Source organism: Georgenia wangjunii (genome assembly GCF_036421975.1).
Lineage (GTDB): Bacteria > Actinomycetota > Actinomycetes > Actinomycetales > Actinomycetaceae > Georgenia_A > Georgenia_A wangjunii.
Map to the genome: position 1 here is coordinate 1 of NZ_JAZGON010000003.1, position 57,671 is coordinate 57,671.

At 74.7% G+C, this 57,671-nt stretch carries 41 protein-coding genes, 2 pseudogenes and 1 riboswitch; of the genes and pseudogenes, 18 read left to right on the plus strand and 25 right to left on the minus strand.

All coding sequences use genetic code 11. From position 1 onward, the window contains the following. A pseudogene (locus V2J63_RS15760) lies at positions 1–216 on the plus strand (hypothetical protein); the annotation flags it as partial. Positions 217–396: 180 nt separating this feature from the next. On the opposite strand, the pseudogene V2J63_RS15845 reads toward V2J63_RS15760, so the two are convergent. Then, positions 397–2,091 (minus strand): annotated as a pseudogene (locus V2J63_RS15845) (choice-of-anchor G family protein); the annotation flags it as partial. 463 nt (positions 2,092–2,554) lie between these two features. Here V2J63_RS15845 and V2J63_RS06220 point away from each other — a divergent pair. From V2J63_RS06220 to V2J63_RS06250, 7 genes are all read left to right on the plus strand, one after another. Then, the gene (locus V2J63_RS06220) at positions 2,555–3,127 is read left to right on the plus strand and encodes an NYN domain-containing protein (protein WP_331230148.1); all 573 of its coding nucleotides are present in this window, start codon (positions 2,555–2,557) and stop codon (positions 3,125–3,127) included. 6 nt (positions 3,128–3,133) lie between these two features. Further along, positions 3,134–4,711 carry an amidohydrolase gene (locus tag V2J63_RS06225; protein ID WP_331230149.1) on the plus strand — a complete coding sequence of 526 codons (1,578 nt, stop codon included), beginning with the start codon at positions 3,134–3,136 and terminating at the stop codon, positions 4,709–4,711. 295 nt (positions 4,712–5,006) lie between these two features. Further along, entirely contained in the window at positions 5,007–5,726 is a 720-nt protein-coding gene (locus tag V2J63_RS06230) for a response regulator transcription factor (protein WP_331230150.1), read from the plus strand. 1 nt (position 5,727) lies between these two features. Further along, positions 5,728–7,221 (plus strand): sensor histidine kinase, encoded by a 1,494-nt coding sequence (locus V2J63_RS06235; RefSeq protein WP_331230151.1) that lies wholly within the window; start codon positions 5,728–5,730, stop codon positions 7,219–7,221. Between the two features lie 54 nt (positions 7,222–7,275). Then, positions 7,276–8,916: an HD domain-containing protein gene (locus V2J63_RS06240; RefSeq protein WP_331230152.1), complete on the plus strand. Its 1,641-nt coding sequence runs from the start codon at positions 7,276–7,278 to the stop codon at positions 8,914–8,916. A gap of 52 nt (positions 8,917–8,968) precedes the next feature. After that, entirely contained in the window at positions 8,969–9,259 is a 291-nt protein-coding gene (locus V2J63_RS06245; RefSeq protein WP_331230153.1) for a WXG100 family type VII secretion target, read from the plus strand. 110 nt (positions 9,260–9,369) lie between these two features. Next, complete coding sequence (locus tag V2J63_RS06250) at positions 9,370–10,101, plus strand: class I SAM-dependent methyltransferase (RefSeq protein ID WP_331230154.1); 732 nt, start codon at positions 9,370–9,372, stop codon at positions 10,099–10,101. Between the two features lie 10 nt (positions 10,102–10,111). Here V2J63_RS06250 and V2J63_RS06255 read toward each other — a convergent pair whose 3' ends face one another. Next, positions 10,112–11,011, minus strand: coding sequence for a DUF4031 domain-containing protein (locus V2J63_RS06255; protein ID WP_331230155.1), 900 nt, complete (start codon positions 11,009–11,011; stop codon positions 10,112–10,114). Between the two features lie 50 nt (positions 11,012–11,061). Next, positions 11,062–11,180, plus strand: a riboswitch (TPP riboswitch). A gap of 89 nt (positions 11,181–11,269) precedes the next feature. Between V2J63_RS06255 and V2J63_RS06260 the strand changes: the two genes are divergently transcribed. The 5 genes from V2J63_RS06260 to V2J63_RS06280 all read left to right on the plus strand — a co-directional run bounded on the left by V2J63_RS06260 (position 11,270) and on the right by V2J63_RS06280 (position 17,247). Beyond that, positions 11,270–11,932 (plus strand): YkoF family thiamine/hydroxymethylpyrimidine-binding protein, encoded by a 663-nt coding sequence (locus V2J63_RS06260; RefSeq protein ID WP_331230156.1) that lies wholly within the window; start codon positions 11,270–11,272, stop codon positions 11,930–11,932. After that, positions 11,929–12,549 (plus strand): ECF transporter S component, encoded by a 621-nt coding sequence (locus V2J63_RS06265; RefSeq protein ID WP_331230157.1) that lies wholly within the window; start codon positions 11,929–11,931, stop codon positions 12,547–12,549. Before V2J63_RS06260 ends, V2J63_RS06265 begins: the two co-directional genes overlap by 4 nt. After that, positions 12,546–14,234: an ABC transporter ATP-binding protein gene (locus tag V2J63_RS06270; protein WP_331230158.1), complete on the plus strand. Its 1,689-nt coding sequence runs from the start codon at positions 12,546–12,548 to the stop codon at positions 14,232–14,234. Before V2J63_RS06265 ends, V2J63_RS06270 begins: the two co-directional genes overlap by 4 nt. Beyond that, positions 14,231–15,058, plus strand: a complete 828-nt coding sequence (locus V2J63_RS06275; RefSeq protein WP_331230159.1) for an energy-coupling factor transporter transmembrane component T family protein — start codon at positions 14,231–14,233, stop codon at positions 15,056–15,058. Before V2J63_RS06270 ends, V2J63_RS06275 begins: the two co-directional genes overlap by 4 nt. A 188-nt stretch (positions 15,059–15,246) precedes the next feature. Continuing rightward, positions 15,247–17,247: a glycoside hydrolase family 3 protein gene (locus tag V2J63_RS06280; RefSeq protein ID WP_331230160.1), complete on the plus strand. Its 2,001-nt coding sequence runs from the start codon at positions 15,247–15,249 to the stop codon at positions 17,245–17,247. Between the two features lie 98 nt (positions 17,248–17,345). On the opposite strand, the gene V2J63_RS06285 is transcribed toward V2J63_RS06280, so the two are convergent. The 6 genes from V2J63_RS06285 to V2J63_RS06310 all read right to left on the minus strand — a co-directional run bounded on the left by V2J63_RS06285 (position 17,346) and on the right by V2J63_RS06310 (position 26,458). Next, positions 17,346–18,074, minus strand: coding sequence for an MgtC/SapB family protein (locus V2J63_RS06285; protein WP_331230161.1), 729 nt, complete (start codon positions 18,072–18,074; stop codon positions 17,346–17,348). 116 nt (positions 18,075–18,190) lie between these two features. After that, positions 18,191–19,822 carry a chaperonin GroEL gene (groL, locus tag V2J63_RS06290; protein WP_331230162.1) on the minus strand — a complete coding sequence of 544 codons (1,632 nt, stop codon included), beginning with the start codon at positions 19,820–19,822 and terminating at the stop codon, positions 18,191–18,193. A gap of 258 nt (positions 19,823–20,080) precedes the next feature. Continuing rightward, the gene (locus V2J63_RS06295) at positions 20,081–23,812 is read right to left on the minus strand and encodes a glycoside hydrolase family 3 N-terminal domain-containing protein (RefSeq protein WP_331230163.1); all 3,732 of its coding nucleotides are present in this window, start codon (positions 23,810–23,812) and stop codon (positions 20,081–20,083) included. 205 nt (positions 23,813–24,017) lie between these two features. Next, positions 24,018–25,496, minus strand: coding sequence for a phytoene desaturase family protein (locus V2J63_RS06300; protein ID WP_331230164.1), 1,479 nt, complete (start codon positions 25,494–25,496; stop codon positions 24,018–24,020). Beyond that, positions 25,493–26,137, minus strand: a complete 645-nt coding sequence (locus V2J63_RS06305; RefSeq protein WP_331230165.1) for a LytR C-terminal domain-containing protein — start codon at positions 26,135–26,137, stop codon at positions 25,493–25,495. The genes V2J63_RS06300 and V2J63_RS06305 overlap by 4 nt, the downstream gene beginning before the upstream one ends. A gap of 24 nt (positions 26,138–26,161) precedes the next feature. Then, positions 26,162–26,458, minus strand: a complete 297-nt coding sequence (locus tag V2J63_RS06310; RefSeq protein WP_331230166.1) for a DUF3263 domain-containing protein — start codon at positions 26,456–26,458, stop codon at positions 26,162–26,164. Between the two features lie 308 nt (positions 26,459–26,766). Here V2J63_RS06310 and V2J63_RS06315 point away from each other — a divergent pair, with 308 nt between their 5' ends. Both V2J63_RS06315 and V2J63_RS06320 read left to right on the plus strand, forming a co-directional pair. Then, on the plus strand, positions 26,767–27,429 hold the full coding sequence (locus tag V2J63_RS06315; RefSeq protein ID WP_491062059.1) for a uracil-DNA glycosylase: 663 nt from the start codon (positions 26,767–26,769) through the stop codon (positions 27,427–27,429). 54 nt (positions 27,430–27,483) lie between these two features. Further along, positions 27,484–28,335 carry an SGNH/GDSL hydrolase family protein gene (locus tag V2J63_RS06320; protein WP_331230168.1) on the plus strand — a complete coding sequence of 284 codons (852 nt, stop codon included), beginning with the start codon at positions 27,484–27,486 and terminating at the stop codon, positions 28,333–28,335. 38 nt (positions 28,336–28,373) lie between these two features. Here the strand turns inward: V2J63_RS06320 and V2J63_RS06325 are convergent, their stop codons facing one another. The 4 genes from V2J63_RS06325 to V2J63_RS06340 all read right to left on the minus strand — a co-directional run bounded on the left by V2J63_RS06325 (position 28,374) and on the right by V2J63_RS06340 (position 36,097). Next, positions 28,374–29,645, minus strand: coding sequence for an ROK family transcriptional regulator (locus tag V2J63_RS06325; protein WP_331230169.1), 1,272 nt, complete (start codon positions 29,643–29,645; stop codon positions 28,374–28,376). Between the two features lie 82 nt (positions 29,646–29,727). After that, entirely contained in the window at positions 29,728–30,636 is a 909-nt protein-coding gene (locus V2J63_RS06330; RefSeq protein ID WP_331230170.1) for a ribokinase, read from the minus strand. Between the two features lie 228 nt (positions 30,637–30,864). Further along, complete coding sequence (locus tag V2J63_RS06335; RefSeq protein WP_331230171.1) at positions 30,865–32,781, minus strand: YyaL domain-containing protein; 1,917 nt, start codon at positions 32,779–32,781, stop codon at positions 30,865–30,867. Between the two features lie 364 nt (positions 32,782–33,145). Then, on the minus strand, positions 33,146–36,097 hold the full coding sequence (locus V2J63_RS06340) for an alpha-mannosidase (RefSeq protein ID WP_331230172.1): 2,952 nt from the start codon (positions 36,095–36,097) through the stop codon (positions 33,146–33,148). Between the two features lie 230 nt (positions 36,098–36,327). On the opposite strand from V2J63_RS06340, the gene V2J63_RS06345 reads away from it, so the two are divergent. Beyond that, a complete protein-coding gene (locus tag V2J63_RS06345; protein ID WP_331230173.1) occupies positions 36,328–36,732 on the plus strand; it encodes an STAS domain-containing protein in 405 nt (134 codons plus the stop codon). Between the two features lie 78 nt (positions 36,733–36,810). Here V2J63_RS06345 and V2J63_RS06350 read toward each other — a convergent pair whose 3' ends face one another. The 12 genes from V2J63_RS06350 to V2J63_RS06405 all read right to left on the minus strand — a co-directional run bounded on the left by V2J63_RS06350 (position 36,811) and on the right by V2J63_RS06405 (position 55,161). Then, positions 36,811–39,921: an alpha-mannosidase gene (locus tag V2J63_RS06350; protein WP_331230174.1), complete on the minus strand. Its 3,111-nt coding sequence runs from the start codon at positions 39,919–39,921 to the stop codon at positions 36,811–36,813. Between the two features lie 149 nt (positions 39,922–40,070). Beyond that, complete coding sequence (locus V2J63_RS06355; protein WP_331230175.1) at positions 40,071–41,081, minus strand: LacI family DNA-binding transcriptional regulator; 1,011 nt, start codon at positions 41,079–41,081, stop codon at positions 40,071–40,073. A gap of 51 nt (positions 41,082–41,132) precedes the next feature. After that, positions 41,133–43,175, minus strand: a complete 2,043-nt coding sequence (locus tag V2J63_RS06360; protein ID WP_331230176.1) for an MBL fold metallo-hydrolase — start codon at positions 43,173–43,175, stop codon at positions 41,133–41,135. 39 nt (positions 43,176–43,214) lie between these two features. After that, positions 43,215–44,774, minus strand: a complete 1,560-nt coding sequence (locus V2J63_RS06365) for an FAD-dependent oxidoreductase (protein ID WP_331230177.1) — start codon at positions 44,772–44,774, stop codon at positions 43,215–43,217. A gap of 250 nt (positions 44,775–45,024) precedes the next feature. After that, positions 45,025–46,923 carry a hypothetical protein gene (locus tag V2J63_RS06370; protein ID WP_331230178.1) on the minus strand — a complete coding sequence of 633 codons (1,899 nt, stop codon included), beginning with the start codon at positions 46,921–46,923 and terminating at the stop codon, positions 45,025–45,027. 9 nt (positions 46,924–46,932) lie between these two features. Next, positions 46,933–48,360: a GH1 family beta-glucosidase gene (locus tag V2J63_RS06375; protein ID WP_331230179.1), complete on the minus strand. Its 1,428-nt coding sequence runs from the start codon at positions 48,358–48,360 to the stop codon at positions 46,933–46,935. Positions 48,361–48,367: 7 nt separating this feature from the next. Beyond that, positions 48,368–49,318, minus strand: coding sequence for a carbohydrate ABC transporter permease (locus V2J63_RS06380; protein WP_434056289.1), 951 nt, complete (start codon positions 49,316–49,318; stop codon positions 48,368–48,370). Next, positions 49,315–50,271 (minus strand): carbohydrate ABC transporter permease, encoded by a 957-nt coding sequence (locus V2J63_RS06385; RefSeq protein ID WP_331230181.1) that lies wholly within the window; start codon positions 50,269–50,271, stop codon positions 49,315–49,317. The genes V2J63_RS06380 and V2J63_RS06385 overlap by 4 nt, the downstream gene beginning before the upstream one ends. Positions 50,272–50,277: 6 nt before the next feature. Next, positions 50,278–51,684: an ABC transporter substrate-binding protein gene (locus V2J63_RS06390; protein ID WP_331230182.1), complete on the minus strand. Its 1,407-nt coding sequence runs from the start codon at positions 51,682–51,684 to the stop codon at positions 50,278–50,280. Between the two features lie 371 nt (positions 51,685–52,055). Continuing rightward, positions 52,056–52,826, minus strand: coding sequence for a hypothetical protein (locus tag V2J63_RS06395; RefSeq protein ID WP_331230183.1), 771 nt, complete (start codon positions 52,824–52,826; stop codon positions 52,056–52,058). Further along, complete coding sequence (locus V2J63_RS06400) at positions 52,823–53,722, minus strand: hypothetical protein (protein WP_331230184.1); 900 nt, start codon at positions 53,720–53,722, stop codon at positions 52,823–52,825. The genes V2J63_RS06395 and V2J63_RS06400 overlap by 4 nt, the downstream gene beginning before the upstream one ends. Beyond that, positions 53,719–55,161: an FGGY-family carbohydrate kinase gene (locus tag V2J63_RS06405; protein ID WP_331230185.1), complete on the minus strand. Its 1,443-nt coding sequence runs from the start codon at positions 55,159–55,161 to the stop codon at positions 53,719–53,721. The genes V2J63_RS06400 and V2J63_RS06405 overlap by 4 nt, the downstream gene beginning before the upstream one ends. Positions 55,162–55,247: 86 nt before the next feature. On the opposite strand from V2J63_RS06405, the gene V2J63_RS06410 reads away from it, so the two are divergent. Both V2J63_RS06410 and otnK read left to right on the plus strand, forming a co-directional pair. Next, positions 55,248–56,012 carry a DeoR/GlpR family DNA-binding transcription regulator gene (locus tag V2J63_RS06410; protein WP_331230186.1) on the plus strand — a complete coding sequence of 255 codons (765 nt, stop codon included), beginning with the start codon at positions 55,248–55,250 and terminating at the stop codon, positions 56,010–56,012. Continuing rightward, the gene (otnK, locus tag V2J63_RS06415) at positions 56,009–57,367 is read left to right on the plus strand and encodes a 3-oxo-tetronate kinase (protein ID WP_331230187.1); all 1,359 of its coding nucleotides are present in this window, start codon (positions 56,009–56,011) and stop codon (positions 57,365–57,367) included. The genes V2J63_RS06410 and otnK overlap by 4 nt, the downstream gene beginning before the upstream one ends. A gap of 9 nt (positions 57,368–57,376) precedes the next feature. Here otnK and V2J63_RS06420 read toward each other — a convergent pair whose 3' ends face one another. Then, positions 57,377–57,658 (minus strand): hypothetical protein, encoded by a 282-nt coding sequence (locus V2J63_RS06420; RefSeq protein ID WP_331230188.1) that lies wholly within the window; start codon positions 57,656–57,658, stop codon positions 57,377–57,379. Between the last annotated feature and the right edge of the window lie 13 nt (positions 57,659–57,671).

Sequence of the window (57,671 nt, forward strand, 5' to 3'; positions counted from 1 at the left end):
CCCGTCGACGTCGGTCCCGTCGACGTCGGTCCCGTCGACGTCGGTCCCGTCGACGTCGGTCCCGTCGACGTCGGTCCCGTCGACGTCGGTCCCGTCGACGTCGGTCCCGTCAACGTCGGTCCCGTCAACGTCGGTCCCGTCAACGTCGGTCCCGTCAACGTCGGTCCCGTCAACGTCGGTCCCGTCAACGTCGGTGCCGTCAACGTCGGTGCCGTCAACGTCGGTGCCGTCAACGTCGGTGCCGTCAACGTCGGTGCCGTCAACGTCGGTGCCGTCAACGTCAGTGCCGTCAACGTCAGTGCCGTCAACGTCAGTGCCGTCAACGTCCGTGCCAGCGCCTACGTCCGTCACGGTGACGGAGTCGGTGGCGTCACGCGTGCCGTCGTCGGCGGTGATGACGAGCGAGCCGGTGGGCGTGCCCGCGGGGATGATGAGCGTGTCCGTGAAGGACCCGTCCTCGCCGACGACCTGCTCCTGGGTGGCGACGACGTCGCCGGAGCTGTCGGTGTAGACGATGGTGACCGTCTCGCCGGGAACGAAGAGCTCGCCGTCGACGGTGACGGTCTCGCCGACCTCGACGGGGTCGGGGCTCGCCACGACGGTCGCCTCGACCTCGGAGGCGCGAACGGTCGAGCTCGCGAGCTCGACACCGACGCCGGCGAGGTCGGGCAGCAGGTCGATCGCCAGCGCGCGCACGGTGAACGACTCGTCACCGAGGTCACCGCTGCCACCGATGGGGGCCTCGGTGGGCTGCTCGTTGATCGTCATGGTGACAACCTCGTCGAGGGCGCCGAGCAGGGGGTCGATCGTCGTGAGGACTCCAGAGAGGAGGCCGCCGACGGCGGTCGTCACGAGAGCGTCGCCCTGCGCGAGCACCGGTCCGAGCAGGGTGCCGACGGTCTCGAGCAGCCCCTCGACCACCGGCTCCACGACGGCGCCGATGGCGTTGAGCGGGATCGTGATGAGCCCGACCTGCACCGAGCCGGTGATGCTGATGACCGGGTCGGTCTCGGTCGTGCCGAGGAAGTCGGCGAGGGAGCCGTCCACCTCCACGGCGATGTCGCCGGCCACGATCCCGCCGATGGCGCTGAGCGACGGGCTGAGCGTGAGCGAGACCGATGTCGTCCCGATCGCCGTGTCGACGGCGTCGGTGACGATGCCGGTGACCTCGCCCAGGAGCTCCGACACCGTGTCGGTGATCCGGGTGACCTCGGCGGCGGTGAGCAGCTGCGTGTTCGGGCCGAGACCGTTGAGGTCGCCCCCGTGGAGCCGCGCCAGGTCCACAGTGATGACGCCGGACGCCAGGTCGATGGTGACGAGGTCGTCGTCACTGACGAGCGGCTCCGCGAGGAGCCCCGCCGTGACCGCGTCGAGGTCCACCGAAGCGTCCAGCGTCGGGGAGCCGAGGCTGATGTCGAGGAGCCCCGTCGTGACGTCCGGCAGGTCGACCAGGTCGAGCGCGCCCTGCACCGTGCCCTCGGGGCCAAGCACCCCGTCCAGGGTCGTGTCGACGACGTCGACGGCGGTGTCGATGTCACCGACGAGCGCACCGACGAGCGGGCTGCTGATCCGCAGCTCCGCGCCGGCGAGGATGTAGCTGGAATCGGCCGGGTCAGTCGCCGCGCGCGAGGCGAAGGCGCCGAGCCCGAGCGAAAGGTCGTCGACGACGGCATCAGTCACGCCGTCGACGTCGAGCTGGCCGAGCACCGCCGTGAGGTCGAGCCGGGCGAAGTCCGTCCCGTCGGTAGCGGCGTCGAAGTCGAGCGCGCCGTCGGCGGTGACGAGGCCGGAGGCGGCGATGCTGGAGGTGTCGCTGGGCGAGGCCGCGTAGCCGTTGAGGAGCCCGGCGGCCGCGCTGCCGCCGAGGTCGAGCAGTCCGCCGTCGCCGTCGGCGATGAGGGGGATGTCGAGCGCACCGATCTCGAGGCCGATGAGCCCCTCCAGGACCTCGGCGTCGATGTCGGCCCGGTTGGGCCCGGGGCTGGACAGGTTTCCGGACTCGGTGCGGATCGCATCGAGGACGTCGAGGCCGAGGCCGTCGACTGCGATGAGCTGCGCGCGCGCCTCGCTGTCGTCCGTCGGCTCCGCCATCGCGGAGGACGCGAGGCCGGCGGCGGCAAGGGCGGTGACCGCAGTCGCCGCTACCGGCTTCTTCCAGCTCCGGCGCGCTTCGCGCTGTGCATTTCCTGTACGTCTCATTCAGTTGGCTCCAGGTCGTAGTGATCATCGGACCCCACCGGACGTGGTGCTCTCGCCGGCCCGCGTGAACCTCATCGGGCTGAGGAGCACGCCCGGGCATCTCACGAAGGTCCCCCGGCAGAAATATGCCGACCGCACGATAAGCGCGACGACACACCGACCATAGGGTACTTTGCGGCCTCGGCAAACCAACCCTTACCACATTTATTTCCCGTATCGAAAGCATCGCTGGCGCAACCTCTCTCGAGAGCTCATTCGGGCGGGGCGACCAGGGCGGAAGCGAGCGGGGAATGAACTGCGCGTGACCGACGCTCACCCGCGGCCATCGCGGCGGCGGACGCTCTACGCTGACCCCATGTCCGAAGACGCGCCGCAGCGCACCACCTATCTCCTCATCGACGGGGAGAACATCGACGCCACCCTCGGCATGAGCGTGCTCGGCCGGCGCCCAGCCCCCGAGGAGCGCCCGCGCTGGGACCGCATCCTCTCCTTCGCCCAGACGTTGTGGGACCAGCCCGCCCGCGGCCTGTTCTTCCTCAACGCCAGCTCGGGCCAGATGCCGATGAGCTTCGTCCAGGCGCTGCTCGCCATGGACTTCCAGCCCATCCCGCTGTCCGGGAGTGCGACCGAGAAGGTCGTCGACATCGGTATCCAGCGCACCCTCGAGGCCATCGAGGACCGCGACGGCGACGTCCTCCTCGTCAGCCACGACGGCGACTTCCTCCCCCAGGTGGAGCAGCTCCTCGACGCCGGCCGCCGGGTGGGCATCCTGTGCTTCCGCGAGTTCGTCAACTCCCACCTCACCGAGCTGACGTCCCGCGGCCTGCGGATCTACGACCTGGAGGACGACATCAACGCCTTCCAGAGCGTGCTGCCGCGCGTGCGGATCATCCCGCTCACGAGCTTCGACCCCTCCCGCTACCTGTAGCCAGGCGTGGGCGAGACCTTGTTGCTGCGCGAGGCGCGGCTCGTACCGGTCCACCAGCACCTGGGCGGCGCGTACGCCTGGCGCGCCCGGGGGCCGGAGGCCGCTGCCCCCGCACCGAGAGGCACGGTGGACATCCGCATCGCCGACGGCGCCGTGCGTGAGCTCGCGCCCACCCTCGAGCGGCACCCCGGCGAGCCGGAGCTCGACCTCGACGGCCGTTGGGTGCTGCCGGGCCTGTGGGACCAGCACCTCCACTCCACCCAGTGGGCGAGCGCCGGTGCGCGCCTCGACGTCTCCGCCGCCGCCTCGGCCCGGGAGGCGGCGGCGATGGTCGCCGCGCACATGGCGGCCCGCCCGCCCGCGGCCGGCGCCGTCGTCCAGGGCTTCGGCTTCCGCGACGCCCTGTGGCCGGACCTGCCCACCCGGGCCCTGCTCGACACCGCGGCCGGCGGCGCCGCCGTCATCCTCGTCTCCGGCGACTGCCACTGCGGCTGGCTCAGCTCCGCGGCCGCGGAGTCGCTCGGCCTGCCGCACGGCGAGGGCCTCGTCACCGAGCACGCGTGGTTCGAGGTCACCGCCCGCCTCGACTCCCTTGCCCGCGGCACCGCCGACCACGCCGGCGCCATGGCGGACGCGGCCCGCCGCGGGGTCGTCGGCATCGTCGACGTCGAGTGGGCGCCCAACCACCGCCTCTGGCCCGAGCGGGTGGCCGCGGGCCTCGACGCGCTGCGCGTGCGCGCCGGCGTCTACCCCGACCACCTCGACGAGGTGCTCCGTGCCGGCCTGCGCAGCGGCGACCTCATCGACGGCGGTGCCGGGCTCGTGACGATGGGGCCGCTCAAGGTCATCACCGACGGGTCCCTCAACACCCGCACGGCGTTCTGCCACGACCCCTACGGCTCACCGGACCACGCCTCGGGCACCGAGCCGGCCGGCGGCGGCAAGGCGTTCGGCCAGCAGAACGTGCCCCCGGCCGAGCTCACCGAGCTGCTGCGCCGCGCCGTGGCCGGTGGGCTCCACGTCGCCGCCCACGCCATCGGCGACGGCGCGAACACGATCGCCCTCGACGCCTTCGCCACCACCGGGGGGCACGGCAGCATCGAGCACGCCCAGCTCCTCGCCCGGGCGGACATCGCCCGCTTCGCCGAGCTCGGCATCGTCGCCAGCGTCCAGCCCGCTCACCTCCTCGACGACCGCGACGTCGCCGAGGCGTGCTGGCCGGGCCGGACCGACCGCATGTTCCCGCTGCGGGACCTCCTCGCCGCGCGTGCCCAGCTCGCGTTCGGCTCCGACGCCCCGGTGGCGCCGCTCGACCCGTGGCTCGCGATGGCGGCGGCCGTCCACCGCAGCGCCGACGACCGCGCGCCCTGGCACGACGAGCAGCACCTCACGCCCGGGGAGGCCCTCGCCGCGAGCACAGACGGCTGGGGCACGGTGGCCGTGGGCCACCCGGGCGACCTCGCCGTCCTCGACGACGACCCGCTCGCGCGGACCGCGGGCACCGCGGAGGCCGCCGCGCACCTGCGCTCGATGCGGGTCGCGCTGACCGTCGTCGGCGGCCGGGTCACGCACCGCACCCTCTGACGCCGGCCCACACCCCCCTCTCCCCCTCGTGACCATGCAGAAGTGCCCGGCCGCCCCCTCTCCCCCCGTGATCATGCGGAGGTGCCGGGCCGCCCCCTCTCCCCCGTGATCATGCAGAGGTGCCGGGCACTTCTGCATGATCACCAGAAGGGAGCTTTCGCACTTACGGGAGGCGGGGCCGCGCTGCCGGAGGTGGGGTTCTGCGCGGCCGGAGGAGGGGGCTGCGCTTCTGCATGATCACGAGAGGGGGCGAGGCGTCCAGGAAACGTCCAGGCCCGGCGCGCACACTGGTGCCATGACCGAGGGACAGGCACGGCTCCTCGTCGTCGACGACGAGCCGAACATCCGCGAGCTGCTCTCGACGAGCCTGCGCTTCGCCGGCTTCGAGGTCGAGACCGCCGAGGACGGCAACGGCGCGCTCCGGGCGGCGCTCGAGCACGCCCCGGACCTCGTCGTCCTCGACGTCATGCTCCCGGACATGGACGGGTTCACCGTGACCCGCCGTCTGCGGGAGAAGGGCCAGCACACGCCCGTCCTCTTCCTCACGGCCCGCGACGACATGGCTGACAAGGTCACCGGCCTCACCGTCGGCGGGGACGACTACGTGACGAAGCCGTTCAGCCTCGAGGAGGTCGTCGCGCGCATCCGCGCCATCCTGCGGCGCACGCACCCCGAGGACACCTCGGACGCCGTCCTGCGCTACGCCGACCTCGAGCTCGACGAGGACTCGCACGAGGTCCGCCGTGCCGGGCGCGTCATCGACGTCTCCCCCACCGAGTTCAAGCTCCTGCGCTACCTCATGATCAACGCGGGACGGGTCCTGTCGAAGGCACAGATCCTCGACCACGTGTGGGAGTACGGCTGGGACGGCGACGGCGCCATCGTCGAGTCCTACATCTCCTACCTGCGGCGCAAGATCGACGGCCGCGGGACGAACGACGGCGACTCCCCCGCCCCGCTCATCCACACCCGGCGCGGCGTCGGGTACATGCTCCGGCTCCCGCCGGAGAGCTGACGTGCGCGAGAAGCTCCGCGCGCGGTGGCGGAGCGTCCCGCTGCGCGGCCGGATCGTCGCGCTCCTCGCGGCCCTCCTCGCCGTCGGGCTCGCGCTCGCGGGCACGATGACGGCGACGGTGCTGCGCTCGCGCCTCGTCGAGCAGGTCGACAGCCAGCTCGAGGCCACCGCCCGCACGCTCAACTGGCAGACGCTCAACCAGCTCGCCGGCGGCACCGAGGCCGAGGAGATCGGGTTCCCGAGCGACTACTACGTCCGCATCGTCTCCAGCTCGCGCGGCCCGGTCCCGCTCGTCACGCGGCGCACCGTCGAGCTGTACGGCACCCCTCAGGTCGCCCTGCCTGACCTCTCCACCCTCGTCGCCAGCGACAACGAGCCGGTCACCGTGGACAGCGACGCACACGGCTCGCCGTGGCGAGCGCTGACCGTCCCCGCCCGTGTGCCGTGGGAGACCGAACGGCTCGGCGCACTCACCCTCGCGCTCCCCCTCGCCTCCGTCGAGGAGACCGTCGCCCGGATCACCCGCTTCATCCTCGTCTCCGGGCTCCTCATCATCGGGCTCGGGTCGCTCGGGGCGTGGGTGGGCGTACGCCGCGCCCTGCGCCCCCTGCGGGAGATCGAGGCGACGGCGGGCGCCATCGCGGCCGGGGACCTGTCCCGGCGGGTGCCGCCGTCGCCGTCGAGCACGGAGGTCGGGCGCCTGTCGACGTCGCTCAACGCGATGCTCGCCCACATCGAGCGGGCCTTCGCCGCCCAGGCCGCCTCCGAGGCGCGGATGCGCCGGTTCGTCTCCGACGCCAGCCACGAGCTGCGCACCCCGCTCGCGACGGTGCGCGGCTACGGCGAGCTGTACCGGATGGGCGCCATCCCGCCCGAGGAGCTGCCCAACGCCATGCGTCGCATCGAGGGCGAGGCCACCCGCATGGGCACGCTCGTCGCGGACCTGCTCCAGCTCGCCCGGATGGACGAGGGCCGCCCGCCCGAGCGTCTCCCCGTGGACCTGCGCGTCCTCGCCGCGGACGCCGCCGCCGACCTCTACGCCCGCGACCCGAGCCGCCGGGCCCACGTCGTCCCCCTCGACCCGTCGGAGCCGGCGTCGCCGGCCGTCACCGTCCTCGGTGACGAGGACGCCCTGCGCCAGGTCCTCGCCAACCTTCTCGGCAACGTCGTCCAGCACACGCCCGCCGGGACCCCGGTCGAGCTCGCGCTCGGCACCCGCGTCGACCCGGTGCAGGGCTGGTCCGCCGTCGTCCTCGAGGTCCGCGACCACGGTCCCGGCATCGCGCCCGAGCACGCCGAGCGTGTCTTCGAGCGGTTCTACCGCCTCGACGACTCGCGGACCCGCGCCTCCGGCGGCTCCGGCCTCGGGCTCGCGATCGTCGCGGCCGTCGTCGCCGCCCACGGCGGCACGGTGCGGGTGCTGGCCACGCCCGGCGGGGGCACCACCGTGCGCCTCGAGCTGCCGCCGGCGCCGCCCGTGGAGCCCACCCCGTAGCGGGTCTACGATCGAGGGCCAGCACGACCTCGAGCACCAGGGGACCAGAGATACATGGGCGTCACCGACGCACCTCAGTGGTTGTTGTCCGCGTTCGTCCGCAGCGCCCGCGCCGTCGGGGCGACCGTGGACCGGGAGGAGCTCGAGGACTGCGCGCGCCGGCTCATCAGCCGGTGGCAGGAGCCCGAGCGCACCTTCCACAACCTCCGCCACGTCATCGACGTCCTCGCCCGTGTCGACGAGCTCGCGGAGGAGACGCACCACCCCGACGTCGTCCGCCTCGCGGCCTGGTACCACGGTGCCGTCTTCAACTCGGCAGCAGCGATCGCCTACGCGCGCCGCGGTGGGGAGGACGAGGAGGCCAGCGCCGCCCTCGCCCGCGACGAGCTCGCCGCGCTGGGCATCCCCGAGAAGGTGACCGGCCGGGTCGCCACGCTCATCCGCAACCTCAAGCGGCACGACGCGGACCCGGCCGACGCCGACTGCCTCGCCCTCTCGGACGCCGACCTCGCCACGCTCGCCGTCGAGCCCCAGCGCTACGCCGCCTACCGGGCCGCCGTGCGCGCCGAGTACGCGCACCTGCCCCTGCGGGACTACCTCGAGGCGCGCGTCGCGATCATCACGAAGCTCCTCGCGCGGCGGCGGTTGTACGGCAGCCCGTTCGGCGCCATGTGGGAGGAGCCGGCGCGCGAGAACCTCAGCGCCGAGCTCCAGCGGCTCAAGGCCGAGCTGGCCAAGCTGTGCGCGGGGGACGCCGACGGCGGCGCAGGCAGTGCCGCTGACGCGGGCGCGGTCGGGAGTGGGGCTCGTGCAGCGGACGACGGCGCAGCGGCCCAGGTGCGCTGCGTCCCCGTCCGCGCCGCGACACGGCCGGACCGCCCGGCAGGGCAGACGACCTCGTCCCAGCCGCGGCGGGGGGCGCAGGACGCACGGCCGGCGGACGACGACTCCCGCGGCCCCCGCCCCGGAGCACGTTCGTTCGCCCCGGACGGCACCTCCAGGACGCGCCCGACCATCGTCGTCCACCCCCGTGCGACGCCGACGGCGGGCAGCGCCGGGAGCACGCCGAGCGCGCCCAGCGCCCCGAGCGCACCGGAGACCACGGACGGGCGGCTCGCCCCGGCGTCGACCGGGGAGTTCGTCCCGCCGAGCGGTGCGAGCGCGCCGAGCGCGGCGACACCCGCCGAGGCCGCGAGCGCCGCGGACGCGCCTGCCGACGAGTCCGTGCCGCGTCCCGCCCCCGGCCGACCGGTCGAGCCCGCGCGTGCCGTGGCCAGGGGGGCCGGCACGCAGGGGGGCAGCGCCGGACGCGCGGCCGCCGGGGCGCAGGCGGACGGCGAGGAGCGCGCGGACACCACCGAACGCGCGCAACGCGCCCGCGGCGACAGCGGCGGGGACGGGCCCGGCACCGGCACGACCGACGCCCGCGCGCCGGAGGACGACGCGAGCGCGGCGGCAGAGGACGACGCGGACGGCTACGCCGAGGACGACGCCGTGGGCGAGACCTCGGCGCGCCCGGTCCACGGCATCGAGCGGGAGCCCGAGCCTGTGCGCCCGCCGCGCCGCGGCTCCGAGCGCCGGGGCTGGAGGGGCCGGCGGGGCGAGAAGGACGCGGCGTCCCGCACACCCGCCCCGGATGACGTCGACTCCACCGGTTCGCTCTTCCGTCCCCCGCCGACGCTCCCGCGCTCCTAGCGTCGGGCCATCACCGCGCCGCCCCGGCGCGGACCGACGGAGGGAGCCCACGATGACCCGCTACGAGGTCGACAGCGCGGAGGTGGCCCGCGCCGCCGCACTCGCCCGGCAGAGCGCAGCCGCTGTCCATGCCGAGGTGGCGTCGATGATGGCGCAGCTCGTCAATCTGCAGTCGACGTGGACGGGTGGTGCGGCGAGCAGCTTCACCGCGGTGGTCGAGGAGTGGCGGCGCACGCAGCAGCTCGTCGAGGCGTCGCTGAGCCAGATCACGGTCGCGCTCGACGCCGCGGCGCAGACCTACTCCGACGCTGAGGCCAGCGCCCACAGCCTCTTCGCCCGGTAGGCACGCTCGTGCGGGCTCGTGAGCACCGCGAGCCACCGCCGATGCACGCGCGGGAACCGAGGAGGGGCCCACGTGTCGACGGGCCGGCGGTTCGCCTGCGACGATCAGGCATGAGCCATGAGATGGCCGCGCAGCCGGTCACAGGGGCCCCCGGTTGGGTCTTCGACGAACTGTCCAGCGCGGGTCGGGAGAACCTCGATCCTGCCCACGTAGCGCGCTACGACGCGAAGATGGACGCCGGCGCCGCCGACGAGGTGACACTCCTCCAGCGCCTCGGAGTGGTGGCGGAGTCGGTCGTCGTCGACCTCGGGGCGGGGACGGGCCAGTTCACGCTCGCCGCCGCAGCCGCGTGGGGCCGCGTGGTCGCCGTCGACATCTCGCCCGTCATGCTCGCGCGCCTGCGGGCGCGCGTCGACGAGGCCCGGCTCACCAACGTCGATGTCGTCCGTGCCGGGTTCCTCACCTACAGCCACACGGGCGCCCCAGCCGACGTCGTCTACTCCCGTTACGCGCTGCACCACCTCCCCGACTTCTGGAAGGCCGTCGCCCTCACGAGGATCCGCGCGATGCTGCGCGCGGGTGGGCTGCTGCGGCTGTCGGACGTCGTATGGAACTTCGGACCCGGAGAGGCGACCGAGCGCATCGACGCGTGGTGCGCCACCGCAGGGACGCAGGTCGAGGGTGAGTGGAGCCGGGAAGAGCTCGAGGAGCACGTCCGCGACGAGCACTCCACCTTCACCTGGTTGCTCGAGCCGACGATCGAGCGCAGCGGCTTCGCCATCGAGGACGCTGTGTACTCGGAGGACGGGATCGATGCCCAGTACGTACTTCGCGCACGCTGAGCCGCAGGGGTCACGGCGGGGCGGGCGGCGCCCCCAGCGACGCGAGCTCGGCGGCGATGTTCGCCCGCGCCTGCGCCTCCCAGCGCGCCCGGCCGGCGGCGGTGCGGTAGATCCTCGGCATGCGGAGGATCTGCCTGAGCACGGCGGCCCGGCCGCGGCGGAAGGCGTCGTCGGGGACGTCGGCGTACTCGCGCCGCACGGCCGCGGTGTACCGGGCGTAGCTCTGCGGCGGGCCGCCGAGGACGGCGAGGTCGGCGTCGCACAGGGCGGCACCCGCGTCGTCGCCGGATGCCGGGTCGTGCGTCGCGGTCAGCCGCACGAGCCGGGCGACCTCGCCGACCTCACCAACGTCCATGCCGGTGCCGGGCAGGAGCCGCTCGGCCAGCGCCGCCGAGGCCTCCTCGTCCGCCGGGGACGTACCGCCGTGGATGGCGTCGTGGAACCAGGCGGCGACGACGACGACGCGGCTCACCGGCGTGCCGTCGGACCGCAGCGCGTCGAGGTGGTCGAGGACGGCCCGGAGGTGCGCGAGCGAGTGGTACGTCCGGTGCGGCTCCTGCCACCGCTCGAGGAGCGCGGCACCGACGGCCGCGGCACCGGGCATGACGCCGTCCCACCGCTGGCGCAGGAGCGCCACCCGCCTGCCGTGCCGGTCGACGGCCGGCACGCGCAGGCCGCTCGCGCGCAGCCGGGTGATGAGCTCGCGGGCGGAGACGCGCTCCGCACCGGCAGCGACGAGGTCGGCGTGGCGTGCGGCCGGCACGTCGTAGTGGTCGAGGTCGAAGGACCGCGGCGGCAGGCCGGCTGCTCGGGCGAACGCGTGGAGCTCGGCCTCGCTCGCGTCGGAGACGAGGTGCGCCCACAGGGTGCCGTGCGCCGGCCACCGGGGCTCGTCGATGAGGATGGCCACCCGACGAGCCTAGGGCCCCGCTCGCCCACCGAGGAGGCTAGGCTTGCTCACGACAGCCCCCGGGGAGCGCACTGGCGCTGAGAGTGCGGATGGACACCCGTCCTACCCGCAGACCCGAGGAACCTGAACTGGTTAGTACCAGCGTAGGGAGTAGGGCATCTGTCGCCGTACCCCCGCATCCGTGCACCCGCGCGCGATGCGGGACGTACGAGACGGCGTCGTGCGCTCACCGGGGTCCGGCACAGAGAGGACCCTGCCATGCCCGAGACCATCCAGCCGCAGCAGACCGCCACGGCGAGCCCCGCGCCACCCGACCCGCGCTCCTACGGCGTCGGCGCCCGCTTCTCGCTCCACCCGATGACCACGGACTTCGTCCCGGTCATCCTCGACGCCCTCGCCGCCGGTGACGCCTCCGCCCTCGAGGTCACCACCGACGACGTCTCCACCTTCGTCCAGGGCTCCGAGATCGACGTGCTCACCTACCTGCGCGCCGTTATCGCCGCCGCGGCGAGCACCGGCGTGCACACCGTGGCCCACGTCCTCCTCTCCCGCGGGTGCCCCGGCGAGGTGACGTGCGAGCTCCGAGACGGTGACCCCTACGCACCGGCGGGCGTGCCCGCCCTCGCTCCCACGGGGCTGCGCGCTGCCGCCCACTGGTCGCTCTACCCGCTCGACGACGGCGACGCCACCACCGGCCGCGGTGACCACATGGCCGCCATCTACGCGGTCATCGAGCGCGCCAAGGAGCTGGGGACGTTCACCCGCGCCGAGCACTTCGCCACGCGGCTCGACGGGGACCTCGCCGACGTCCTCACCACCGTCGGCGACGGATGGCTGGCCGCCGGCCGGGTCGTCCGCCACGTGACGAGCCACGCCACGATCTCCCTCAACTCCCCGAGCACCACGGCAGGTGCGCGATGAGCGCGCGGGCCGACGGTCGTCCGGGAAGGCGCGGCCTGAGCCTGCACGACCTCGTCCTCCTCGCCGCCCTCTCCGTCGTGTTCGGATTCCTCTACTGGCTGCTCGTCCAGGCGTGGGGACCGCTTCAGGTGGCGATGGGCCCATTCGGTGACCTCGCTCAGAACGTCCTCATCGGTGGCTGGATGGTGGTCGCACCGCTCGCGCTGTACATCGTGCGCAAGCCCGGTGTCGGCATCGTCGTGGAGATCATCGCCTCCGTCGTCGAGGTCGTCTTCCTCGCCTCACCGGTCGGGCCGATGCTGCTCCTCGTCGGGCTCGTCCAGGGTGCCGGCGCGGAGCTGCCGTTCGCCCTCACCCGCTACCGCCGCTACGGCTGGACCGTCTTCGTCCTGTCCGGGATCAGCGCCGCCGCGTTCAACCTCGTGCTGGGGATGGTCCGCTTCGGTTGGCTCGGGCAGGACTACTTCGCCCTCCGGGTGGGCTTCCAGGTGGTGAGCGGGGTCGTCCTGTGCGGGCTGCTCGCCAAGGTCATCGGTGACGCGCTGCTTCGCACCGGCGTCCTCGACAACTACGCCATCGGCCGGGCGCAGCGGGCAGCGCAGGCCGGCTCGCGATGACGAGCCCCGCCGGCGGCGACCGGGGCGCGACGGGCGCGTACGCCGGTGGTCTCCGCGCGCGGGGGCTGGGCGTGCGCTACCCGCACGCGGCGGACGCGGTGCTGCGCGAGGTCGACCTCGATCTCGCACCGGGCGAGCAGCTGCTCCTCATGGGAGCCTCCGGCTCCGGCAAGAGCACGCTCCTGCGCGTGCTGGCCGGCATCGTCCCCCAGACCGTCGACGCCGAGGTCACCGGCGAGCTGAGCGTCTCCGGCCTGGACCCGCGCGATACGCCTGTGGCGGTCCTCGCCGGCCAGGTGGCGACGCTGACGCAGAACCCCGCCGACCAGCTGTGCCTGCCGACCGTCCTCGACGAGGTCGCGTTCGCGTGCGAGAACCGCGGCGTGGACCGCGACGAGATCGGAGCTCGGGTCGCCCGGGCGCTGCAGACGGTGGGCGCGGCGCACCTCGTCGACCGCCGGACGAGCGAGCTCTCCGGCGGCGAGGGCCAGCGCGTCGCCCTCGCTGCCGCCCTCGTGGCGGATCCGCGGGTGCTCCTGCTGGACGAGCCGACGGCCCTCCTCGACCCGGTCGGGGTCGAGCAGGTCGGCCGGGCGTTCGCGGCGGGCCAGACCCGCGATGACGAGGGCGCCCGCTCCTCGGTGCTCATCGAGCACCGGCTCGACGAGCTCCCCTGGCTCCCCTCTCGCGTCGTCGTCCTCGATGCTGACGGGACGGTCGCGGCGCGCGGTGCGACGGAAGAGGTGCTCCTCGCGGACGGCGCCCGGCTCGCCGCGCAGGGCTCGTGGCTACCGCTGCGCGCGGAGCTGTCGGCCGCGCTCCGGCGACCCGTCGGCGCCGGAGCGCAGGTGGCACGCGAGGCCGTCCGGGAGCTCGCCGACCGCACCGGTGGCGTGCCCCTCCGGCCTCCCGCGACGACAGACGGTGACGTCGTGCTGCGTGCCGTCGGTCTCGGTGTGCGTCGCGGGGGGCGCCCGGTCGTGGGTGGGGTGGACCTCGCCGTGCGGCGCGGGCGGATCACCGCCGTCCTCGGGCGCAACGGCTCGGGGAAGAGCTCGCTGCTGCTGGGGCTGGCCGGGCTCGCGCCCGTCACCGGCCGGCTCGACGGCGGGCGCATCGGCATGGTCTTCCAGGAGCCCGAGCACCAGTTCCTCACCCGCTCGGTGCGCGAGGAGATCGGGTACGGCCGCGGGGGCGCCGGCGGACTCTCCACGGTGGACGAGGTGCTCGACCGGTTCGAGCTCCGTGGCCTGGCGGACCGGGACCCCTTCCGCCTCTCCGGCGGCCAGCAGCGCCGGCTGTCACTGGCGGCCATGGCGGTGCTCGACGACGACGTCCTCCTCGCCGACGAGCCCACCTTCGGGCAGGACCGAACCACGACCCATGCCGTCGCGAGCGCCCTGCGGGGCCTCGCGGCGGAGGGCCGCGGGGTGGTGCTCGTCAGCCACGACCTGCGCCTCGTCGCGGGCATAGCCGACGACGTCGCCGTCATGGACGGCGGCGCCGTCGTGGCGCACGGCCCGGCCGAGCTCGTCCTGTCCGACACGGCACTGCTCTCCCGCGCCGGGCTCCGCCTGCCCCCGTCGCTGCGGGCGTGGCACGGCTCGGGGCTCGACCTGCGGGGCGTGCTCACCATGCTCGACACGGCGCTCCGCGCCGCGGCTCCGGGGGCGGCGGTCCGGTGAACGAGCTCATCCCGGCGTTCGGACGGCCGCTGGCCGTCGACTCCTACCTGCACCGGCGCAACCCCAGCGTGAAGTTCGGTGTGCTGCTCGTGATCTCGGCGTTGCTCATGGCGATCTTCGACCCCTGGACGCCAACCGTCCTCTACGTCGCCGCGCTGCCTGCTGTGCGGTACGCGGGCAAGGTGCCCTGGCGCACGGTCGCCCTGGCCCAGCTGCCGTTCGCGTTCTTCGCGCTGAGCCTGTTCATGGTCAACGCCGTGACCCGGCCCGGTACGGCGGTCGCGTGGGTCGGCCCCTTCGACCTCAGCGCCCAAGGGCTGAGCGTCGGGGCCTCCCTCGCCGCCCGGACGCTCCTCATAGGCACGCTCTCGGTCGCGTTCGTCCTCAGCACTGACGGCGCGCGCCTCATGGCGAGCCTGCACCAGCACGTGCGCCTGAGTCCCCAGCTGACCTACGCCGTCCTCGCCGGCTACCGCCTGCTCGAGCAGCTGCCGGAGCAGTGGCAGACCATCCGCCTGGCCCAGGCGGCGCGCGAGCCGCACCACGCCGGCACGGCGCGGCGGCTGCCGCGCTCGGTGCGCGCGCTGCGGAGAGCTGCCTTCACGACCCTCGTCACCACCCTGCGGCGTGGCGAACGCATGTCGATCGCGCTCGAGACGCGAGGCCTCGGAGCCGGTAGACGCACGGTCTTCCGGCCCGTCCCGCTCGACCACCGCGACGCACTGTTCGCGGTGGTCACCCTCGGTGCTGTCGGCATCGTCATCACCGTGGCCTGGCGAGCCAGGTGGCTCGTCGGGTGGGAGGCCCTCGGGGTGTTCGGCTGACCGGGCCCCGCCGTCGCCCGGGCCGCCGGAGGCACCACTCCTCGCGGACGACGGCGGCGCGACCACCCGCCGGTCGCGGGCTCCGGCGTCGGACCGTTGACACCGACCTCGCTCGGAGGGGAGGCTCAGTGGTCTAGCCCACATGTCGCGTCCTGTTCCCTGCCCGGGCTAGGACTCGAGGAGACCGCGTGAGAACCCGATCAGTCCTGACCACCACCGCACTTACCGCGCTCGTCGCGGGCGCCGGCGTAGCGGGCCCCGCCCAGGCGCTCCCGCAGAGCGCCGCGCCCCTGGCCGCCCCAGCACCCGCGTGCGAGGCGACAGCCGCCTCGACCCTCGAGGGCATGAGCCTCAAGCACAAGATCGGCCAGCTCGTCATGTCACAGCCCGGACGCTCCGAGGGCGAAGCGCCGATGCCGGGCGAGGAGGTCCGCGCGCAGCTCGAGGAGTGGGGCTTCGGCACGTGGATCATCCAGAACCGCGGCGGAGCGGCCGCCAACGTCGCGCGCTACACGAACCAGATGCAGGCGTGGGCCGACGAGTACGGCGGGGTCCCGCTCCTCATCGGCGCCGACATGGAGAACGGGGTCGAGCAGCAGGTCCCCGACGCCACCGGGCTCGCCTACCCCATGGGTCTCGGTGCGACCCGTGAGGTCGAGGACAGCGCGCTCGCCGGCGCGATCACCGGCGCCGAGGCGGCGGCCATCGGGATCAACTGGAACTTCATGGCGGTCGCCGACGTCAACACGAACCCGGCGAACCCCGTCATCGGGGTCCGTTCCTTCGGTGAGGACGCCGACCTCGTCGCCGAGCACGTCGCCGCGTACACCGCGGCGCAGCAGGCACAGGACGTGCTGACCTCGGCGAAGCACTTCCCCGGGCACGGCGACACCGAGTCGGACTCCCACCTCGGTCTCCCGTCCGTGGGCTTCGACCGCGAGACCCTCGAGACCGTCCACCTCAAGCCGTTCCAGGCGGCCATCGACGCCGGCGCCGACTCCATCATGACGGCGCACATCGTCGTCGAGGCCATCGACGACGAGCTGCCGGCGACGCTGTCCCCCGCCGTCCTTACGGGACTGCTCCGCGAGGAGATGGGCTTCGACGGCCTCGTCATCACCGACGGCATGGGAATGCAAGCGATCAGCGACCGGTGGGGCACGGGCGAAGCCGGCGTCATGGCGGTGCAGGCCGGGGCGGACGTCCTGCTCTCGGGCAACACCGCCGAGGAAGCCGCACAGGCCCTGCACGACGCGGTCCTCGCCGGTGACGTCACCGAGGAGCGCATCGACGAGTCCGTGCTGCGGATCCTCGAGACGAAGTGCGACTACGGGCTCTTCGACGACGCCACGGTCGACCCGGTCGCTGCCGACGAGATCGTCGGCAGCGACGACTTCGTCGCCGAGGCCACACGCATCGGCGAGGACAGCATCACCCTCCTCAAGAACGACGGCGACGTCCTGCCGCTCGACGCGGGCACCAGCGTCCACGTCGCGGGTCCCGAGCGCGCCGACGTCCTTGCGACGGACCTCGCCGAGCGCGGGGTCGACGCCACGTCCACGCAGACGCCGCGCCGCCCGGAGGCCACGGAGATCGCCGCGGCCGTCGAGGCCGCCGCCGACGCCGACGTCGTCATCGCGACGACCTACACGTTCTCGACGATGCCCACCGAGCAGCAGGCGCTCGTCGACGGGCTTCTCGCGACCGGCAAGCCGGTCGTCGTCGTCTCGCTCGGCATCCCGTACGACCTCGCCGGGGCGGCGGGTGCCGACGCCGCCGTGGCCACGTACGCGCTCAACGTCAACGCCGTCTCCTCCACCCCGGTCCTCGAGGGGCTCGCCAACGTCCTCGTCGGCGACGCCGCGCCGGGTGGCCGCCTGCCGGTCACGGTCGGTGACGTCTACGCCTACGGCGCCGGGCTCAGCTACCCGCCGGACCCGGAGCCCACGGAGGAGCCCACCGGCGAGGAGCCGAGCCCGACGCCGACCGAGCCCGCTCCGGGAGGCACCACGCCTCCCGCGGACGACGACGGCGCGACCACCCCGCCGGCCCCGGGCCACCCCGCGCCCGGGGGCGAGCTGCCGGCCACCGGCGCGCCCGTCGCCGCGGGCGCCCTCGGTGCCCTCGTCCTGCTGGGTGCGGGCCTCGCCCTCATGGCACGGAGGACGCGGGCGCAGCACCAGCCCTAGCACTCGCGCGATCGAGGAGACCCCCGGAGCCCTTCCGCTACCGGGGGTCTCCTCGTCCAGGCATCCAGGTCGTCAGTCCGAGTCGTCAGTCGGCGCCGTCAGTCGCGGTCGTCGTCGTGGCGGCCCTCGACGTGGAGGACGCCGTCGAGGCCGGCGAGCGCGCGGATGAGGTCGTGCTGCGGCGGCTTGCCGGTGAAGCTCGCGCGCAGGTGGACCACGCGCCCGGCGCCGCCGTCGGCACCGGTGACGTCGTCGTCGCCGACCGTCGAGGACAGGATCGCGGCGGTGAACCCCTGCTCCGTCGCGGTCTCGAGGATCGTGCGCAGCACGCCGTGTCCGTCCGTGTAGCGCAGCTCGAGGACGCGGTCGCGGTCCACCGTCGGCATGTGCCGAGCGATCGGGGCGAGGACGAGGGCCGCGACGAGATGAAGGGCGGTCGCCGCGATCGCGAGGACGGGGAGCCCGGCTCCGGCGGCCATGCCGACGGCTGCCACGACCCAGATGGTCGCCGCCGTCGTCAGGCCGCGCACGACGTTGCTGCGGGTGAAGATGACGCCGGCGCCGAGGAACCCCACGCCGGTGACGACCTGCGCCGCGATCCGGCCGGGGTCGTGCGGGGTGCCGTCGGCGGCCATGGCCGTGAAGCCGTACACGGAGACGAGCGTGAACGTCGCGGAACCCGTGCCCACGAGGATGTGGGTGCGCAGGCCGGCCGCCTTCTGCTGGAACTCCCGCTCGGCGCCGATGACCCCGGAGAGCAGGAAGGCGAGCGCGAGCAGCTGCAGGCTCGTCGTCGTCTCGCTCGTCAGGTCCCACACGGTGATCATCGTCCCGCTGCGTGGCCGCCGCCGCGATCCGGCCGGCGGCACCTGGGACGCCGAAGGGCGGCACCCCTGGTGGGGTACCGCCCTTCGGTCCGATCAGACGTGCGGGTGAGGCTGGGTCAGAAGCCCATGCCGCCCATGTCGTCGCCGCCGCCGCCGCCGGCCGGAGCGTGGTTCTTCTCCGGCTTGTCGGCCACGATGGCCTCGGTGGTGAGGAACAGGCCCGCGATCGACGCCGCGTTCTGCAGCGCGGAGCGCGTCACCTTGACCGGGTCGTTGATGCCCGCCTTGAGGAGGTCCTCGTACTCACCGGTCGCGGCGTTGAGGCCGTGACCCGTGGGCAGGTTGCGGACGCGCTCGGCGACGACGCCGCCCTCGAGCCCCGCGTTGACGGCGATCTGCTTGAGCGGTGCGTCGACCGCGACGCGGACGATGTTCGCGCCCGTCGCCTCGTCGCCCTCGAGCTCGAGGGTCTCGAAGACGTCCTTGGCGGCCTGGATGAGGGCGACGCCACCACCGGCGACGATCCCCTCCTCCTGAGCGGCCTTGGCGTTGCGGACGGCGTCCTCGATGCGGTGCTTGCGCTCCTTGAGCTCGACCTCGGTGGCCGCGCCGGCCTTGATGACGGCGACGCCACCGGCCAGCTTGGCGAGGCGCTCCTGGAGCTTCTCGCGGTCGTAGTCCGAGTCGGAGTTCTCGATCTCGGCGCGGATCTGCGAGACGCGGGCCGCGATCTGGTCCGCCTCGCCGGCGCCCTCGACGATCGTCGTCTCGTCCTTCGTCACGACGACCTTGCGGGCCTGGCCGAGGAGCTCCAGGTCAGCGGTCTCGAGCTTGAGGCCGACGGTCTCGGAGATGACCTGACCACCGGTGAGGATGGCCATGTCCTGCAGCATCGCCTTGCGGCGGTCGCCGAAGCCCGGGGCCTTGACGGCGACGGACTTGAACGTGCCGCGGATCTTGTTGACGACGAGGGTGGCGAGCGCCTCGCCCTCGACGTCCTCGGAGATGATGACGAGCGGCTTGCCGGCCTGGATGACCTTCTCCAGGAGGGGGAGCAGGTCCTTGACGTTCGAGATCTTGGACTCGACGAGCAGGACGTAGGCGTCCTCGAGGACGGCCTCCTGGCGCTCGGGGTCCGTGACGAAGTAGGGCGAGATGTAGCCCTTGTCGAAACGCATGCCCTCGGTGAGCTCGAGCTCGAGGCCGAAGGTCTGCGACTCCTCGACGGTGATGACGCCCTCGGCCTTGACCTTGTCCATGGCCTCGGCGATCATCTCGCCGATCGCCGGGTCGCCGGCGGAGATCGAGGCGGTGGCCGCGATCTGCTCGCGCGTCTCGATGTCGATGGCCGAGGCGAGGAGCTGCTCGGTGATGGCCGCGACGGCCTTGTCGATACCGCGACGGAGCGCGATCGGGTTGGCGCCGGCGGCGACGTTGCGCAGGCCCTCGCGCACGAGCGCCTGGGCCAGGACGGTGGCCGTGGTGGTGCCGTCGCCCGCGACGTCGTCGGTCTTCTTGGCGACCTCCTTGACGAGCTCGGCGCCGATCTTCTCGTAGGGCTCCTCGAGGTCGATCTCCTTGGCGATGGAGACGCCGTCGTTGGTGATCGTGGGAGCGCCCCACTTCTTCTCGAGGACGACGTTGCGGCCCTTGGGGCCGAGGGTGACCTTGACGGTGTCGGCGAGGATGTTGAGCCCTCGCTCCATACCGCGACGGGCCTCCTCGTCAAAGGCAATCTGCTTTGCCATTGGGGTTGAACCTCCGCTTGTGGCGTGGTGGGCCAGGGCAGTGCCCGCGACGGACGACCCGGGCGAGCCCGCGGTCACATCCCGCCGGTGCCCGAGCCTCACTGCCTGGCTCGTCGTTCTTGTCACTCTCATGCCGAGAGTGCTAACCCCGATCTTGGCACTCTCGGGTGCCGAGTGCAAGGTCGGGGTGCGCCGCGGGAGCCGTGCCGACGCGCGCAGGCGACCGGAGGACGCCCGTCCCCCAACCGCCGCTGGCTGTCAGCCCGCGAGCGCGCGCCGCCGCACCAGCGCGAGCGCACCTGCTCCGAGCATCACCGTCGCGAGCAGGGCGAGCCCGGTCACCGTGGCGCCCGTGTCTGGCAGGGCCCCGTCACCTGGCGGGGTCCCCCCGGGCGGCGTGCCGCCGGGCGGGGTACCACCCGGCGGGGTCGTTCCCGGGTCCGTCGGCGTCGGCGTCGGGTCCGTCGGCGTCGGGTCCGTCGGCGTCGGCGTGGCGCCCTGCGGCGTCACCGCGTTCGACGGCGCGGAGTCCGCCCCCACCCCCAGCGCGTTGACCGCCGCGACGGTGAACGTGTACGTCGTCCCGTTCCGCAGGCCGGTCACCGTCGCCTCCGTCGCGGCCCCGTCGGCGCCTGTCGAGCTCTGCGCGACGCCGTCGACCCACGCGGTGACGAGGTAGCCCACGAGCGCCGACCCGCCGTCGTCCCCCGGGGCGCTCCACGTGGTCGTCGCCCGGCCGTCCCCCGCCACGGCGACGACGTCGGTCGGTGCACCTGGCAGCTCGAGCGCCGTCGGGCTCAGCCCGAGGATGCTCGCCAGCAGGACGACCGCCGCCTCCGGGTCGCCTGCGTGGAGCTCGTGCTCGGCGTCCGCCGCGACCGCGACGGCATCCTCCGGGACGTCGTCGTCGGCCACCATCGCCGCCTGGGCGAGGTCGCGGGCGAGGGAGACGACGACGTCGGCGATCGCCCGGTCGACGTCGGCGCCGGCGGTGGTGTCCTGCGGCGCCACGGCCAGGTACTGCGCCGCGGTGAGCAGCAGGTCGAGCGCGCGCTCCGGCTCGTCGACCCGCCCCTCCTCGGACCACACCGGGGACTCGGCGAGCACCTCGAGGGCCGCGCGCGGGGGGTGGCCCGCCGGCACCCGGTCGAGCAGGTCGACCAGCCGGTCCTGCGCCGCGTCGGTCCGCAGCCCCCAGCCGAACCCGTACAGCGGCACGTAGTCCTCGTCACCGACGTTGACCGGCACGTCTGCCGCGGCGGCGGGCCAGCTCACCGGCAGCCGGCCGGTGAACGGCCGGGCACCGAAGAGCACGTCGGCGACACCGGCCCCCTCCGAGCCCGGCAGCCACGAGGCGACGAGGGCGTCGACGCCCACGAGGTCGGTGACGACCTGCGGCCGCCCGGAGACGACGAGCACGACGCAGTCCATGGCCGCGCACACCGCGTCGACCGCCGCGCGGTCCCCGGCGCTCAGCTCGAGGTCGTGGCCGCCGACGCCGACGTCGCCCTGCCCCTCGGCGTACGGGGTCTCCCCGACGACGACGAGGCCGACGTCGTGGCCGGCCATGGGCGCCGTGGCGTCCTCGCTGAACGTCACGGCGGCGTCCGGCGCGACCTCCCGGATGCCCTCGAAGATGGACGTGGCGCCCGCGAGGACGTCGCCGGACATGCCCTGCCACGAGACCGTCCAGCCGCCGGACTGGTTGCCGACGTCGTCGGCGTTGCTGCCGGCGACGTAGAGCGAGGCCGCCGGGTCGAGCGGGAGCAGGCCGTCCTCGTTCGCGAGGAGCACCTGCGAGGCCGCCGCGGCCTCCCGGGCTACGGCGCGGTGCCCGGCCGAGCCGACGGCGTCGACGTTCGTCCGGTCCGCCCACGGCTCGTCGAAGAGCCCGAGCCGGAACTTCGCGACGAGGATCCGCGTGACGGCCTCGTCGACCCGGGCCTGCGTCACCCCGCCGGAGCCGACCTCGTCCGTGAGCGTGGTGATGAATGCCGCGAAGTCGGCGGGCTCCATCGCCATGTCGACGCTCGCGTTGACGGCGGCGCGCACCTGCTCCGGGTAGGAGCCGGGGAGCTGGTCGATGCCGTTGTAGTCCGAGATCGTGAAGCCGTCGAAGCCCAGCTCACCGCGCAGCACCTCGTTGTTGAGGTAGTCGTGGCCGTGCATCTTGACCGGGCCCTCGTCGTCGTCGGTGAGGTCGACGCTCGAGTAGGAGGGCATGAGGGAGCCGGCGCCGCGCGCGATCGCCGGGACGTACGGGGCGATGTGGACCTCCCGCAGCTCGTCCTCGGTGACCTCGGTGACGCCCTGGTCGATCTTGTAGGCGTCGCCGGGGGTGTCGACGTAGCTCGTGCCGCCGTCACCCACCCAGTGCTTGATCGTCGCGAGGACCTCGTCGGGTGCGGACATGTCCTCGTCCGTGCCCTGGAGCCCCTCGACGACGGTCGTGAACGCAGACACGAGGCCCGGGTCCTCGCCGAAGGACTCGTAGCTGCGGCCCCACCGCTCGTCGCGGGTGACGCACAGGCACGGGGCGAACGTCCACGGCACGCCGGTGGCCCGGGTCTCCGTGGCCGTCACCTCGGCGGCCAGCCGTGCGAGCACGGGGTCGCGGCTCGCACCGAGGCCGATGTTGTGCGGGAAGATCGTCGCCTGGGGCAGGTTGTTGTGCCCGTGGACGGCGTCGACGCCGTAGATGAGCGGGATCTGGTGCGGCGTCAGCCGTGTCCACAGCTGGAAGCCGTCGACCATGTCCGCCCACGCCTCGGGCGTGTTCGGCGTCGGCGTCGACCCGCCGCCCGAGAGGATCGAGCCGAGCCGGAGCTCGGCCACCTGCGCGGGGTCGCCGGCGAGCGAGGCCCGCTCGCCCTGCGCCATCTGCCCGACCTTCTCGGCGAGGTCCATCCGCGCGAGCAGGTCCGCCGCGCGCTCCTGCGCGGACAGGGCCGCGTCGAGATAGGCCATCCCGTAGGCGTTGACGACGACGACGGGGGCATCGCCCTCGAGCTCCGCACCGTCGACCTCGAGGGTGCCCGCGATGGTCCGGGCGACGTCCTCCTCCGCGGCCGGCGCGAGCGTCGTCACCGAGACGGTCCGCGTCGCTCCGGAGGCCGTGCCCGCCGCGAACGTCACCACCTCCTCCGTCACCGCCTCGTAGTGCGTCCCGGCGACGGCCGTGCCGCCACCCGTGGAGTAGGTGAGCGTCACGTCGTCGGCGAGGGGCTCGCCGTCGGGCGTCGTCACCGTGAGGACGACGTCGGCCACCTCGCCCCCGTCGACGGCGACGACGGGCGTCGCGCTCACGTCGACGCCGGTGCCCACCTGGGCGGCGCCGTAGAGCTCGACGTCGTCCATGTAGAACGAGCCGGACGCCCCGACCGGCAGCGTGATCGCGTACCCCCACGCGTGGTCGAGCGGTGGCTCCTCCGTCTGCACGGCGCCGGGCGGCTGGTAGTCCCCGCGCCAGACGAAGCTGGAGAACGGGATGCTGACCGGCTGGAGCCCACCGCCGGAAGGCGGGGTGACCGTCGTCGTCCACAGTCCCGCGTTGGCACCGCTGTCCCCGCCGAGGCGGAGCTCGATGGCGAAGGCCGGGGGAGCCGTCGGGGAGCTCCCCGCACCCGCGCTGTCCCAGCGGAAGCGGATGCCCGCGAACGCGGACCAGTCGTCCGGCTGCTCGAGGTCGTGGATGAAGCCGCGGCCGCCGACGGCGGTGTAGTCCCCGCGCAGGACGTGGTTGCCGCCGGCGAGCTCGGCGACGCTCAGCTCCGGGCTCTCGCCCTCGTAGTTCCACGGGTAGATCCCCACGGGACCGTTCACGGTGACGGGGTCCGCGCCCTCGAAGTCCTCGATGACCGCGACCCCCTCCTCGTCGACGGCCGCACCGGCCGGCGCGACGACGAGCCCGGCCACCATCGAAGCGAGGAGCGCCAGCACGGCGGCGAGAGCGATGACCGCGGTGCGGGCGGGGGTGGTGGCGCGAGACACGGGGAACCTCCGACGGGCGCGCGCCGCCGGCCGGCCGCGGCGCGGCCAGCCCGGGATGGAACGGGCCAGCGGCCGGTCGTACCGGCCACTGGCCCGAGGCACCCACGACGCTGTGGACCTTTGAGCCGACCATAGGTGTGGCCCCGGCCACAGTCAATGCGCGGTCCGGCCCGTGGGCGCCCAGCGACGAGGGCGGCGACCGTCCTCAGGGAGCGAGGCTGGGGAGGGCGTCGATGCCGAAGCGGGAGCGCAGCGCCCGGCCGGCGGCGTACCAGCCACCGAGGCCGTGGACCCCGGGCCCCGGGGGCACGGAGGACGAGCACAGGTAGACCCCGGGGATGCCGCCGGAGAACGGGTCGAGCGCGGCGCGGGGACGGGCGAACATGCGCCAGAACGTGATCGCCCCGGCCGCGATGTCTCCGCCGACGTAGTTGGCGTTCTCGTCGCTCATCCGCGAGGCGGGCACGCAGCGCGAGGCGACGACGACGTCGCGGAAGCCGGGGGCGAACCGCTCTATCTCGGCCGTGATGTCCTCGGTGACGTCCCGCGGGGAGCCTGCGGGGACGTGCGCGTACGTCCACAGCGGGCGCAGCCCGCCGACGATCCGCTCAGGCACGGTGACGGCCGGGTCGCTCACGAGGACCATGGGGTGCTCGGCGTGCCGTCCGGCGCTGATCGCGGCCTCGGCCGCGACCATCTCGCCGCGCGTGCCACCGAGGTGGACGGTGCCGGCCCGGCCGACCTCGGGGTGGCGCCAGGGGACGGGGCCGGAGAGCACGAAGTCGACCTTCGCCGCGGCGTTGCCGTAGCGGAAGTCCTCGAAGGCGCTGCGGACCCGGGACGGCATCCGCTCGCCCCAGATCGCGGCGAGCGCGCGCGGCGTCGTGTCGAACAGGTAGGCCCGGGCCCGCGGCAGCTCACGCCACGTGGTCACCGGGGTGCCGGTCCGGATCTCGCCCCCGTGGGCGAGGAGGTCGGCCGCGAGGGCGTCGACGATCGCCTGCGAGCCGCCCACCGGCACGGGCCAGCCCGTCCCGTGCGCGAGGGACCCGAGGAGGAGGGCCACCCCGGCGGTGGCGAGGGTCGGCAGCGGCGAGATCGCGTGCGTGGCGACGCCGGTGAGCAGCGCGGGAGCCTCGGGGCCGGTGAAGCGCGCGTCCCAGGCGCGGGTGCCCTGCTCGAGCGCGCGCAGGGCGTACGCGACGGCGGTCCGCACGCCGGCGACGGAGCGCAGCTCGGCCGGGACGGACCTCTTGTCCCCGAGCGCGAGCGCCGTGACGGCCTCCGGCTCGGCAGCCAGGGGCGCCATGAGCGAGCGCCAGGCCGGGCCGTCGGCGCCGAGACTCTCGACGGTGCGCTCGAGGTCGCGGTAGGCGAGGCCGGCGCGGCCGCCGTCGAGCGGCTGGGCGTAGGAGAGGTCGGGGGTGCGGAGCTCGACGCCGCGGGCGGCGACGTCGAACTGGCGCAGGAAGGGGCTCGCGACCGCCATGGGGTGGACGGCGGAGCAGATGTCGTGGACGACGTCCGGGGCGAGCCCGAGCGCGTGCGTGCGGGCTCCCCCGCCGATCGTCGACTCCGCCTCGAGGACGAGGACGTCGAGCCCGGCCCTGGCCATCGTGACCGCGCCGGCGAGCCCGTTCGGGCCCGCCCCGACGACGACGACGTCCCGGGCCTCGCGGCTCATGCGTAGTCCGCGCGCAGGACGATCGCGATCTGGACGTTCTGCGTGGCGCTCGGCGCCTCGACGAGGTTCGTGATGCCGAGGATCTCCCCGATCGCCTCGGCGGTGGAGGCGAGGGAGCCGTCGCGGTAGTACAGCGTCGTCGTGTCCGGGGAGCCGGAGGCGTAGTCGGCGGCGACCGTGCTCCCGAAGCCGGCATCGACGAGCTCGGCAGCAGCGTCGCCGGCGAGGCCGGTGATGCCCGCGCCGTTGAGGACCGAGATCGACACCGACGTGTCGACATCCGCGTCAGGGGTCTCGGTCTCCTCCTCGGGCTCGGTCGTCTCCTCCGCCGGCTCGGGCTCGTCGGTGGCGGGGTCGGTGGGCTCGGGCTCAGCCGTGCCGCCGTCGGTCGCGCCGTCGGTCGGAGCCGGGGTGGCGCCGTCGTCCGTCGTGGCGGAAGCCGTTGCGACGGGGTCGTCACCGCCCTCGTTCGCGCCCGAGAGGAAGCTGACCGCCCCCCACGCGAGGAGCGGGACGAGGACGAGGACGAGGACGAACGGCAGGACCGCCGCCAGCGTCGAGCGCGGCGCGCGGTGCACCCCCTCCGGCCCGCGCTCGCGGCCGGCGACGTCGAACTCGTCCTCGGGGTACTGGGTGCTCACCCCAGCAGGCTAACCGCTGGGTGGCTACAGGGTGGAGCCGAGACGGCGGGCGGAGCGCTCGCGCTGACGCGCCTGGCGCATCCGGCGCAGCCGCTTGACGAGCATCGGGTCCGCAGCGAGGGCGGCCTCGGAGTCGATGAGGGCGTTGAGCACCTGGTAGTAGCGGGTGGCGCTCATGCCGAAGAGATCGCGCACGGCCGTCTCCTTGGCGCCGGCGTACTTCCACCACTGGCGCTCGAAGGCGAGGATCTCGCGCTCGGTGTCGCTCAGGGCGGCGGCGGCGTCGGCGGTACCAGCGTCGATCGCGTGCGCTGCGTCCATGTCTCCTCCACTGCTCCGGCGTGCCGGCCGATCGCCCGGCGCCCCGCCATGCTAAGGGACGAACGACACCGGTGTCATTCTCTGCGCGTGTCGTCGCCGCGCGCCGTGGGCCGCCAGGCGCCGGCCGCGCGCCGCCACGCCGCCAGGCGCCGGCCGGACGCAGGGCAGGGGACCCGGCCGCAGCCGCGCACCGGCAGGGGCCCGGCCGCAGCCGCGCCAAGAGGGGGCGGGGTACGGGCGGTAGCCTCGCCCCCGTGAGCCCGCCTCCGTCCACCGCCCGCACCCCGGCGGGCACGCCACCGGCCCCGCTGAGCGCGCTGGTCGATCCCGGCTGGGCCAAGGCCCTCGCCCCGGTCGAGCCGCAGGTCCACGCCATGGGCGACTTCCTCCGCGCGGAGGTGGCGGCCGGCCGGAGCTACCTGCCGGCGGGCGCGGACGTCCTGCGTGCCTTCACGACCCCGTTCACGGCCGTCCGGGTGCTCATCGTCGGGCAGGACCCGTACCCCACGCCGGGCCACGCCATGGGGCTCTCGTTCTCGGTCCAGCCGGACGTGCGTCCGCTGCCGCGCAGCCTCGTCAACATCGTCCGCGAGCTCGGGGACGACGTCGGCGCCCCGCCTCCGAGCACCGGTGACCTCTCCGCCTGGACCGAGCAGGGCGTCATGCTCCTCAACCGGGTCCTCACCGTCGCGCCCGGGGCCGCCGCCTCCCACCGGGGCAAGGGCTGGGAGGCGGTGACCGACCACGCCATCACCGCGCTCGTGGCGCGCGGCACCCCGCTCGTCGCCATCCTCTGGGGCCGCGACGCGCAGACCCTCACCCCGCTCCTCGGGACGACGCCGGTCGTGGCCTCCGCGCACCCGAGCCCTCTCTCGGCCTCACGCGGGTTCTTCGGCTCACGCCCGTTCTCCCGCGCCAACGCGCTCCTGCGCGAGCAGGGCGGCGAGCCCGTCGACTGGACCCTGCCCTAGGGGCGGCTCCCGCCCGACCTGGTCCGGCGCGGGCGCTGGTGGCACCATCGACCGGTGACCAACGAGAGCATCCCGCCCGCTCCTGCAGACGACGACGGCGCGCCGGCCCCCCGCTGGGGCCGCTACGTCGCGCTCGGTGACTCCTTCACCGAGGGCCTGTGGGACACCGACCCGGACGACCCCGAGCACACCCGCGGGTGGGCCGACCTCCTCGCGGGCACGCTCTCGGCCCGGCGCGTGGCCGCCGGCCGCGAGCCGCTGGAGTACGCCAACCTCGCCATCCGCGGGCGTCTCCTGGGCCGGATCGTCGACGAGCAGCTGCCGGTCGCGCTCGCCGCGCAGCCGGACCTCGTCTCCCTCGTCGGGGGCGGGAACGACATCCTCCGCCCCGGCGCCGACTCCGACGCCCTCGCCACCCGGCTCGAGACCGCCGTCGTGCGGCTGCGCGAGGCCGGGGTCGACGTCCTCATGGCCACCGGCATCGACCCGGCCGACTCCGCCGTCATCCGGCTCACCCGCTCGCGCGTGGCCGTCTTCAACTCGCACGTGTGGTCGATCGCCCACCGCCACGGCGCGCACGTCGTCGACCTGTGGGGCATGCGCTCCCTGCGGGACTGGCGCATGTGGGCCCCGGACCGGATCCACCTCACCACCGAGGGGCACGAGCGGGTGGCCCAGGCCGCGCTCGTCGCGCTCGGCCTCGCGCCGGACGACGCCGCGTGGGACGACCCGCTCACGCCCCTGCCGCCCGTCGCGCGCGCCGACCGGGTGCGCAGCGACGTCCGCTGGGTGCGCGAGTTCGCCTACCCCTGGGCGCAGCGGCGGCTCCGGCGCACGTCGTCGGGCGACGCGCGGGTGCCCAAGCGGCCGCAACCGCTCCCGCTCCCCGGCATGCGCGAGATCTGAGCGCAGCCCGACCGGTCGCGGGGCGACGCGTCAGCGCATCAGCCTTGCCAGGCCATCGTCGGTGGCGCCACCGTGGACGGCGCGCGCATCCAGGTCGCCGGCGCGCTGATGACCGTCTCGAGGGCGGCGACGGCGCCGCCGGTGACCGCGGGGAACGAGTCGTCACCCGCGGGGCGCAGGTGCACCTCCGCCCACGGCGAGGCGAGGACGCGCGTGCGCAGCTGCTCCTCGACCGGCGGCCGGAGGAGGTCGAACAGGGGCGCGAAGGACCCACCGAGGACGACGTCGTGGACGTCGAGGAGGTTGACCGCGCCCGACAGGGCGATCCCGAGGGCCCAGCCGGCGCGCTCGACGGCCTGGAGCGCCGGGGCGCTGCCGGCGAGGGCGGCGTCCGCGAGCTCGCCGGGTGTCGTCCCCGCCGGCAGGCCCGCCCGCTCGAGGAGCACGTCCCGCCCGGTGTACTGCTCGAGGCACCCGCGGGCGCCGCACCCGCAGCCAGGCCCGGCGGGGTCGACGAGCGTGTGCCCGATCTCCCCGGCCCAGCCCCGCATGCCCGCCGAGACGGCACCGTTGACGACGGTGGCAGCACCGACGCCGATCTCTCCGGAGACGTAGAAGAACGTCGAGGCGGGCTCCGGCCGTCCGGGCGCGCTGCGCGAGTGGGCGAACGCCGCGAGGTCCGCCTCGTTCCGCACGAGGAGCGACACCCCCTCCGGCATGGCTCCCTCCCCGAGGTACTCCTCGGGGTGGAGCTCGTCCCAGCCGAGGTTCGGCGCCCGCAGCAACCGTCCGGCGGCGGGGTCGACGAGGCCGGGCAGGGCGAGGTTGACCCCGGCGATGCGCGCGCCGTCCAGGGCGCCGCCCGTGCTCATGCCGCGGAGAAGGTCCCCCAGGCGGGCGAGGACCGGCCCGGGAGCGGAGTGCTCGAACCGCCCGTGGACGATGCTCTCGGTGAGCACGGCTCCCCGCAGGTCGACGGCGCGCCCCGCGAGGTACCCGCCGCTCACCTCGAGCCCGATGCCGACGATCGAACGTGCGGCGGGGGCGAGCGGGATGGCGGGGCGGCCCTGGCGTCCCTCGTGGGGAGACAGCTCGTCGAGGATGCGGGCCTCGACGAGCTCGCCCACGAGCCGGGACACCGTGGAGCGGGTCAGTCCGGTCGCCTCGGCGAGGCCGGCGCGAGAGAGCCGCTGCTCGCTGCGGAAGGCGTGGGCGGCCACGAGCGCGAGGTTCTGGGTGCGCAGGGACCCCTGGCTGTAGGCGGCACCGAGGGAGGGCGCCGCCTGGTCCTCGTCCGTTCGCCCGCTCACGTGCACGACCTTAGTGCTCCGTGCCGCCGGGGTGGACGAGCCCCCGCTGGCGGGGACCGGCGTCCCGCCCGGGCGGCTGCGCTCAGCCCGCCGGGCACGTGGCCCGCGCGAGCGCCACGGTCTCGGCCGCGGTGGGCACGGCGTCCTGGGCGCCGGGGCGGGTGACGGCGAGGGCGCCGGCGGCCACGGCCCGGCGCGACGCCACGAGGAGGGGCTCGCCGTCGGCCAGCGCCGCGGCGAGCACGCCGGAGAACGTGTCGCCGGCCCCCGTCGTGTCGACGGCGGCCACGCGGGGGCTGGGCGCCATGACCGGCACCCCGCCGCGCTCGGCGACGAGGCACCCCGCCGGCCCGAGCGTGATGACGACAGCCGGGACCCGGGCGAGCAGCGACGTCAGGGCGGTCTCCTGGCTGACCGCCCCCGTGAGGTCGCGCGCCTCGTGCTCGTTGACGAGGAGGACGTCGACGGCGTGCCACACCTCGTCGGGGAGGTCGCGCGAGGGTGCGGCGTTGAGCGCGAAGAGGGCACCGGGCCGGCGGGCGCGGGCGGCCGCGAGGACCGTCTCGAGCGGGATCTCGAGCTGGGCGAGGACGACGTCAGCCTCGCCCAGGCGTGCCCGGGCGGCGGCGTCGACGGCGACGTCGTCGTTGGCGCCGGGGGCGACGATGATCGTGTTCTCTCCGTCGGCGCTCACGCTGATGAGGGCCGTGCCGGTAGCGGCGTCGCTGCGCCGGACGAGGTCGGTGCGCACACCCGCTCGCTCGAGGGAGGCGAGCAGGAGGTCCGCGCCCTCGTCCCGGCCCACCGCTCCGAGGAAGCTCGTGCGCGCGCCGCCCGCCCGAGCCGCGGCGACGGCCTGGTTGGCACCCTTGCCGCCGGGGCTGCGGCGCAGGGCGCCCCCGAGGACCGTCTCCCCCGCCGCGGGGTGGCGCGGGACGTCGACGACGAGGTCGACGTTGGCGCTGCCGACGACGACGACGGTGCCGGTCATCGGGCGCGCTCCGGGACGGTCATGCCGCCTCCTCCACCACGAGGTCTCCTTCGCGAGCACGGCGCCTGCCTGGTCGGCGTGCACCGGCGGGGCGCCGAGGCGCGCCACCGCGGGCCCGGCGACGCCGCCACTGCCTGTCGGCTCACACTCCCACCGCCGCGGCGGGCTGTCGACCGCCCGGCCCGGTCCAGACGACGCCCGTCCGGGCCACTGACGGCGCCGTCGGGCCTACGTCGTCGGGCCGCGCGCGATGACCTGCTCGCAGGCGAGGAGCAGCACCCCCACGCTCCACGCGTGCGAGAGCCCGAGCACCATCCCCTTCGGCTGGAAGCACGCCGTCTGGTAGTACCGCTCGGTGATCATGCCGCGGTAGGCGTTGACGTCGCCGTCGGCCACGGGCAGGAGCTGGCGGAAGCACGCGAGCGTCTCCCGGGCGCGCTCGGCGTAGTGGTCGTCGCCGAGCGCGTCCGCGAGCGTGAGCAGCTCCTCGGTGCACACGAGGCCGTAGGCGTGCAGGTGCTGGTTGGACGGCGAGGCCTGGTCCGCGCCGCGCGAGGCGAACCCGTAGACGCCGAGCGGCGTGCGGGGCGGGAAGTCGACGTTGTACGTGTAACGGAAGGTGAGCATCCAGTCCGCCGCCCGGCGCGCGAGGTCGAGCCAGCGGCGTGCTCCCGTCCGCCGGTGGAGCGCGACGTAGGCCATGACCGCCGCGTACCCGTCCTCCGACGTCGGCGCGAGGCCGACGTCCTCGGGTGCGCCGTGGATGAGCTCCGCCTCGACGAACCGCGCGTAGTACTCCCCCGCCCGCTGCGCCGCGGCGAGGTAGCGGCCGTCGTCGTCGAGGGCGTGCGCCTCGGCGAAGGCCGCGACCCACGTGAGCCCGGCCGTGCCCTCCCACGCGAGCACCTCACCCGTGCGCGCGTGGTGGATGGCGCCGAGGTTGCCGTCGGGCCGCTGCCGGCGGACGAGCGCGTCGAGGTTCGAGCGGGCGACCGCGCGCCACCGGGTGCAGCGGGCGTCGTCGTCCTCGTCCGCGTCGAGGTACCCGCCCGGTGGACCCGCGCCCGCTCCCGTGCCGCGACCGCTCCCAGCGCCCCCGGCCAGGTCGAGGGCACGCAGGAGGAAGAGCGTGGCCTCCCCCAGCGTGCGCGCGTGGAGCCCGGCCGGCAGGGGGCTCCAGCTCGCGCGCCACCCGTGCTCGCGGTACCAGACGCCCCAGAACGTGCCCGACGGCGAGAGCTCGGAGCAGACGAAGTCGATGACGGCGCGGGCGGCCACGACCTCGTCGCGCCGCCCGGTCCGGAGCCCGTGCGCGAGGAGCGCGTACGCCCAGGGGACGCCCGAGACCCAGCCGACGTGCATCGCCTGCCGGTCGACGGCGCGCCCGTCCTGCCCGCCGATGCCCCGGTCGAAGCCGACCGTCTCGAGCAGCACGCCGGGGTCCGGGTCGTAGTGCCAGCGCAGGAGCCCCTCGGCGGCGATGTCGGCGGCCTCGCTCACGCTCACCCACGGCTCCACCGGGTCGCTCGCGCGCGCGGCCTCGGCGACCGCACGGAGGACGGGGGCGTAGGCGTGCCGATCGGTGCCGACGTCGTGGAGGGCCGCGGTGAGCGTCGCCTCCTCGCCCGGCTCCCAGCGGTGCCCGGCCGTGACGGGCGGGAGGGCGTCGGCCGAGCCGTCGTACGAGACGGGCGTCTCGCGGAAGGGGTAGCTCAGCCACACGCTCGCCGTCCGGTCGGCGTGGGCGAAGCCGACGCCCGTCAGGCCGACGGCGCTCGTCTCGCCCGTGCGGAGCGCGATGCCGCCCGCGCCGCCCCAGACGAAGACGGCCGGCGTGGCGGCCCGGTCCGCCCGGAACTCCCACGTCGGGCTCGTCATGCCGGCCGGGTCGTCGGCGTCGACGCCGAAGCGCGGGAAGGGGCGGTCGTTGCCCGCCGGGCGGTTCTCGCCGTAGAAGAGGCCGGGGATGAGCCACTCCGGCGCGTCGACGCCCGGGAGGTCGACGCGCAGCCGGACCGTCGCCTCGAGCGGGGTTCCCGCGACGCACGCGACGTCGAGCCGCACGGCCCGGCCACCCCCGCCACCCCCGAGGCGCTCGCCCGGCGAGAGGACGACCCGGACACGCAACCCACCCGTCTCCCCCACCCACCCGCCGTCGTGATTCTCGCCCGCACCCTCAACGCCCGCCGCGCCGCCCCGCACCCCAACGTGATCATGCAGAAGTGCCGGGCCACCTTTCCCGGCACCACCCTCGCGCGCGGGCTGAGGACGGGGATCACGGTCGGTCCCGTCGCAGGCGTCGACGTCCGCGGCACCGAACGCGGCGGGACGGACCGAGCCCGCCTGCACTTCTGCATGATCACGACAGGGGAGGGCGGAGCGGCGATCGCGGGCAGGGGACGCCGCGGGGGAGCGCCCCGGGACCAGCGGCACCGTCTGCACTTCTGCATGGGCACCGGGGAGGAGGACCTCCACCGAGAGGCAGGCCCCTCCGACGTCGATGCCGCCGTCAGCCATCGGCGGGCAGCTCCCCCTGCTCAGGGGCGAGCCGCTCGGCCGGCTCCGTCGCGTCCGACGCCGGGTGGTCGTCCGCCTGCTCGCTCGCCCGGAGCTTGAGCGGCCCCTGGCGCAGCGGCTCGACGTGCAGCTCGGCTGGCGCGCGCTCTCGCGCGACCCCGCCGCTCGTCGTCCCTCCGTCCGGCGTGCCCGTCGCGCGCGCCCCCGCCGCTCCCGCGTCCGGCGCTTCCGCCACCGGCGCCTCCGGCGCTCCGGCCGCCCCCTGCCCACGCGGCCGGTCGGGCTCGCCCTCGAGCGGCCACTCGACGAGGTCGACCTCGCGTACCGGCTCCGCCGGGTCCGCCGGCACGCGGAACGTCCGCACCTGGCTCGCGCCGAAGTCGGTCTCGAGCGCACGCCCGGCCACCGGGAGGTCGAGCCGCGCCCGCGCCGGTCGCCCGGTCGTCTCGACGGCCCGCACGACGAGGTCGGGCCCGTGCACGCCGTCGTCCTCGCTGCCCTTGACGGCGGTGATCATGACCTGCCCGCCGTCGTCGGCTGCGAAGCTGAGCCGGTCCGGGAGCGGACCCGCGTGGAAGCTCTCGAGCATCGCCCGCACGGGCGAGCCCAGCTCGGCGGAGCGCCGCGCCAGGCCCGCCTCGCGCCAGGCGCCGCCGTGCGGCACGAGCAGGTAGCGGAAGGTCTGCACGCCCTGGTCCTGGTAGGCGTACAGGCCGTCGGGGTCGAGCTCGCGCGGGTCGTGCCAGGAGTAGACGGGGCTGCGCACGGCGGTCATGCCGATGCTCGGCGCCTCCCCCGGCGAGACGTCGAAGGCGTGCTTGGCGTCGTTGACGACGGCGAGGCCGGCACGCCTGCCACCGACGGTCCCGCTCAGGTCGACCCACGTCTGGGCGGGCTCCTCCGCGCCGTCGACCGGGCGCTCGATCGCGCCGAAGGGGATCTCGTACGTCGCGCGCGGGTCCGCGAGCGCCGTCGGGAACCGGATCTTGAGCAGGTGCGCCTTCTCCCGCCAGTCGATGGTCACGCGCACCTCGAGCGCGTCGGAGTCGTGCCCGAGGACGAGCTCCTCCGTCAGCGTCGAGCGGCCCCACTCCCGCTCGACGCGCAGGCGCGCCCGCAGCGGCCCCTCCTCCCGCAGGAGCACGCGCCGCACGCGCATCTCCTCCCCCGGCCAGGCGTAGGAGACGACGCGGTGGCCCCACGTGTCCGTCGGGTCCTCGCACACCTGGGTGTGCGGCCCGCGCCTCCTGGCGGCGGCACCCGCCTCGTCACCGGCGCCCTCCGCCGCGCCGTCGCGGACCCCGCGGCCCGCGCCCGCCCCGCCGACGACGTCGATGCCGGTCCGCTTGTCGAGCAGCGAGCTGAGCCACCCGGTGCCCGGGTCCACCTCGACGCGCAGGTGGTCGTTCTCCAGCACGGTCCCGCTCGCACGCAGCGCGCCCGGTGCCGCCGTGCTCCACGGGGTGCCGGCCGGCGCCGGGCCCCCGCGCAGCCGGTAGAGCCGGTACCCGAGAGCGGGCACCTCCGCCTGGAAGGCCGTCGCGCCGCGGCCCTTGTCGCTCGTCGTCGCCGTCGACTGGATCCGCTGGGACGGGGTCTGGGCGCCGTCGCCGTCGACGACGTGCACGCCCGTCGGCTGCACGCCGTACTGCAGCTCGACGGCGGTCGTCACCGGCCACGGGTGGGGGTTGAAGACGAGGACCGGCTGCGTCGACTCCTCGAGGGGGACCGCGACGTGGGAGGCGATGACGTTGTGCGTGCGGGTGATGATCCGCTTCGAGATGGCGACGGCCTCGCCGAGCTGGTCGCGGGCGTCGTCGTAGGCGGACTCGATCGCCGAACCCGGCATGACGTCGTGGAACTGGTTGAACAGCACCTGCTTCCACGCCCGGCCGAGGTCCGCGCGGGGGTAGTCCAGCCCGCCCGCGAGCGCCCCCACCGCCGCCCAGCGCTCGGCGGACAGGACGGCGGCCTGCGCCCGACGCTGCCACGCCTTGATGCCCGAGTGCGCGGAGTAGCAGCCCGGCGCGTGGTGCTGGAGATCGTCACGCCAGACGGGCAGCTCGGCCATCCCGGCCGGTCCGCGCCGGGCGGCCAGCTCGTCGAAGAAGCGCCGCGGTGACGACATCGTCATCCTCCCGAACGTGCCCATGCGGTCGTAGCGGTAGATGGAGTCGATGTTCGCCCGCGTGGGCCCGCCCCCGTGGTTGCCGACGCCGTAGAAGACCATCGCGTCGGTGCGCGGGTCACCGACCTGCCCCAGCGCCTTCTCCGTCTGCCCGGACACCTCACCGGGGGAGCTGCAGTACTCGTAAGGGATCCGGTAGCCGAGCACGCGGGAGCCGTCCGGGGCCTGCCACCAGAACATCGTCGCGGCGAGCGTGGTCTCGTGCGGGCCGGGGCGCAGGAAGCAGTAGGAGTCCATTCCCTGCCCGCGCAGGATCTGCGGGAGCATCGCGTTGTGGCCGAACGGGTCGACGTTCATCCCCACCGTGGCGTGCACGCCGAACTTCTCGTCGAGGTAGCGCTGGCCGTACAGCCCCTGGCGCACGAACGACTCCCCGGTGGGCATGTTGCAGTCAGGCTCCACCCACCACCCGCCGGCGACCTGCCAGCGCCCCTCGGCGACCCGCGCGCGGATCCGCGCGAACAGCTCCGGGTCGGACTCCTCCACCCACGACAGGAGGACCACCTGGTCGCTCGTGAAGACGAAGTCCGGGTACTCCTCCATCCGGTGGATCGCGGACCAGAACGTCGCCCGCGCCTCCTGGTAGCCCTCCTGCCAGGGCCACAGCCACACCGGGTCGAGGTGGGCGTGGCCCACCATGTGCAGGGTGCGGTCCGGCGTCGCGACGGGGCGCTCGTGCCGGTCGAGTCCGGGTGGTTGCGCGCCGGACGGGGCGTTCGCGACCGGCGCGCGCGGGTCCGGCGTCGACCTGTCCACAGACCCTCCCAGCGCCGCGCTGCGCGTGTGACATCGTTCCCACACGATCCTAGGGAGCGGCCCCCGGAGAGGTCAACGCCCACCCGGGCGGGCGGCCGCGGGCGCTCGCCGCCCCCTGGCCCGCGCCGCCGGTAATGTAGGTCAGCGCTCACGGCGAGCGGTGCCCACCTCGGTGGTCGTCACCTCCCCGAGGCACGGCCAGCTCGACGACTGCGAAGGACCGCGTGATCATGCCCGGAACCGGTGACCCGCTCAGCACCTCGGCAGCGGAGGGGGCCGGGTCTGTCTCCGTGCTCGTCTCCCCGCAGCGCGTGCGGATGACGATGTGCGGGCAGGTCGACGCGAGCATGAACGCCGAGCTCGCCGAGGCTGTCCGCGTCGCCAAGGGCCACGCCTCGCCCGTCGAGGTCGACACCCGCGCCGTCACGTTCATGGACTCCACGGTCATCGCGCTCATCGCCCACCTGGCGAACCGCCACCCCCACCCGGTGCAGTTCATCAACCCGCCGGACCTCGTGCGCTTCCTCCTCGAGGTGACCCACATCGAGGAGATCGTCGAGATCCTCGAGGCGGACGGGTCCGTGGCGGTCGACGCCCGGGGCACCGCGCCGGACGCCCCGACGCGCAGCGCCTGACGCCCGACCGGAGCGCCGCCGGGCGCGGTGACGGCCCACCCCGACGGCGCGGTCGCGACGGCCCTGGCCGACCGGGCGCTACCCCGTCGGGCGCAGCCGCAGCGTGACGACCTGGAAGGGCCGCAGCGTCAGCTCGAGCCGGTCGCCCTCCCCGGCGAGCGGGGCGAGCGCCGCGATCTCGTCGTCCTCGCGCTCGAGGAGGTCGCACACCCACGCCCGGTCGACGGCGAACCCCGCCTCCACGCGCGTGCGTGCCCGGCCGCCGAGCGACTCGTACAGCCGCACGACGACGTCGCCGGAGCGGTCGTCGGCAAGCTTGACGGACTCGACGACGACGGCCGGCGAGCTCACCGTGACGAGCGGCGCGACCGGGCCGGCGCCGGTCCGCCGGCGCACGGGGAGGTTGGCCCAGTACCCCTCGCGGACGGCGTCGGCGACCGCGGCGCCGACGACGAGGGAGTACGCGAGCCGGTGGTGCCCCTGGTCGGTCTGCGGGTCGGGGTAGCGGGGCGCGCGCAGGAGGGAGAGCCGGACCGTCGTGGGGCCCGCGCCGTGGGCGTCCCCCGGCCCGGCGCGGGTGACGTCGTGGCCGTACGTCGAGTCGTTGACGAGGGCGACGCCGTATCCCGGCTCGGCGACGTGGACCCAGCGGTGGGCGCAGACCTCGAACCTCGCGGCGTCCCACGAGGTGTTCGTGTGCGTGGGCCGGTGGACGTGACCGAACTGGATCTCCGCCGTCGAGCGCTCCGCGTGGACGTCGAGGGGGAACGCGACCTTGAGGAGCGTCTCGCTCTCGTGCCAGTCGACGTCGGCCACCATCTCGACCACCCGGGAGCCGGCGGCCAGGGCGAGGGTCTGCACGTACGTGGACGCGCCGTCGGCGCGGCGGACGCGCACGACGGGCCGGGCGGCGTCGGAGCGGTCGACCTCGACCGCGAGCGCCGTGGTGAGGTCGCGCCGGCGACGGCGGTAGAACTCGTCGACGTCCCACGCGTCGAAGCGGTTGGGGGTGTCGGGGTGGAGCTGGAGGACGTTGGCCGCGGCGCCCGGGGCGAGCACCTCGCGGCCCGCGGCGAGGTCCCGGACGCCGGTGAGCGTGCCGTCGGGTCCCACCCGCACGCGCACGAGCCCGTTGTCGAGGACGGTCCCGCCGTCGTCCTCGGTGACCTCGACGGCGACGCCCGTGCGGTCCGGGACGACGCCCCAGCGGGTCTGCCCGGGCCGTCCCCCGCCGGCCGGGGACGGGCCGCCGTCGAGCGGCTCGCCATCCGCCACCGCCGCGCCGAGCGCCGGCACGCCCGCCCGCTCGTGCGGCGCCGCGTTGAAGGCGAGCGGCTCCGTGCCGGGGCCCGCGAGCGCACCGAGCGCGCCGTCGATGATCTCCTCGAGCCCGGCAGCGAGCCGGGCGTAGGTCCCCCGCGCCTCGCGGTGGACCCAGGCGATGGAGCTGCCCGGCAGGATGTCGTGGAACTGGAGGAGGAGCGTCTCCTCCCACGCGCGGTCGAACCGCTCGTACGGGTACGCGTGCCCGCCGCGCACCGCCGCCGTCGCGGCCCACAGCTCGGCCTCGCGCAGGAGGTGCTCGGTGCGCCGGTTCCCGCGCTTCATCTCGTGCTGACTGGTGTACGTGCCACGGTGGAGCTCGAGGTACATCTCCCCCGACCACACCGGCGCGTCGGGGTACTCCTCCTCGGCCGCGGCGAAGAACGCCGCGGGTGTCTCGATCCGCACCCGCGGGGAGCCCTCGAGGTCGGCCAGCCGGTGGGCCGTCTCGACGATCTCCCGCGTGGGTCCGCCCCCGCCGTCGCCGTAGCCGAACGGCAGGAGCGAGCGGGTGGACCGGCCGTGCTCGGCGAAGTTCTCCACGCCGTGGGCGAGCTCGCGGGCGGTGAGCTCGGCGCTGTACGTGTCCGCCGGCGGGAAGTGGGTGAAGACTCGCGTGCCGTCGATGCCCTCCCACCAGAACGTGTGGTGGGGGAAGGGGTTCGTGGCGTTCCACGACATCTTCTGGGAGAGGAACCACCGGAAGCCCGCGAGGCGCGCGAGCTGGGGCAGCGCCCCGGAGTAGCCGAAGGAGTCGGGCAGCCAGACCTCGCGCGGCTCGGCACCGAGCTCGTCGGCGAAGAAGCGCTTGCCGCGCGTGAACTGGCGGACCGTCGCCTCACCGCCGGGCATGTTCGTGTCCGACTCCACCCACATCCCGCCGACCGGGAGGAACTGGCCGGTGGCGACCTTCTCCCGCACGCGCGCCCAGACGTGCGGGTGGTGGTCGCGCATCCACGCGTACTGCTGGGCGGAGGAGCACGCGAAGACGAGGTCGGGGTAGTCCTCGGCGAGCGCGACGACGTTGGAGAACGTCCGCGCGCACTTGCGGATCGTCTCGCGCACCGGCCACAGCCAGGCGGAGTCGATGTGGGCGTGCCCGACGCCGGAGACGCGGTGCGCGCTGGCGGCGGCGGGCGCGGCGAGCACGGGCGCGAGCCGCGCCCGGGCGGCGCCCGCCCCGCCGACGACGTCCGCGACGTCGAGCCCGTCGAGCATGTCCTCGAGCGCGCGCCGGATCTCGTGCCGCCGCGGGTCGGCCTCGCCCAGCTCCAGCGCGAGCCCGTGGAGCACCCGGACGTCGAGGACGAGGGCGTGGACCTCCTCCTCGAGGACGGCGAGCTCGGCCTGGTCGAGACGGTAGAGCGGCGTCCGCGGGGCGGTGTCGAGGTCCCCGAGGGCGGATTCCGCGGTGCCCGGGAACCGCGGGTTCGCGGCGGCCTCGACGTAGACGTCGACGCGCTCGCCGCCGCGCGCCGCCCGCGCGACCGGCACGTACGCCGTCCGCGGCTCGATCCCCTTGATCGGCACGCCGTCGGGGGTGTACGCGAGCCCCTCGGAACGGAAGCCGGGGCCGGAGCGCTCGAACCCGAGGTCGACGAGCAGCTCGACGCGGCGCCCCCGCATCGCCGCGGGGACCTCACCGGTGAGGTGGAACCACGTCGTGCCCCACGGCCGCCCCCACGGCTGCCCGACGGCGAACGGCGTGTACGGCAGCGCGGCCGCCTCGGCGAACGGGACGGGCTCACCGGGCAGGTCGACGGCGCTCACCTCCACCGGGGCCGTCGCGCTGTAGACGGCCGGCACGAGGCGCTCGGTGAGCGTCCGCTCGATCCGCTGGGTGAGGTCGTACAGGGTCCGGTGCATGAGCCACTCCGTCGTCGGCAGGCCGGTCGCCGCTCCCGCGTGAGCGTGTGGGAACGTACCCATACGCAACCACGTGCTTCTCGGAGAGGTCAACGGCCCCGGCGGGAGAGCAGCGCCCGGCGGACGGTCCGCCGCACCGGGGCCGCGTCTCAGCCCGCGGGCGGCGCCACCGAGCCGCGCTCGACGACGTGCGCCGGGACGACGACCGTCCGCACCGGCGCGTCGGGCTCGGCGAGGCGGTCGAGGAGCACGTCCACCGCCGTCCGGCCGAGCTCGAGGACGTCCTGCGCGACGGCGGTGATGCCCGGCGTGACCATGGACATCCACGGCGCGTCGTCGAACGAGACGAGGCTGAGGTCGCGCGGGACGTCGAGGGCGAGGTCGGCCGCGGCGCGCCACACGCCCTCGGCGAGGAGGTTGTTGGCGGCGAAGACCGCTGTCGGCCGCCCGGGGCCGGCGAGCATCCGCGCCGCGGTCAACCGCGCGGCACCGACGTCCCACCCGGCGGAGACGACGAGGTCGGGGTCGAGCGGAAGGTGGGCGTCGGCGAGCGCGCGCCGGTAGCCGGCGTAGCGGTCCCGGCCCGTGGTCCACAGCGTCTCGTCGATGAAGAGGGCGATCCGGCGGTGGCCCTCCTCGATGAGCTGGGCCGTCACGCGGTGGGCGCCGGCGGCGTTGTCGACCACGACGGCGTCGGAGGCGCCCTCGGCGAACTGCCGGTCCACCTCCACGACCGGGATGCGGTGCTCCCGCAGGTACGCCCCGGTCCCGGCGGTCGTCGGGGTGGCGATGACGCCGGCGACGCGCAGCTGGACGAACGCCTGCGCGGGCGTCGTGCCGTCCTCCCCCGTCGCGGCGTCGTCGGTGAGCATGACGGTGTAGCCGCGACGGCGGGCCTGCTGCGTCGCGCCGGCCGCGAGCTCGGCGTAGAAGGAGTTCGTCAGGTCCGAGACGAGGAGCCCGAGGGAGCTCGTCTGGCGGCGGCGCAGGTGCTGGGCGGCGGCGTTGGGGACGTAGCCCATCGCGCGGGCGGCCTCTTCGACCCGCAGGCGCACGCCCGCGGCGACGTAGCCGTTGCCGGTGAGCGCGCGCGAGGCGGTCGAGCGGGAGACGGCGGCGGCCTCGGCGACGTCCTTGATCGTCGCGCGGCGTGTCGGCATGGCCGCGTCACCTGTCTCATGAGCTGTCGTCCCGGTCACGGGAGGCCCGGCCTACCGGACGCCGGCGTCATCGTATCGGCGCCCGTCGCCCGGGCCCCCCGCGCGCCCGCCGGCGTCACCGACCCGGCCGGCGGCGTCACCGGCCGGGTCGACGGCCTCGCCCGCCGGGTCGACGAGATCTCTCGCCGCCGCAGCCCCCGCTCCGTCACTGGCACCGCCAGCCTCACCCCTCGAGCCAGCACCGGCGCCCGCTCTCGGCGCTGCGTGGACGTCGACGAGCGCCTCGGCGTGCTGACCGAGCGCGAGGTCGCCGATCGTGACGTCGACGGCGCAGCGGGCGCGCCGCTGCTCGTGCAGCGCCGGCTGGACGACGAACGTCACGGTGCCGGTCTCCCCCGGCCCGAGGTCGCGGCGAGCGAGGGGCGGCTCCGCCGTCCAGCCCTCGGGCAGGGCGAGGTGGAGCACCGCCTGCGCGGGTCGGGCGTGCGGGTTGCGCACCGTGGCCGTCAGCTCGACCCGCTCCCCCGCCAGCGGGTGGGAGCGGTAGGGCGTGAGCCGTGCGAGGACCCCGGACGCCCCGGCGTCGACGTCCTCGAGGGGGAGCAGCTCGCGGTGGATCCGCGCGACCTCCTCCCCGGCCGCGCCGAGCATGTCGAGGTAGCCGTCCTCCACCCAGCGCGGCTCCCAGTGCCCGCTCACCATGAGCCCGGGTGCGACCCGCTGGTAGAGGGCGGCGCTGTCGACGTAGTCGTCGATCCGGAAGAGGTTGCGGTACTGATAGTTGAGGATCTCCCGCCGCTGGTTGGCCACGCCCTGGCCGTCCTGCTGGTCGCCGGTGACGAGCACCCGGTGCCCGTCGACCTCGAGCTCGAACGCCGCGGCGTACAGGGTGTGGCCGGGCAGCTCGTGCACCGTGATCTCGTACTCGCGCCACCGGACCGTCTCCCCGAGCGCGAGCTCGCGGTCCACCGGGATGGGGTCGTACCACTGGCAGGGCAGGTCGTGGTGCATGGGGTTGGCGAGGATCGGCGCGACGTTCTCGGGGGCCCACACCTGCGTCCCCTCGACGTCGCGCAGGAGGTTGAGGCCGGCCACGTGGTCGTCGTGGAAGTGGGTGGGGATCGCCACCTCGATGTCGGTGACCCCGAACCCGCCCCGCAGCGCGTCGAGGGAGGCGAGCCACGGCCGGCGGGAGGCGCGGTCGCGCCCGGCCGGCAGGCCCGTCGTCATGTCGTAGCCGTAGTCGATGAGCAGCGCGGCGCCGCTGTCCGAGAGCAGGACGTAGCCGCACGAGACGCTCGAGCGGTTGATGAGCAGGTGCGGCGTCAGTCGCGCGTACGGGTGGACGAGCCGCGTCTCGAGGTCCCAGGGGTGGTTCCGCCGGGAGTTGACGTAGGCCTGCATGCGCTCGGCGAGGAGCGCGAGCGCGCCGTCGGCGTCGTCCATCGGCTCGCCGTGGGAGGGCAGCAGCACGTCGATGCCCTCGCGGAGCAGGAGGTAGCAGGACAGGACCACCATGGCTGCCCCCTCGCTCTCGGTGTACGTCCACTGAGTGGCGGCGAGCGACCACACCTTGCCGGGGGCGTAGATGAGGTCGCCGGAGAACGCGAGCCGCCGGCCGCCGCGGTCGAGGACGTAGGTGACCGAGCCGGTCGTGTGCCCGGGCGTGGGGCGCACGCCGAGCTCGACGCCGCCGTAGCGGCCGACCCGGTACTCGGGGACGAGCCCCGCGACCGGCACGGGCTCGAGGAGGGAGAACCGGTCCTCGCGGAGGTTGTAGTCGTTGATGATCGGGCGCGTCGCCCACATGTCGTCGACCCGCTCGAAGAGGTCGCGCTCGACCGGCGGGACGTGGATCTCGATGCCGGCCGCGACCGCGCGCGGCAGGCCCTGTGCCTGGTCACGGTGGTGGTGGGTCATGACGACGTGGGTGAGCCGGTCGATCCCCATCTCCGCGAGGTGGTCGAGGACGGCGCCGGAGCCGAAGTCGATCGCGACGCCGGTGCGGGCGCCCTCGGCCCGCACGACGTAGACGTTGCAGGTGTCCCGCACCCGGAAGACCCCTGGCGCGACCTCGCGCACTGTGCCGGTCATCGAACCATGGTATCGATCCCACAGGGGCGCTACAAGCACTCAGAGCGCGAGCACCTGGCCCTGCGCACGCAGCGTGTCCTGGAGGGCGCCGACATCGACGTCGTGGACGCCGCACCCCGCTCGCGCGGCCATGGCCGCCGCGATCCCGGCGGCGTGACCGAGCATCTGGTACTGCACCTCCATGCGCACCGAGGAGAACGCGACGTGCGAGGCGGCGAGGCACACGGGCACGAGGAGGTTCGTGCAGTCCGCCCGCCGCGGGACGAGGCTCCGGTACGGGACGGCGTACGGGGGCACCGGCACGGACAGGTACCCCTCCGTCACGACCATGGCGACCGGCCGGGGGTGCTCGTAGACCCAGCGCCACGTGCGCTGCACCTCGCGGACGTCGAGGTGGTAGGAGCCGAGCGCGACGACGTCGTCGTGACGGCGCCCGCCGAGGGCGTCGTGCTCGGTGAGGACGTACTCGCCCACCATCCGCCGCGCCTCCCGGACGTAGAGCTGGTGGGGCAGGTGGGCGGTGTCGGCGAACTCCTCGGGCGGCAGTCCCCACCCGCGCATCTCGGCGCGCACGGGCGCGGGCACGGCGGGGTCGTGCGTGAGGAACCACAGGAGGTCCTGCGCGTGGTGGAGGTGGTGCAGGCGGATCTCCTCACGGCGCGCGGCGCCCGCGTCGGGGTACTCCCACGCGGCGCCGTCGAGGACGCTGAGGGAGAACGGGCCGATCGAGTTCGCGTCGCACTTGCCGCCGGGCAGGTTGGGGACCAGACCGACGAGGTCCCGGGCCCGCACCTCGCGCCCCTCCCGCCTCCACAGCGCGAAGAGGCGCCGGCCGAGCTCCCAGTGGCCCTCGTCGTACCCGGGCCGCCGCTCGAACGGGATGCGGTCCGCCGCGGGGGTGAGGCACACGCGGTAGCCGTAGGACATGACCCCGCCGTCGCCCTGGCCGACCTCGGCCATCGGCCCCGGCCGGACCTGGTCGAGGAGGGGACCCTCGACGAGCCCGTCGGGGTCCCCCGCGAACGGCGAGACCCACGGCGGCATCGCGTGCTTGCCGGGCGCGAGCTCCTGACGCCCGGCGAACCGCTCCCCGTGGAGGGCGCGGTCCTCGCGCCCGACGGCGTAGGGCACGCCCGCGAGCGCGAGGAGGTCACCCTCGTAGCTGGCGTCGACGAGCACGGCGGCGGTGAACCGCCGGCCCCCCGCCGTCATGCCGGTGATGCGGGCGTCGCCTCCGACGTCGACGCCGGTGAGGCGGTGCCCGAGCACGACCTCGACGCCCGCCTCCTCGAGCCAGCGCCGGTAGATGGCCTCGGCCACGTGCGGCTCGGGGCCCGCGAAGGTGCCGGGCGGGACGCCGTAGTGCTCGGCGACGGCGTGCCGCAGCCGGGCCGCCATGCCGCCGACGACGCGGAGGTCGCCGACGTCGGTGTAGCCGAGGCCGCCGCTCGTCATGCCCCCGACGTGCCGGCCCGGCTCGACGAGGACGACGCTCGCCCCGGCCTCCGCGGCCGCGACCGCCGCGCACACCCCGGCCGACGTGGCCGCGTAGACGACGACGTCCGCCCCGGTCTCCAGAGCCGCGCCATCTCCGCTCACGCCGACGCCCGTCATCGCCGCACCCCCGCGCCCCCGCTCCCCACCGTCCCCCTCGTGATCATGCACAAGTACCGGTCCCGGCGCCCACCCCGGCCGTGCGCCTCGACACGCCGCGTGCCCCTGGTAGACCAGGGGCACAGCGCGTGTCGAGGCGCACGGCCGCTCCGAGGGCGAGCTCCCGCCACCTCACGGCACGGCCCCGCCGTCCGGCGCGTTCCGGCGGGCCCTGCCGTCCGGCACGTCTGCATCATCACGAGCCGTGGGGGGCCGCGGCGCTCCCCGGGGGGCATGCGGCACCCCCCGGGGGCGGGGTGGCAAGGAGGGCCGCGCGGTAGTCCGTCCAGGTCCGCGCGACAAGGGCGAGGTCCTCGGTGCTGAGCGCCTCGCCGGACCGGTCTATCCCCTCGGCGTAGTAGAGCGCGGGGACGCCGAGGGCCGCCTGGGCGCCGACGTAGGCGCGCCACTGCGCCCGGTCCGGCATGGGCCACTGGTCGGTGTCGACGAGGTGCCCGGGCATCGCCGCCGTCACGACGGCGTGGCGGAACCGGAGCTGGTCGACGACCGGGACCACCGCCGTCGCCGTGTCCCGCTCGAGGACGTCGTTGAGCCGGACCATGTCCGTGACGTCACCGAAGGCCGGGTGGGGCGTGTGGGTGATCATGAGCGCGTCCGCCTTCGCCTCCTTCATCCCGGAGTACAGCGCCCCGAGCAGGGCGTGGAGCGCGGCGATCCCCCACACCCCGGGGCGCCCGGACGCGTCGGTCCACGCCCGCAGCGAGTGCCCGACGGGCGCGCGCTGGGTGAAGTCGACCTTGACGCCGTCGGCGCCGAGCCCGTCCGGGCCGACGAGGTGAGCGGCGGTGCGCCGCAGCCGGGCGAGGTAGGCGGGGTTGCCCGGGTCGACGGCGACCGGCCGGCCGCCGGCGTCGCGCACGCACTCCTGCGCCGGCACGCCCGCCGGGTCCCACGCCTTCCACCACAGCAGGACGCGCTGACCGGCGTCGTGCCGGGCCGCGACCCACGCGCGCAGGTCGGGGAAGTGGCTGCGGTCCGGCTCACCGGTGCCGTACTCGGCCTGCCACCGGTCGTCGACGACGACGGTCCCCGGCACGACGCCCGCGGCGGCGAGGTGGGCGAGGAGCTCGTCGTAGAGGTCGGCGCGGGCCATGTCCGCGGCGACGGGGACGCCGTCGGGCACGACGGCGGGCGCCAGGTCCGCGAGGTAGTACGGGTGGGCGGCGGGCGCCCCGGGCAGCGGCGCCCGGGTGCACTGCGCGCCCCACCCGCAGAAGATCGGCTCCCGCCACCACGGCGCGGGCTCGTGGACCGGCCCGGCGGGGGCCAGGCCGTGGTCAATGAGGTCCCGCCGGTGCTCGGCGACGGCCGCGAGGGGACCGTCGGTCGGGGTGAGGACGAGCGCCGGCGTCGTGAAGGCGTCCTCGACGAGGGTGTGGCCGTCGTAGTCGAGGCGCACGAGGAACCCGCCGTCGACCGGGTCGTAGCGCAGCTCGGTGAAGGAAAGGTCGGCGGCGCCGGCGCGCAGCGCGACGGCGAGCCAGTCCCCGCCGGGGAGCTCGGTGGCGCTCCGCGCCTCGCGCCTGCCGAGGGCGAGGCACAGGGGCGGCGGGGAGAAGACGGCGTGCAGGCGCCCGGCGTGCGCGTCCCCGACGACCCCGAGGACGGCACCCGAGTGCGCCGGGCGCACGACGTGGACCGGCTCGGTCGGTGTCGGGTTGAGGACCGAGGCGAACTCGATCGAGGAGCGGAAGGTCCCGCACGCCCCGCTCGCCCGCACGGCGCGCCCGCCGAGGACGCTCACCTCCGCCAGCCACCCGCGCCCGCGCACGTGGACGCTCAGCTCGACGGCGCGGGGACGGGCGACGAGCCGCACCTCCTTGTGCGCCCACCGGCTGCTCGCGGCCGTGACGGTGACGGTGACGGCGTCGGGCCCGGGCGTGATGACGGCGGGCAGCACGTCGTAGGACTCGTCCACCCCGTCGGTCGCGTCGACGGAGGCGAGGAGGCTGAGGTGGGACCAGAGACGTCCGTCGGGAGCCGCGAGGACGGCCTTGGCGGCGCCCGGCCGGACCTCGAGCACGTACGTCTCGGCGGTGATCGTCGTCGCGCCGGGGCGCTCCTCGACACGCACGGGCACGCCCTAGCCGAACGGGGCGACGACGGGGACGGGGGGCAGCGTGCCGGTCCGGGCCACCTCGGCGTAGTAGCGGCCGGAGTCCTTGATCGTCCGGCGCCCGGTGGGGTAGTCGACGTGGACGAGCCCGAAGCGGGGCCGGTAGCCGAGGGCCCACTCGAGGTTGTCGAGCAGCGACCAGTGCAGGTACCCGCGCACGTCCGCGCCGCCGGCGAGCGCCTCACCGACGGCGGCCACGTGCCGGCGCAGGAACTCCGTGCGGCGGCCGTCGTGGACGAGGTCGTCGTGGGTGGGTCCCTCGCCGAAGACCCCACCGTTCTCGGTGACGAGCAGCGGGGTTCCGGGGTAGTCGCGGTCGAGCCGCAGGAGGAGGTCGCGGAAGGCGTCCGGGGCGATCTCCCAGCCGGCGTCGGTCCGCGCGACGCTCCCCGTCGGCTCGACGACCTGCCACGGGAAGGGCCGGCCGGGGCCTGGCTCGGCCGCGGTCATGACGCGGCGCGTGTAGTAGTTGACGCCGAGGAAGTCGCTGCGCCCGCCGATCGCGGCCTCGTCGCCGTCGCGGATGACGTCGAGCGGCCCGCCGGTCGCCCGTTCCCAGTGCTCTCGCATGTCCGGCGGGTAGCCGGTGCGCAGCAGCGGGTCGAGGAACCAGCGGTTGACGTAGCCGTCCGAGCCCCACGCGGCCTCGACGTCCACCGGGTCCGGGGTGGCCGGGTCGCACGGGAAGAGGCTCAGCGCGGCCCCCACCCTCGTGCCCGGGTAGGAGCGGAGGACGTCGGCGCCCGCGCCGTGCCCGAGCAGCACGTGGTGCCCCGCGGCCAGCGAGGCGCGCAGGTCCGCGACGCCGGGGGCGTGGAGCCCGAGCTGGTAGCCGAGCAGCGCGATGATCCACGGCTCGTTCTGCGTCACCCACCACTCGACCCGGTCCGCGAGGCGGTCGGCGACGGCGGTGGTCAGCTCGGCGAACGCGTCGACGGCACCCCGCGCCGCCCACCCGCCGTCGGCCATGAGCGCCTGCGGCATGTCCCAGTGGTTGAGGGTGAGGACGGGGGCGACGCCGCACTCGAGGAGCGCGTCGACGAACCTCTCGTAGTGGTCGAGGGCACGGGCCTCGACCCGCCCGGTCCCCTCAGGGACGATCCGCGACCACGCGACGGAGAACCGGTACGCCCCGAGCCCGAGCTCGGCGATCACGGCGACGTCCTCGCGCCAACGGCGGTAGGACTCGCACGCCCGCGACCCGTCGGCGCCCCCCTCGATGGCACCCGGGCGCCGGGCGAAGACGTCCCAGACCGACTTGCCACGCCCGTCGACGTCGAGGCTCCCCTCGACCTGGAACGCCGACGTCGCGGCACCCCAGAGGAACCCGTCCGGGAACGGGGCGGGGGACCCACCCTCCGGTGAGCCCCCCGCGCCGGAGGACGCCGGGGTCACGGGCACCTCAGCCCTTGACGCCCGTCGTGGCGATGCCCTCGACGAAGTGCCGCTGGGCGATGAAGAACAGGATGATCATCGGGATCGTCGTGATGACGCTCGCCGTCACGATGATCTCCCAGTTCCAGTTGCCACCGAAGCCGAACTGGTCGAGCAGGGCCTTGAGGCCCCGCGGGACCGTGAACGTGCTCGAGTCCCGCAGGTAGATGAGCGGCGCCATGAGGTTGGTCCACGACGCCTGGAACTCGAAGATGAGCGTGACGATGAGCGCCGGCTTGCACAGCGGCACCGCGATCTTGGTGAAGATCGTCCAGTTGTTCGCCCCGTCCACCCGGGCGGCCTCGAAGAGGCTGCGGGGCAGGCCGAGGAAGAACTGCCGGAGCAGGAAGATGTAGAACGCGCTGCCGAAGATGTTCGCCGCCCACAGCGGGGTGAGCGTGCCCACCTGGCCGAGGGAGTTCCAGATGAGGAACACCGGCACCATCGTCACGGCTCCCGGCAGCATCATCGTGGCGAGCACGACGCCGAAGAGGGCGTTCCTGCCCTTGAACCGGAAGTAGGAGAACCCCCAGGCGACCATCGCGCTCGAGATCGTCACCGTCCCCGCCGCCAGCACCGTGACGAAGAGGGTGTTGAAGATCCACAGCGCGAGCGGCGCCTCCTGCCACACGTTGAGGTAGTTCTCGAAGACGAAGGTCTCCGGGATGAGCTTGTTGTCGAAGACCTCCCCGCGCGGCTTGAACGAGGCGCTGATGAGCCAGATGAAGGGGTAGATGAAGATCGCCGAGAAGCCGACGAGCATGGCGACGACGAGGATCTTGAGCCCGAGCGGGCGCTTCGACCGGTCCGGGCGCAGCTCGCGCATCGGCGGCTGGGCCGCCGCCTTGGTGGCGGCCTCGGCGGCCGGGTTGGCCGTCGCGGCGGTCCCGGGCGTCGAGGTTCCGGGCATGGACGTCATTTGTCCTCCCCCTCGTAGTAGACGAGCCGTTTGCTCACGAGGAACTGGATGCCGGTGATCACCATGATGATGAGGAAGAGCAGCCAGGCCATCGCCGAGGCGTAGCCCATGTTGAGGAACTCGAACGCCTGCTGGAAGAGGTAGATGGCGTAGAAGAGCGCCGCCTCGTTGCTGTACGTGCCGGCCCCGTGGTACGCGGTGTAGGCCTCGGTGAAGGTCTGGAACCCGGCGATCGTGTTGACGATGACGAGGAAGAAGATCGTCCCGCTGATCATGGGCACGGTGATCTTCGTCGTCCGCTGCCACCAGTTCGCGCCGTCCACCTTGGCGGAGTCGTACATCTCCGCCGGCACGTTGCGCAGCGCCGCGAGCAGGATGATGACCGTCGAGCCGACCGACCACAGGCTCATCGCGACGAGCCCGGGCTTGATCCACGTCGGGTCCGTCGTCCAGTTCGGCCCCTCGATCCCGACCCACCCGAGCACCATGTTGACGAGACCGTCCTGCCCGTTGAACAGCAGGAGCAGGAGGATGCCCACCGCCACCGGCGGCGTCATGTTCGGCAGGTAGAACGCGGTGCGGAAGAAGCTCGACGCCCGGCCCGCCTCGTTGAGGAGCATGGCCAGGGAGAGCGAGAAGATGATCTGCAGCGGCACGAGCAGGACGGTGTAGTACACCGTGTTCGCCAGCGACAGGACGATCCGGGGGTCCTCGAGGAGGCGGCGGTAGTTGTCGAGGCCGATGAACTCAGGCGCGTTGATGACGTCGTAGTTCGTCAGGGACAGGTACCCGCTGTAGAGGATCGGCCAGACGGTGAAGACGGCCGCCCCGATGATCCACGGCAGGATGAACAGCAGCGCAGCGCGGAGGTTGCGCCGCTGGCGCTTGCGCAGCTCGGGACGCATCGGGATCTTGTCCGACGCGCCCCGAGCCGGTCGAGCGATCGTGGCCATGAGGGCTTAGCCCTCGTCCCATTCCGCCCAGTTCGTGTCGAGGGCGGACTGTGCCTCCTCCTGCGCCCGGTCGAGGGCGGCCTGCGGCTCCTCCTGGCCGTTGAGCACACGGTTGACCGCGTCCGTCCACGCGGTCTTGAACTCGTTGTCGGCCGCGCTGGCCGGGTAGGCAAAGCTGTTCTCGTTGGCCTCGTACATCGCCTCGATCGCCGAGTCCCACTTCTCGTCGCCCATCGAGGGGACCATCTCCCGGATGGCCTCGTCCGCGTCGGAGCGGCCGGTGAGGATGCCGGTGAACGTGCCGCCCTCGGCCTCGCGGAGCGCGATGCGGTTCTCCGCCGCGGCGGTCCACGTGTCGAGCTCGGTCATCGCCCGGGCGAAGCGGCACGCCGCCTCGGGGTTGCTGCTGCCCTGGGTGATCGCCCACGCGCTCCCGCCGGCGAAGGCGAGGGTCTCGCCCTCCTTGTCCCGCAGGGTGTCGAACGCGATGGGGGCGTCAGGAGAGACGTCGTTAAGGACGTTGATGTACCACTGCTCCATCGGCATGGCGCCGAGCGTGCCCGCGGCGAACTGGTTGCCGGCGCCGAAGAAGTCGGCCGAGTCACGCAGTGCCTTGACGACGCCGAACCCGCCCTGGGCCTCGTAGATCTCGAGCGCGAACTCGAGCGCCTCGACGACCGCCGGGTCGTTGATCTGAGCCGTGCGGCCGTCCTCGGAGATGAGGTCCGCCCCGTTCGAGCGTGCCCACAGCGGGAGGAACTCCGGCAGCTTCGAGTCGTAGCCGATGACCGAGAGGCTGCCGCCCTCGTTGACCATGAGCGCCTCGTTGGCCGCGGTGATGGCCTCCCAGTCCGAGCCGTTGACGTCCTCGATCGACATCCCGGCCGCCTCGAGGAGGTCGGCGTTGGCCATGGTGATCTGGATGGAGTTGAACTCCGGGACGCCGTAGATCTCGTCCGCGAAGGTCACCTGCTCGATCGTGTGCTCGCGGAAGTTGTCGATCTCGATGCCCTCACCGGCGATGCACTGCTCGAGGGGGATGATCGCGCCGCGGGAGGCGAACGTGCCGATCTGGTCACGGGCGGCGTAGATGACGTCCGGCGGGTTGCCGGAGGCCACGGCGGTGAGGAACTGCTGGATGTCCAGCGCGCCCTCGATGTGGTTGATCGTCACGCCGTCGCCGAGGGCCTCCTCGGCGAGCTCGTAGCGGGACGTGGCGACGTCGTCGCCCAGGCCGAAGCCCATGATCTCGAGCTCGCCGTCGAGCTCGGCCCCGGAGTCGAAGGAGGTGCCGCCGTCCCCGCCACCCCCGGTGCCGTCGTCGCTGTTCCCGCCGGTGCCCTGCGCGCAGGCCGCGAGCGTGAGCCCGGCCGCCACGGCGACGGCAGCGCCTCGTGCGCTTCGTGTTCTCATGGACCTCTCCTTCGACGTAGTGAGGCGGTGCCCAACGCGGCACCACGCAACCCTCCCCGGGTGCGCCACGACAACGACGAGTTCGGCCTCACACACGTGCACGCCATGTCCGAACGGCGTCCTTGCCGTGCCTGAGAACGTACCCACATCCTCCGGAGACGGTCAACGACCTCTTGCTAACGATCCGGCCACGGACCGTCGGGGCCGACACTACGACCCAGGTGGGCCCTGCGCGCGGTGAAGATCATCGACTTCTCGGCAGGACCCGCCCCCCGTCGGCCGGAGGCACGGCCCATCACCACCCCGCTCGTGGTCATGCAGAAGCGCTGACGGCCCCGCACCAGCCCGGCGACCATCACGGGACGGGGGCGTCAGCGCCTCTGGGCGGCGACGATCGCCGCCTCGAGACCGGTGGTCGGCGAGCTGAGCACCGGCACGGGGGCGGGGTCCGCCCCGGCGAGGGCGTCCGCCATCGAGGCCTGGGCGAGGACGACGACGGCGGCACGCTGGGCGGCCCGTCCCACCGCGCGCCGGACGAGCTCGTCATGGGTGGCCTGGTCCCCGCGTCCGCGTGCCTCGGCGGCGCCGACGACGAGGACGGGGTCGATCTCGACGCGCGCGCCGGCCGCGGCCACCTCCGCCTCGACGAGCCGCGTCGTCGGGCCGAGCGTCGAGCTGAGCGTGGCGAGGACGGCGATCCGCCCGCTGGCCTCATCCGCTGCCACGGCACGGTCACCCCCTGCCGCCCCGCCGGCCCCGTCGTCCCTTCCGGTCCGGCCTCCGGAGTCACGCCGACCCGACCCGTCGGCCGCGAGCGCGACGGCCCGCCGGGCCATGGGGCGGTCGACACGGAGCACCGGCACGTCGGCGTCCCGCGCCGCGAGGTCGGCGCACTCGCCGATCGAGGAGCACGTGACGAGGACGGCGTCGACCCCGAGCCCGGCGAGGTACCCGGTGTGCGCGACCGCCCGCGCGGAGACCTCCGCGCTCACGCCCCCCTCCCCGACCGCGCGCGCGAGGAGCGACGCGTCGACGACGTGGACGGTCTCGGTGCCCGGGGCGAGCTCGGCGACGAGGGCGTCGAACGTCGTCGCGAGCGCCGGCACCGTGTGGAGCAGACCCAGCCGGAGCGGGGCGCTCACGCCTCGCTCCACGGGCGGGCGTAGCGATCGACGGTCTCGACGAGGCGCTCGACGCGCGGCACCGAGACCTCGTGGAGACGGGCGCGCACGTCCGGCGCACCGACGACGTCGCTCCACAGGGCCCGGCCGGCCAGGAAGCCGCTCGCGCCGGCCCGGCACGCGGCCGTCACGGCGCCGAGGTAGTCCTCGCGGTCGACGCCCTGGGACAGGACCACCCACGGCCCGGTGACGACGCGCGCGAGCGCCTCGCACGCCTCCCGCAGCTGCGCGGGTGTCCCGCGCCCGGCGCGCGGGACCTGCACCTTGTACAGGTCCTGGCCGAGGACGGAGAGCTCGGCGGCCGCCTCCTGGATCGCGGCGTCGGCGTCCCAGGTGCCCGCAGCGAGCTCGTCCGGCGTCGCGCGCACGACCGGCTCGAGGACGGAAAGGACACCGAGCCGCGTCGCCGCGGCGACGAAGTCCCGCGCGAGCACCACCCGCTGCTCGCGGCGCTCGTCCCGCCGCCAGATGACGAGGAGCTTGATGGCCGCGACGCCGGTGAGATCGAGCTCGGGCGCCACGACGGCGTCGTCGAGGGACGTCTCCTCGACGGGTCCGCCGTCGGCCTGCTCGAGGGCGTCCGCGGCGAGGATGAGCCCGGTGCTCGGCGGGAGGTAGTCGCCGTCGCGGACCGCCTCGAACCCGTAGTGGCGGTCGATGAGGAACCCGGAGGCGAGCGGTCCGAGCACCTGCGCGACGGCGAGCTTGAACTCGACGAGCCGTGGGTCCGGCACGCGCCCGGCGCCGGCGTCGTCGAACATCGTGCGGAGGCTCTCGCGCTGGTCCATCGCCACCATGGCGAGGCCGCCGGAGGCACGGGCCACGGCGTCGAGCGTGGGCGGCGGGTGGGTGATCATCGTTCTCCTTCGCGGGCTGCGTCGACGAACCGGTGGAAGAGCCGGTCGTAACCGGGGTCGGGTGGCACGGGCCCCGCCGTGCGCGGCAGGACGACGGCGGGGGCCAGGCCGGCGCGGTGCGCGGCGAGGAGCGCGGCGCCGACCGCGACGGGCTCCCGGGCGGTGAGGACACCCACCGGTGCGGGGCCGGCCGCTGCCTTGGCGCGCAGCCAGGCGGGGCTCGCGGCGGCCGCGCCGCCGAGCACGAGCACCTCCCCGGCCGCGGGGTCGGCGCCGGCGAGGCGTGCCTGCTCGACGAGCATCCACCGCGCCTGGAGGGCGAGGCCGTCGACGAGCGCCGCGGCGAGGTCGACGGCGTCGTGCGCGTCCGTCCGGCCGACGACGCGGACCCGGGCATCGGGGTCGGGCGCCGGCGTCTGGCGCCCGCGCAGGTAGGGCAGCACGAGCGGCGAGGCGGCGTGGCGCGGTCGCTCGGCCGCCGCGGCGAGGACCTCGCTGAACGGGCGGTCCGCGCCGGCGCGCTCCGCCCACCACGCGACCATGGCGCCGGCGCTCGAGGAGCCCGCGACGACGGCGTCCTGGTCGCCGGCGACCGTGCGCACGAGGCTCATCCCGGCCGCGGCGACGGCGTCCGGGTCCGGCCGCGCGGCGACGACGCGGACGACCGCCTCGGCGGTACCGAGGGAGTCGGCCACCTCCCCGGGTGCGCGCACGCCCCCGGCCCAGGCCCCCACCGGGTGGTCGTGCCCGGCGACGACGACCGGCGTCCCCGGCGCCAGGCCGGCCGACCCGGCAGCACCGACGCGCGCGGCGACCTCCCCCGGCGCGGCCACGTCGGGCAGCTGCTCGGGCCGCAGGCCGACGGCGGCGAGGAGGTCGCGGTCGAACGTGCGGGCCGGCTCCTCCCCGGGCCCCGGGAGGCGGTAGGCCATCGTCCGGCCGGCGAGGGTGTGGTCGGTGACGAGCCGGCCGGTGAGCGCGTGGACGAGGAGGTCGGCCGCCCCGGCCCACCGGTCCATGGCCGCCCACCGGTCCGGCTCCCGCGCGCGGAGGTACGCCCAGGTCGCGAGGGGCGCCTTGCCGCTGGGCCGCACCCCGGTCGCCCGGAAGAGCTCGCCCCGGCCGAGCTCCGCCGCCAGCCGGGCGGCCTCGTCCTCGGCGCGCCGGGGGTCCCACCGCACGAGGTCGCCGAGCGGGACGCCGTCGCCGTCGAGCGGGACGCCCGTCTCGGCCATCGAGGCGACACCGACGCACGCCGGGGCCCCGCCGGCCTCGACGGCGGCCGCGACCAGGCGCAGGGCCGCCGTCACGAGGGCCGCCGCGCCCGCCGGTGTGGGGACCGAGGCCGAGGCGACGTCGCGGACCCCGCCGTCGGCGTCGATCTCGACGAGGACGGCCTTGACGTTCGTGCTCCCGACGTCGAGACCGAGACTGCGCATAGGACGAGTCTGTTCGGTCTCGAACATCCTGACAAGATCTCGTGCGTCCGTTGACACCCCGCCGCCGGCGGCGGTTCAATCGCGGCGTGCGTTACTCCGGTGCCCCGCACCGCCGCGAGGAGCTCCTCCGGCGCCTCGCCGGCACGGGGTACGTCGCCTCGCACGAGCTCGCCACCGCGCTCGGCGTCTCGGAGATGACGATCCGCCGGGACCTGCGCCGCCTCCACGACGAGGGGCGGGTCCAGCGCGTCGTGGGCGGGGCGAGCCTGCCGGCGCCCGCCGCGCCCGGCGCCCCGTTCGAGGAGCGCGACGCGCGCAGCGGGGTGGTCAAGCACGCCCTCGCCCGGGCCGCCCTCCCCGTCCTCGACGGCGCCCGCAGCGTCGCGCTCGACGCCGGCACGACGGTCGCGGCGCTCGCGCCGTCGCTGCCCGCCGGCCTCACGGTCATCAGCCACTCCCTCCCCGTCCTCGCCGAGTGCGCCCGCCGGCCGGACCTCGAGCTCATCGGGCTCGGCGGCACGTACGTCCCCGCCACCCGGTCCTTCGCCGGCGCCCAGACGCGCGCGGCCATCGCGGACCTCGCCGTGGACGTCCTCGTCCTCGCCGCCGCCGCGTACGACGAGGGCGGGCTCTACAGCACGAGCTCCCTCGACGCCGAGATCAAGCGAGCGCTCGTCGTCGGCGCCCGCCGCGTCGTCCTCCTCGTCGACGCGACGAAGGCCGAGGCGCGGGCGCCGATCCGGTTCGCCCGCCTCGAGGAGGTGGACGTCGTCGTCACCGACGCCGCGCCGCCCTGGCTCGCCGGCCCCCGGGTCGTCCTCGCCGGCGCCACGGTCGGACCCGCACGATGACCGCCCCCTGGCTCGGGATCGTCGCCGACGACGTCACGGGTGCCTGCGACGTCGCGGCAGCCGTGCGCGAGGCGGGCCTGAGCACGGTTCTCCGGCTCGGTGCGCCGGACGACGAGCCGCTGCCGCCGTGCGACGCCGTCGTCGTCGGCCTCACGATCCGGACCGTCCCGCCGCGAGCAGCCCAGGAACAGGCGGTGACGGTGGCCCGGTGGCTGCGGGCGGCCGGCGTCCGGGTCGTCTACCAGAAGTACTGCTCGACGTTCGACTCCACCCCGCACGGCAACATCGGGCCGGTCGCCGACGCGCTCGCCGGCGTCGTCGGAGCGGGCGCGGCCGGCCCCGTGCTGAGCGTCGGCACGCCGGCGACGCCGGCCGCCGGGCGCACCCAGTACCAGGGTCACCTCTTCGTGGGTGACCGGCTCCTGTCCGAGTCCTCGTTGCGTGACCACCCGCTCACCCCGATGCGGGACCCGGACCTCGTGCGTGTGCTGGGCGCCCAGACGCCCGCCCGGGTCCGGCTCGTGCCGCGAGCCGTCGTGCGCGAGGGGCCGGACGCGGTCCGGCGCGCGCTCGTCGACCCGCCCGCGGGAGCGGGCGGGGGCGGCGCCCGGGCGCACGTCCTCGTCGACGCGCTCGACGACGAGGATCTCGGGGTCATCGCCCGGGGTGTGCTCGCACTCGCCGACGGCGCGGGCCGGCTCCGCGTCGTCGTCGGGGGAGGTGCCGGGCTGGCCGGGGCGCTGGCGCGGTGCCGGGGCGGGCCGCCCGGCTCCCGGGAGGCCCTGCCCGCGGTCGGCGACGGCGAGCGGCTGATCCTGGCGGGCAGCCTCTCCGAGCGGACCCGGGCCCAGTGCACGGCGTTCCCCGGGACGCGCCTCCGGCTCGACGCGCCGGCCGGCGGCCGGGGGACGGCCCCGGACCGGGACGACGAGGGCGCCGACCGGGAGGCCGACGACGCCGCGGACGCGGTGCTCGCCGCGCTCGCGCACGCCTTCGCCGAGCACCCCGGAGAACCGGTGCTCGTCACCTCCGCGACCGACGAGGAGGAGGTGGGTGCCGCCCAGCGCCGCCTCGGGGTGCAGGAGGCGGCCCGGCGGGTCGAGCGTGCGCTCGCCCGCGTCGCCGCAGGCGCGGTACGGGACCTGGGTGTGCGCCGGGTCGTCGTCGCCGGCGGCGAGACGTCCGGTGCGGTGACGCGGGCGCTCGGCGTGCGGTCCCTGCTCGTGGGTGACTCGGCGAGCCCCGGCGTGCCGTGGACCGTGTCGACCGGTCCACGGCCGGTCGCGCTGCTGCTGAAGTCCGGGAACTTCGGCGGGACGGACCTCTTCAGCAGCGCCTGGGCCGGGGAGCCGTGAGGACGTGGCCTACCGTCCGGGCGTCGGCCCCTCGGCGGCCGCTCCGGGCTCCGGCAGCGTGACCAGCGGCCCGTACTCGCGGAACTCGTGCACGACCATCGCCAGGGCCGCGCGCCCGGCGTCGTCGCGCGCGACCAACCCGGCGAGGTCGTAGCGCACGTCAGGACCGAGGATGTCGTGGAGCCCCATGACGAGCTGGGTGAACTCGGGGCCGGCCCGGACGTCGAGGTCCCCGTCCACCGTCACGGTCGTCGGGGTCGCTCCCCCGCAGAAGTCGACGGTCACCTTCATCGCTTCACCTCTC

Coding starts and splice junctions, on each gene's coding strand:
- V2J63_RS06385 (WP_331230181.1), bottom strand. CDS start 50,271: ATGGCCACGATCGCTCGACCGGCTCGGGGCGCGTCGGACAAGATCCCG.
- V2J63_RS06285 (WP_331230161.1), bottom strand. CDS start 18,074: ATGATCACCGTGTGGGACCTGACGAGCGAGACGACGACGAGCCTGCAG.
- V2J63_RS06360 (WP_331230176.1), bottom strand. CDS start 43,175: ATGACCGGCACAGTGCGCGAGGTCGCGCCAGGGGTCTTCCGGGTGCGG.
- V2J63_RS06390 (WP_331230182.1), bottom strand. CDS start 51,684: ATGAGAACACGAAGCGCACGAGGCGCTGCCGTCGCCGTGGCGGCCGGG.
- V2J63_RS06420 (WP_331230188.1), bottom strand. CDS start 57,658: ATGAAGGTGACCGTCGACTTCTGCGGGGGAGCGACCCCGACGACCGTG.
- otnK (WP_331230187.1), top strand. CDS start 56,009: ATGACCGCCCCCTGGCTCGGGATCGTCGCCGACGACGTCACGGGTGCC.
- V2J63_RS06250 (WP_331230154.1), top strand. CDS start 9,370: ATGAGCCATGAGATGGCCGCGCAGCCGGTCACAGGGGCCCCCGGTTGG.
- V2J63_RS06350 (WP_331230174.1), bottom strand. CDS start 39,921: ATGCACCGGACCCTGTACGACCTCACCCAGCGGATCGAGCGGACGCTC.
- V2J63_RS06345 (WP_331230173.1), top strand. CDS start 36,328: ATGCCCGGAACCGGTGACCCGCTCAGCACCTCGGCAGCGGAGGGGGCC.
- V2J63_RS06380 (WP_434056289.1), bottom strand. CDS start 49,318: ATGACGTCCATGCCCGGAACCTCGACGCCCGGGACCGCCGCGACGGCC.
- V2J63_RS06220 (WP_331230148.1), top strand. CDS start 2,555: ATGTCCGAAGACGCGCCGCAGCGCACCACCTATCTCCTCATCGACGGG.
- V2J63_RS06230 (WP_331230150.1), top strand. CDS start 5,007: ATGACCGAGGGACAGGCACGGCTCCTCGTCGTCGACGACGAGCCGAAC.
- V2J63_RS06400 (WP_331230184.1), bottom strand. CDS start 53,722: ATGATCACCCACCCGCCGCCCACGCTCGACGCCGTGGCCCGTGCCTCC.
- groL (WP_331230162.1), bottom strand. CDS start 19,822: ATGGCAAAGCAGATTGCCTTTGACGAGGAGGCCCGTCGCGGTATGGAG.
- V2J63_RS06245 (WP_331230153.1), top strand. CDS start 8,969: ATGACCCGCTACGAGGTCGACAGCGCGGAGGTGGCCCGCGCCGCCGCA.
- V2J63_RS06355 (WP_331230175.1), bottom strand. CDS start 41,081: ATGCCGACACGCCGCGCGACGATCAAGGACGTCGCCGAGGCCGCCGCC.
- V2J63_RS06330 (WP_331230170.1), bottom strand. CDS start 30,636: ATGACCGGCACCGTCGTCGTCGTCGGCAGCGCCAACGTCGACCTCGTC.
- V2J63_RS06270 (WP_331230158.1), top strand. CDS start 12,546: ATGACGAGCCCCGCCGGCGGCGACCGGGGCGCGACGGGCGCGTACGCC.
- V2J63_RS06265 (WP_331230157.1), top strand. CDS start 11,929: ATGAGCGCGCGGGCCGACGGTCGTCCGGGAAGGCGCGGCCTGAGCCTG.
- V2J63_RS06260 (WP_331230156.1), top strand. CDS start 11,270: ATGCCCGAGACCATCCAGCCGCAGCAGACCGCCACGGCGAGCCCCGCG.
- V2J63_RS06300 (WP_331230164.1), bottom strand. CDS start 25,496: ATGAGCCGCGAGGCCCGGGACGTCGTCGTCGTCGGGGCGGGCCCGAAC.
- V2J63_RS06310 (WP_331230166.1), bottom strand. CDS start 26,458: ATGGACGCAGCGCACGCGATCGACGCTGGTACCGCCGACGCCGCCGCC.
- V2J63_RS06240 (WP_331230152.1), top strand. CDS start 7,276: ATGGGCGTCACCGACGCACCTCAGTGGTTGTTGTCCGCGTTCGTCCGC.
- V2J63_RS06405 (WP_331230185.1), bottom strand. CDS start 55,161: ATGCGCAGTCTCGGTCTCGACGTCGGGAGCACGAACGTCAAGGCCGTC.